This window comes from Puniceibacterium confluentis (genome assembly GCF_007923445.1).
Taxonomy (GTDB): Bacteria; Pseudomonadota; Alphaproteobacteria; order Rhodobacterales; family Rhodobacteraceae; genus Puniceibacterium; species Puniceibacterium confluentis.
The window spans coordinates 452155-509825 of the sequence record NZ_VOJI01000001.1 but is presented as its reverse complement, the minus strand read 5'-3'; the positions used below and the strand labels follow the sequence as shown (position 1 = coordinate 509825).

52 protein-coding genes (1 of these 52 running past the window's edge) are annotated in these 57671 nt (G+C 63.9%); 12 read left to right on the top strand and 40 right to left on the bottom strand.

Annotation, left to right across the window (positions count from 1 at the left end):
• The 7 genes from FOY53_RS02400 to FOY53_RS02370 all read right to left on the bottom strand — a co-directional run.
• Positions 1-416, bottom strand: partial view of a dihydroxyacetone kinase subunit DhaK gene (locus tag FOY53_RS02400; protein ID WP_146585296.1) — the 5' end (the start) only. Its footprint begins 1213 nt before the window's first position; only the first 416 of its 1629 coding nucleotides appear in the window; the start codon lies at positions 414-416; its stop codon lies off the left edge, out of view.
• Positions 413-1423, bottom strand: coding sequence for an ABC transporter ATP-binding protein (locus tag FOY53_RS02395; protein ID WP_146585293.1), 1011 nt, complete (start codon positions 1421-1423; stop codon positions 413-415). Before FOY53_RS02395 ends, FOY53_RS02400 begins: the two co-directional genes overlap by 4 nt.
• Complete coding sequence (locus tag FOY53_RS02390; RefSeq protein ID WP_146585291.1) at positions 1416-2513, bottom strand: ABC transporter ATP-binding protein; 1098 nt, start codon at positions 2511-2513, stop codon at positions 1416-1418. The genes FOY53_RS02395 and FOY53_RS02390 overlap by 8 nt, the downstream gene beginning before the upstream one ends.
• Positions 2514-2516: 3 nt before the next feature.
• Entirely contained in the window at positions 2517-2705 is a 189-nt protein-coding gene (locus FOY53_RS02385) for a hypothetical protein (RefSeq protein ID WP_146585289.1), read from the bottom strand.
• Positions 2702-3640 carry a carbohydrate ABC transporter permease gene (locus FOY53_RS02380; RefSeq protein ID WP_146585286.1) on the bottom strand — a complete coding sequence of 313 codons (939 nt, stop codon included), beginning with the start codon at positions 3638-3640 and terminating at the stop codon, positions 2702-2704. The genes FOY53_RS02385 and FOY53_RS02380 overlap by 4 nt, the downstream gene beginning before the upstream one ends.
• The gene (locus FOY53_RS02375; protein WP_146585285.1) at positions 3637-4584 is read right to left on the bottom strand and encodes a carbohydrate ABC transporter permease; all 948 of its coding nucleotides are present in this window, start codon (positions 4582-4584) and stop codon (positions 3637-3639) included. The genes FOY53_RS02380 and FOY53_RS02375 overlap by 4 nt, the downstream gene beginning before the upstream one ends.
• 152 nt (positions 4585-4736) lie before the next feature.
• Complete coding sequence (locus FOY53_RS02370; protein WP_146585283.1) at positions 4737-6071, bottom strand: ABC transporter substrate-binding protein; 1335 nt, start codon at positions 6069-6071, stop codon at positions 4737-4739.
• Between the two features lie 229 nt (positions 6072-6300).
• On the opposite strand from FOY53_RS02370, the gene FOY53_RS02365 reads away from it, so the two are divergent.
• Entirely contained in the window at positions 6301-7323 is a 1023-nt protein-coding gene (locus tag FOY53_RS02365; RefSeq protein ID WP_246107247.1) for a LacI family DNA-binding transcriptional regulator, read from the top strand.
• A gap of 208 nt (positions 7324-7531) precedes the next feature.
• Positions 7532-10081, top strand: coding sequence for a calcium-binding protein (locus tag FOY53_RS02360; protein WP_146585279.1), 2550 nt, complete (start codon positions 7532-7534; stop codon positions 10079-10081).
• Positions 10082-10231: 150 nt separating this feature from the next.
• Here FOY53_RS02360 and FOY53_RS02355 read toward each other — a convergent pair whose 3' ends face one another.
• The 12 genes from FOY53_RS02355 to FOY53_RS02300 all read right to left on the bottom strand — a co-directional run bounded on the left by FOY53_RS02355 (position 10232) and on the right by FOY53_RS02300 (position 20655).
• Positions 10232-11242 carry a YeiH family protein gene (locus FOY53_RS02355; RefSeq protein WP_186766484.1) on the bottom strand — a complete coding sequence of 337 codons (1011 nt, stop codon included), beginning with the start codon at positions 11240-11242 and terminating at the stop codon, positions 10232-10234.
• Positions 11239-11955, bottom strand: a complete 717-nt coding sequence (locus FOY53_RS02350) for a Crp/Fnr family transcriptional regulator (protein ID WP_146585275.1) — start codon at positions 11953-11955, stop codon at positions 11239-11241. Before FOY53_RS02350 ends, FOY53_RS02355 begins: the two co-directional genes overlap by 4 nt.
• On the bottom strand, positions 11952-12542 hold the full coding sequence (locus FOY53_RS02345) for a c-type cytochrome (RefSeq protein ID WP_146585273.1): 591 nt from the start codon (positions 12540-12542) through the stop codon (positions 11952-11954). The genes FOY53_RS02350 and FOY53_RS02345 overlap by 4 nt, the downstream gene beginning before the upstream one ends.
• Positions 12543-12584: 42 nt before the next feature.
• The gene (locus FOY53_RS02340) at positions 12585-13181 is read right to left on the bottom strand and encodes an SCO family protein (RefSeq protein WP_146585271.1); all 597 of its coding nucleotides are present in this window, start codon (positions 13179-13181) and stop codon (positions 12585-12587) included.
• Complete coding sequence (locus tag FOY53_RS02335) at positions 13178-14017, bottom strand: ABC transporter ATP-binding protein (protein ID WP_146585269.1); 840 nt, start codon at positions 14015-14017, stop codon at positions 13178-13180. Before FOY53_RS02335 ends, FOY53_RS02340 begins: the two co-directional genes overlap by 4 nt.
• Positions 14010-14696, bottom strand: coding sequence for a hypothetical protein (locus tag FOY53_RS02330; protein WP_146585267.1), 687 nt, complete (start codon positions 14694-14696; stop codon positions 14010-14012). Before FOY53_RS02330 ends, FOY53_RS02335 begins: the two co-directional genes overlap by 8 nt.
• The gene (locus tag FOY53_RS02325) at positions 14675-15568 is read right to left on the bottom strand and encodes an ABC transporter permease (protein ID WP_146585265.1); all 894 of its coding nucleotides are present in this window, start codon (positions 15566-15568) and stop codon (positions 14675-14677) included. The genes FOY53_RS02330 and FOY53_RS02325 overlap by 22 nt, the downstream gene beginning before the upstream one ends.
• Positions 15569-15655: 87 nt before the next feature.
• Complete coding sequence (locus FOY53_RS02320) at positions 15656-17029, bottom strand: ABC transporter substrate-binding protein (RefSeq protein ID WP_186766482.1); 1374 nt, start codon at positions 17027-17029, stop codon at positions 15656-15658.
• Positions 17030-17335: 306 nt separating this feature from the next.
• Positions 17336-18298: a HEAT repeat domain-containing protein gene (locus FOY53_RS02315; protein WP_146585263.1), complete on the bottom strand. Its 963-nt coding sequence runs from the start codon at positions 18296-18298 to the stop codon at positions 17336-17338.
• A gap of 7 nt (positions 18299-18305) precedes the next feature.
• Entirely contained in the window at positions 18306-18548 is a 243-nt protein-coding gene (locus tag FOY53_RS02310) for a 4Fe-4S dicluster domain-containing protein (protein ID WP_146585261.1), read from the bottom strand.
• Between the two features lie 11 nt (positions 18549-18559).
• On the bottom strand, positions 18560-20302 hold the full coding sequence (locus FOY53_RS02305; RefSeq protein WP_146585259.1) for a fumarate reductase/succinate dehydrogenase flavoprotein subunit: 1743 nt from the start codon (positions 20300-20302) through the stop codon (positions 18560-18562).
• Positions 20303-20364: 62 nt separating this feature from the next.
• Complete coding sequence (locus FOY53_RS02300) at positions 20365-20655, bottom strand: DUF971 domain-containing protein (RefSeq protein WP_146585257.1); 291 nt, start codon at positions 20653-20655, stop codon at positions 20365-20367.
• A 136-nt stretch (positions 20656-20791) separates the two neighbouring features.
• On the opposite strand from FOY53_RS02300, the gene fdxA reads away from it, so the two are divergent.
• The 7 genes from fdxA (at position 20792) to FOY53_RS02265 (ending at position 32385) form a co-directional block, all read left to right on the top strand.
• The gene (gene fdxA, locus FOY53_RS02295; protein ID WP_146585255.1) at positions 20792-21133 is read left to right on the top strand and encodes a ferredoxin FdxA; all 342 of its coding nucleotides are present in this window, start codon (positions 20792-20794) and stop codon (positions 21131-21133) included.
• A gap of 13 nt (positions 21134-21146) precedes the next feature.
• Complete coding sequence (locus FOY53_RS02290; RefSeq protein WP_146585253.1) at positions 21147-21947, top strand: ferredoxin--NADP reductase; 801 nt, start codon at positions 21147-21149, stop codon at positions 21945-21947.
• Between the two features lie 417 nt (positions 21948-22364).
• Positions 22365-28241, top strand: a complete 5877-nt coding sequence (locus FOY53_RS23380) for a nidogen-like domain-containing protein (protein ID WP_146585251.1) — start codon at positions 22365-22367, stop codon at positions 28239-28241.
• A 209-nt stretch (positions 28242-28450) separates the two neighbouring features.
• Positions 28451-29512: an extracellular solute-binding protein gene (locus FOY53_RS02280; protein WP_146585249.1), complete on the top strand. Its 1062-nt coding sequence runs from the start codon at positions 28451-28453 to the stop codon at positions 29510-29512.
• A 64-nt stretch (positions 29513-29576) separates the two neighbouring features.
• A complete protein-coding gene (locus FOY53_RS02275) occupies positions 29577-30683 on the top strand; it encodes an ABC transporter ATP-binding protein (protein ID WP_146585246.1) in 1107 nt (368 codons plus the stop codon).
• Positions 30680-31540 (top strand): ABC transporter permease, encoded by an 861-nt coding sequence (locus FOY53_RS02270; RefSeq protein ID WP_146585244.1) that lies wholly within the window; start codon positions 30680-30682, stop codon positions 31538-31540. Before FOY53_RS02275 ends, FOY53_RS02270 begins: the two co-directional genes overlap by 4 nt.
• Positions 31537-32385, top strand: a complete 849-nt coding sequence (locus tag FOY53_RS02265; protein WP_146585242.1) for an ABC transporter permease — start codon at positions 31537-31539, stop codon at positions 32383-32385. The genes FOY53_RS02270 and FOY53_RS02265 overlap by 4 nt, the downstream gene beginning before the upstream one ends.
• A gap of 128 nt (positions 32386-32513) precedes the next feature.
• On the opposite strand, the gene FOY53_RS02260 is transcribed toward FOY53_RS02265, so the two are convergent.
• The 7 genes from FOY53_RS02260 to FOY53_RS02230 form a co-directional block, all read right to left on the bottom strand.
• Positions 32514-33659 (bottom strand): iron-containing alcohol dehydrogenase, encoded by a 1146-nt coding sequence (locus tag FOY53_RS02260; RefSeq protein ID WP_146585240.1) that lies wholly within the window; start codon positions 33657-33659, stop codon positions 32514-32516.
• A 4-nt stretch (positions 33660-33663) separates the two neighbouring features.
• Positions 33664-35037, bottom strand: coding sequence for an aldehyde dehydrogenase family protein (locus tag FOY53_RS02255; protein WP_372836656.1), 1374 nt, complete (start codon positions 35035-35037; stop codon positions 33664-33666).
• Between the two features lie 5 nt (positions 35038-35042).
• Complete coding sequence (locus tag FOY53_RS02250) at positions 35043-36407, bottom strand: glutamine synthetase family protein (protein WP_146585237.1); 1365 nt, start codon at positions 36405-36407, stop codon at positions 35043-35045.
• 146 nt (positions 36408-36553) lie between these two features.
• Complete coding sequence (locus FOY53_RS02245; RefSeq protein WP_146585235.1) at positions 36554-37591, bottom strand: TRAP transporter substrate-binding protein; 1038 nt, start codon at positions 37589-37591, stop codon at positions 36554-36556.
• 47 nt (positions 37592-37638) lie between these two features.
• Positions 37639-38967: a TRAP transporter large permease gene (locus tag FOY53_RS02240; protein WP_146585233.1), complete on the bottom strand. Its 1329-nt coding sequence runs from the start codon at positions 38965-38967 to the stop codon at positions 37639-37641.
• A complete protein-coding gene (locus FOY53_RS02235) occupies positions 38967-39536 on the bottom strand; it encodes a TRAP transporter small permease subunit (RefSeq protein ID WP_146585232.1) in 570 nt (189 codons plus the stop codon). The genes FOY53_RS02240 and FOY53_RS02235 overlap by 1 nt, the downstream gene beginning before the upstream one ends.
• On the bottom strand, positions 39529-40293 hold the full coding sequence (locus tag FOY53_RS02230; RefSeq protein WP_146585230.1) for an N-formylglutamate amidohydrolase: 765 nt from the start codon (positions 40291-40293) through the stop codon (positions 39529-39531). The genes FOY53_RS02235 and FOY53_RS02230 overlap by 8 nt, the downstream gene beginning before the upstream one ends.
• 118 nt (positions 40294-40411) lie before the next feature.
• Here FOY53_RS02230 and FOY53_RS02225 point away from each other — a divergent pair, with 118 nt between their 5' ends.
• Positions 40412-41284, top strand: coding sequence for a MurR/RpiR family transcriptional regulator (locus FOY53_RS02225; RefSeq protein ID WP_146585228.1), 873 nt, complete (start codon positions 40412-40414; stop codon positions 41282-41284).
• Positions 41285-41298: 14 nt separating this feature from the next.
• On the opposite strand, the gene hutC is transcribed toward FOY53_RS02225, so the two are convergent.
• From hutC to FOY53_RS02180, 9 genes are all read right to left on the bottom strand, one after another.
• Positions 41299-42042, bottom strand: coding sequence for a histidine utilization transcriptional repressor HutC (hutC, locus tag FOY53_RS02220; protein ID WP_146585226.1), 744 nt, complete (start codon positions 42040-42042; stop codon positions 41299-41301).
• A gap of 51 nt (positions 42043-42093) precedes the next feature.
• On the bottom strand, positions 42094-42882 hold the full coding sequence (locus FOY53_RS02215) for an amino acid ABC transporter ATP-binding protein (protein ID WP_146585224.1): 789 nt from the start codon (positions 42880-42882) through the stop codon (positions 42094-42096).
• Positions 42879-43541 carry an amino acid ABC transporter permease gene (locus FOY53_RS02210; protein ID WP_146585222.1) on the bottom strand — a complete coding sequence of 221 codons (663 nt, stop codon included), beginning with the start codon at positions 43539-43541 and terminating at the stop codon, positions 42879-42881. The genes FOY53_RS02215 and FOY53_RS02210 overlap by 4 nt, the downstream gene beginning before the upstream one ends.
• Complete coding sequence (locus FOY53_RS02205; protein WP_146585220.1) at positions 43538-44182, bottom strand: amino acid ABC transporter permease; 645 nt, start codon at positions 44180-44182, stop codon at positions 43538-43540. The genes FOY53_RS02210 and FOY53_RS02205 overlap by 4 nt, the downstream gene beginning before the upstream one ends.
• 68 nt (positions 44183-44250) lie before the next feature.
• Entirely contained in the window at positions 44251-45075 is an 825-nt protein-coding gene (locus FOY53_RS02200; protein WP_146585218.1) for a transporter substrate-binding domain-containing protein, read from the bottom strand.
• Between the two features lie 238 nt (positions 45076-45313).
• Positions 45314-46678, bottom strand: a complete 1365-nt coding sequence (locus FOY53_RS02195; RefSeq protein ID WP_146585216.1) for an FAD-binding oxidoreductase — start codon at positions 46676-46678, stop codon at positions 45314-45316.
• Positions 46679-48034: an LLM class flavin-dependent oxidoreductase gene (locus tag FOY53_RS02190; RefSeq protein ID WP_146585214.1), complete on the bottom strand. Its 1356-nt coding sequence runs from the start codon at positions 48032-48034 to the stop codon at positions 46679-46681.
• Positions 48035-48185: 151 nt separating this feature from the next.
• Positions 48186-48536, bottom strand: coding sequence for a hypothetical protein (locus tag FOY53_RS02185; RefSeq protein ID WP_146585212.1), 351 nt, complete (start codon positions 48534-48536; stop codon positions 48186-48188).
• 121 nt (positions 48537-48657) lie between these two features.
• Entirely contained in the window at positions 48658-49128 is a 471-nt protein-coding gene (locus FOY53_RS02180; RefSeq protein ID WP_146585210.1) for a low molecular weight protein-tyrosine-phosphatase, read from the bottom strand.
• A 40-nt stretch (positions 49129-49168) separates the two neighbouring features.
• On the opposite strand from FOY53_RS02180, the gene FOY53_RS02175 reads away from it, so the two are divergent.
• Entirely contained in the window at positions 49169-49876 is a 708-nt protein-coding gene (locus FOY53_RS02175) for a Sir2 family NAD-dependent protein deacetylase (protein WP_146585208.1), read from the top strand.
• A gap of 124 nt (positions 49877-50000) precedes the next feature.
• Here FOY53_RS02175 and rpmB read toward each other — a convergent pair whose 3' ends face one another.
• The 3 genes from rpmB to meaB form a co-directional block, all read right to left on the bottom strand.
• Positions 50001-50291 carry a 50S ribosomal protein L28 gene (rpmB, locus tag FOY53_RS02170; protein WP_146585206.1) on the bottom strand — a complete coding sequence of 97 codons (291 nt, stop codon included), beginning with the start codon at positions 50289-50291 and terminating at the stop codon, positions 50001-50003.
• Between the two features lie 237 nt (positions 50292-50528).
• A complete protein-coding gene (locus tag FOY53_RS02165; protein ID WP_246107246.1) occupies positions 50529-51335 on the bottom strand; it encodes an alpha/beta hydrolase in 807 nt (268 codons plus the stop codon).
• The gene (gene meaB, locus FOY53_RS02160) at positions 51336-52319 is read right to left on the bottom strand and encodes a methylmalonyl Co-A mutase-associated GTPase MeaB (protein ID WP_146585204.1); all 984 of its coding nucleotides are present in this window, start codon (positions 52317-52319) and stop codon (positions 51336-51338) included.
• A 202-nt stretch (positions 52320-52521) separates the two neighbouring features.
• Here meaB and hrpB point away from each other — a divergent pair, with 202 nt between their 5' ends.
• A complete protein-coding gene (gene hrpB / locus FOY53_RS02155) occupies positions 52522-54963 on the top strand; it encodes an ATP-dependent helicase HrpB (protein WP_146585203.1) in 2442 nt (813 codons plus the stop codon).
• 77 nt (positions 54964-55040) lie between these two features.
• Here the strand turns inward: hrpB and argF are convergent, their stop codons facing one another.
• Together argF and FOY53_RS02145 are read right to left on the bottom strand one after the other, a co-directional pair.
• Positions 55041-55967 (bottom strand): ornithine carbamoyltransferase, encoded by a 927-nt coding sequence (gene argF / locus FOY53_RS02150; protein ID WP_146585201.1) that lies wholly within the window; start codon positions 55965-55967, stop codon positions 55041-55043.
• 87 nt (positions 55968-56054) lie between these two features.
• A complete protein-coding gene (locus tag FOY53_RS02145; protein WP_146585199.1) occupies positions 56055-57224 on the bottom strand; it encodes an aspartate aminotransferase family protein in 1170 nt (389 codons plus the stop codon).
• Between the last annotated feature and the right edge of the window lie 447 nt (positions 57225-57671).

Here is a 57671-nt window from a genome sequence, read left to right as displayed (position 1 = left end):
ATATCGTCGTCGACCACAACCATGCTGACCCTGTGCCCAAAGGCGCGGGCACGCTCGGCTGCGAGACCAAAGTTCAGACGGTCGCCGGTATAGTTCTTGACGATCAGCAGGCAGCCCGCGGGACCGGTCACGGCAAGTATTCCCGCCAGAACCGCATCCACCGAGGGCGAGGCAAAGATATCGCCGCAAACGGCGGCGGTCAGCATGCCCTGTCCGACAAAGCCCGCATGCGCCGGTTCATGGCCAGAACCGCCGCCCGAGACCAGCGCCACCTTTGACTTGTCCCAGTCGGAGCGCACCACCACCCGGATGTGAGGATAACCGTCCAGCCGGGACAACGCGCCGCCCGAGGCGGCTATTGTGCCGTCGATGGCGTCGGTCACCATGTCGTCTTTCTTGTTCATGAAATGGGTCATGTGGTGCTCCCTCCCCCCAGCCTTGCGCCGTCGGCGTCGAAGTACAGAGGTGTCTTCGGTTGGATTTTGACGATATCGCCGGTGGCCAGCGGCGTGTGGGCGTCGGTCACGGTGATCAGGTCATGATTGCGGAACGACAGATGCAGGCGGGTCTGGTCCCCGAGGTGTTCGACCCGGTTGACAAAGCTGTCCTCTCCGGAGCCCTGCAGGATATGTTCGGGGCGCAGTCCGATAAAGGCCGCCCCCCGGGGAGCACCGGCAAAGATATCTGCGGGCAGGACGTTGATGCGCGGCTGGCCCAGGCGACTGGCGGCATACAGGCTGACCGGTTCCTCGTAGATTTCGCGCGGGGTGCCGAACTGCACCAGACGGCCCTGGTCCAGCACGCCGACATGGGTGGCCATGGTCATCGCCTCGACCTGATCGTGGGTGACATACAGCAGAGTCGCGCCGGAATTGGCCTGAATGCTTTTCAACTCGATCCGCAGATCCGAGCGCAGCTTGGCATCCAGAGAACTGAGCGGTTCGTCCATGAGGTACACGGACGGATTGCGCACAAGCGCCCGCCCGATGGACACGCGCTGCATCTCGCCGCCCGACAGCGCCGTCGCCTTGTTGTCCAGCTTGTGGGAGATCTGCAGAACTTCGGCCACTTCGGCGACCTTGCGGGTGATGACATCGGCAGGGGTGCGCAGGGCCGGCGATTTCAGCGGAAATTCCAGGTTCTCGCGCACCGTCAGATGCGGATACAGCGAGTATTGCTGGAACACCATCGCCACGTCGCGTTGTGCCGGGGTCAGTCCGGCCATGTCGCGCCCGCCAATGGAAATACTGCCCGCGTCGGGCACGTCCAGCCCCGACACCATGCGCAACGTCGTCGTCTTGCCCGCGCCGGTCGGCCCGAGCAGCACGACGAAAGAACCATGCGGCACCACCATCGAGACGTCAGACAGGGCGACATCAGCGCCAAAGCGCTTGGAAACATTCCTCAGGATGACCTCAGCCATGTGACAGCACCTCGTGGTTGGCATCCGACACCAATGCGCGGCCGGTTCCCGCAGCAAACAGCGTCAGGGTGCGGGCGTCGAAATCAAGGCCGGTGCGGTCCCCCACCCGGATCACCTCGTGCGAGGGGACACGCGCCTTGATGCGGCCGTGTTCACAATCCAGCGTGATGATCTGCGTGGTACCGAGGTATTCGGTCGCCACGATCCTGCCGCGATAGGGGGCGGCATCGCTCAGGCGCACATGTTCCGGCCGCACCCCCAGCGTCAGCTCGCCACTGGCCCCTGTCCTTTGGCGCGGCAGCGCTATGGTGCAATCACCGACGTGCACCTCGGTCGCGCCGTTGCCGACGGTGCCGCGGAAGTCGAGGAAATTCATCGGCGGCGAGCCGATGAACTCCGCCACGAATTTGGTCGCGGGCCAGTCATAAATCTGTTGCGGCACGCCGAACTGTTCCACCACGCCATGGTTCATCACCACGATCTTGTCCCCCATCTGCATGGCCTCAAGCTGGTCATGGGTCACATAGACGGTGGTTGCCCCCATCCGGTCGTGCAGTGCGCGCAATTCCTGCGACATGTGTTCACGGAATTCGGCATCCAGTGCGCCAAGCGGTTCGTCCATGAAGAAGGCCTTGGGATCCCGTACAATGGCGCGGCCCAGCGCCACGCGTTGCCGGTCGCCCCCCGACAGCCCACCGACAGGGCGGCTCAGAATGTCCTCGATCCCGAGGATCCTGGCCACTTCGGCAACTTTCCGTTTCACCTGCGCACGGGGCATGCCCTGGCTGCGCAGCGGATACGAGATGTTCTGGCCGACGTTCATGTGCGGATAAAGTGCGAACATCTGGAACACAAAGGCGATGTCGCGCTGGCTGGCGCGCTTCATGCCCACCTCTTCGCCGTCGATGTAGATTTCGCCGCTGGTGGGCAGTTCCAGCCCCGCCATCATCCGCAGCGTTGTCGTCTTTCCGCATCCCGAGGGGCCGAGCAGCATGAAGAATTCGCCATCCTCAATGGTGAAGGTCGAGGATTTCACCGCGTTGAACGCCCCGAAATCCTTGCGCACGTTTTCAATTCTGATCTGTGCCATGGTCTACTCCGGGAAATGGCTGACGATGATGAACATCACCGTGCCAACCAGCGTGACGACAAAGGAATAGGTGAACAGCACCAGTGCAAAAGGCTGCATCAGCATGACAACACCCAGCGCGATCAGCACGGAGGCCAGCATTTCCCAGGGCGCGCGCCGCAGCCGCAAGAGGTCTTTGAGGAAGGTCGTCATTTGCGCACCGCTCCGAATGTGATCCCGCGCAGCAGATGTTTGCGCAGCAGGATGGTGAACACCATGACCGGGACGAGGAAGATCGTCGCTCCGGCGGCGACGGCCGGCCAGTCCTTGCCGCCGACGCCGATGATGGTTGGAATGAACGGCGGCGCGGTCTGCGCCGTGCCCGAGGTCAACAGCACCGCAAAGGCGTATTCGTTCCAGGCAAAGATCAGGCAGAAGATCGCGGTCGAGGCGATGCCGGTCGCCGCCTGTGGCAGCACAACCTTGTAGAAGGCCTGAAACCGGGTGTAGCCGTCGATCAGCGCCGCCTCTTCGTATTCGACCGGGATTTCGTCGATGAACCCCTTGAGCAGCCAGACCGACAGCGACAGGTTCACCGCCGTGTATAGCAGGATCATCCCCAGATGGGTGTCATTGAGACCGATCTGGCGAAACATCAGAAAGATCGGGATCGCCACGGCGATGGGGGGCATCATCCGGGTCGACAGGATGAAGAACAGCAGATCGTCCTTCAGCGGCACCCGGAACCGGCTGAAGGCATAGGCAGCCGCCGTGCCCAGCACCATGCACAGCACGGTCGAACCGAAACCGATGATCACCGAGTTCAGGAACCGCTCGCCGTAGCGCGACGGCCCGGCGATCACCATGCCCTGATCGCGCACGATCTCTTCGTACCACGTGGCGGGCGGCGGCAGGGCCTGGAAGGTTTCCTCGGTCACGCGGGTGCGGGCGGTGAACAGGTTGACATAGCCTTCCATTGTCGGCTCGAACACCACCTTGGGCGGATAGGCGATGGCGTCCGCGGGGGTCTTGAACCCTGTTGCGATGATCCAGAGCAGCGGAAGAATGGTGATGACCGCGTATCCGATGACCGCAATTCCGGCGATCCATTTGGTGCGGGGGGCGGGTTCCGTGACGGAAAAGCTCATCTTTCTTTCACCTTGTTCAGGGCCTTGACGTAGATCGAGGCGAGACCGAAGACCGTGACGAACAGGATCACCGCATAGGCCGAGGCATAGCCGGTGCGCCATCTCTCGAAGGCTTCGCGTTTCAGGTCGATCGACGTCAGGGTGGTGGTGTTGCCCGGCCCGCCGCCGGTCAGCTGCACCACGAGATCGAACATCTTGAAATTCTCGATGCCCCGGAACAGCACCGCCAGCATCAGGAACGGCAGCGCCATCGGAATGGTGATGGTCCAGAACTGACGCCACTTGCTGGCACGGTCACACTCAGCCGCCTCGTAGATGCTGTCAGGGATCGACCGCAGCCCGGCGAGGCAGATCAGCATCACGAAAGGCGTCCACATCCAGGTATCGGCGATCACGATCGCCCAGGGCGCGAGGTTGACATCACCGATCATCGAGAATGACGCCGGATCGGCTCCGCTGAAGAAGGCGATGACGTAATTGAACAATCCGATCTGAGGCTGATACAGAAAGGTCCAGAAGTTGCCGACCACGGCCGGCGACAACATCATCGGCAGCACGATCACCGTCGTCCACAGATCGTTGCCCTTGAACTTCTGGTTGATCAGCCAGGCCAGAGCAAAGCCGATGACGACCTGCAACGCGATGCTCCAGAGCAGGAAATGCGCCGTCGCCTGCATCGTCTCCCAGGTGCCGCTGTCGGTGAGGATGCGTTCATAATTGCGCAGTCCAACCCACTCGACATCGCGGTTCGGGCGGTTGACGCGAAAATCGGTAAAGCTGAGACGGATCGTCCAGATCAGCGGAAAGATGTTGACCGCGAGCAGCAGAAATATCGACGGGGCAACAAAAATCCAGGCAATGGTGCGGTCCGAGAGGCCACGAATCCGTCTGGCCATCGGTTCCGGTGTCGCCTTGGCCATCTTCTCGATCGGCGCATGTGTCATCGAAGGGGTCCTTTTCGGAAGCTCGCTGCCGCCATCTGGCGCGCGGACTCCGACTCGTGAAATTCTGGGAAACGGACCTCCCCGGTTTCAAGGAGGGTGCATTACCGGGAAGGTCTGCGCCGGACGCCATGGCGTCCGACAGGGAGACAGGGTTAAAGCTTGCCTTCATCCTCAAAGATGATGGTCCATTCCTCGACCAGCCCGTCCAGTGCCTCCTGCGCGGTGCCGTTGCCGGCCACCACGTAGTTGTGCACTTTTTCCTGCATCGCCAGCAGCAGATCGGCATAGGCGGGCTCGGCCCAGAAATCCTTGACGATGGCCATGGAGTCGAGGAACGTCTGCGCATAGGGCTGGCTGGAGGCGAACCCCGGATCTTCGACCACCGCCTTCAGGGCGGAATAGCCGCCCAGTTCCCACCAGCGGGCCTGAATTTCCGGTTGCGCGAACCATTTGATGTATTCCAGCGCCGCGTCCTGCTTTTGCGAATAGGCGACGACGGAAATCCCCTGCCCGCCCAGTTGTGCAAACTGTCCCGCAGGCCCGGCGGGGTTGGGGAAATAGCCGGACTTGCCGCCACCGACATTCGGGTCGGCCTCGACCCCCGGCCAGATGAAGGCAAAGTTCATCTGCAAGGCAACCTGACCGGATTTATAGGCATCAATATTTTCGCCCATGTACCAGTTGGACGACCCCGGAGGGGTGGCGGCATCATAGAGCGCCTTGTAATATTCAAGACCGGCCACCGCGCCGTCCGAGTTCACGAAACCGTCGATTTCGTAAGGTTTGTCAGGGTTTTCGTATTCGAACCCGTAGTTGTACAGAGCGTTCGTCACGCCCATCGTGATCCCTTCGGAACCGCGTTCGGTATAGATGGCAGCGCCGTAGACCGTGGTGCCGTCGATGTCGCGGCCCTGAAAGAACTCGGCGATATCCTTCAGTTCTTCCAGAGTGGCGGGGACGCCCAGATCGCGGCCGTACTTGTCCTTGAACTCGGCCTGGAGTTCGGGACGTTCGAACCAGTCCTTGCGGTAGGTCCAGCCGACCACATCTCCAAAGGCCGGCAGCGCCCAGTAATTCGGCGTGCCCTTGGGCCACTCGGAATAACCGGTCACCGTGGCGGGAATGAAATCATCCATGGTGATGCCTTCGGCATCGAAGAAATCGTTGAGCTTGACATAATGGCCGGCTTCCGCACCGCCCCCGATCCACTGGCTGTCACCGATCATCAGATCACAGAGCTGGCCGCCCGAATTCAGTTCGTTCAGCATACGGTCGGCAAAGTTTGGCCAGGGCACAAATTCAAAGCTCATGGTGTGGCCACTCTTGGCCTCGAAATCCTTGCTCAGCTCGATCAGGGCGTTGGCCGGATCCCATGCGGCCCAGCACAGGGTCAGGTCCGTCGCATGGGCAGCCGCAAAGGCCTGGGTCGACAGGGTGCCGGCGACAAGCGCCGACAGGGCCGTGGTGGTCAAATGACTTGTTTTCATTGTGGACATCCTCCCGTGGTGTTGCCGCAGCCTCGTCGGTGCGACTCGTCCATGCAACAATCGGTAATGACGCACGTGCCTCAAAGCAAGATATTTTTGATGCACGTGTCTCAAAAATGAGTATACAGAGTGGATGTACTGGCATACGTGACGGTGCATACCTGTGTTCAGCATGGCTCAACGGACTGTAAACTTGGACAAAATCAAAACTGCGGCGACATCTGACGCAATGGCCAGACCGACGACCAAAGATCTTGCCCGCGTTGCCGGAGTCAGCCGCGCGACGGTCGACCGCGTCCTGAATGGCCGCGACGGCGTCAAGAAGAACACCGTCGACAAGGTCAACGCCGCGATCAGGCAACTGGGCTTCGAGCGCAACCTTTCCGCAGCCAATCTTGCCAAGGGGCGGACCTACCGCTTTGTCTTTGTGCTGCCGGAATCGGGTGACCAGTTCCTGGAAGAGATCCTGAGACACATTCGCGAGGCCGGAAACGTCTTCGCCGCGGAAATGGTCTGGGCCAGCGTTCAGCACGTCGACGGGAACGACCCACACGCCATTTCCACCTTCCTGTCGTCACTCAGCCGCCAGGACACCGACGGCGTCGCGATCATGGCGCCGGAATCCCCCCAGGTGCGCGACGCCATCACGCGCTTGCAGGACCGCGGGCTGCGCGCCCTGCCGTTTATTTCGAACCAGGCGCTGTCCGAAAACCATTGCGTCGGCATCGACAACAGATCTGCCGGCCGAACCGCCGCAACCCTGATGGGGCGATTCATCCGGGCACAGAAGGGGCAGATCCTCGTTATCGCGGAAAGCATGCGGTCACGTGACAGCATCGAGCGGCGCTACGGCTTTGATGAAGTGATCAACGCCCGGTTCCCGCATCTGACCCCATTGCCATCCTTGGAAACCTACGGTTCTGCCGCGCGTACCCGGCAGGTTCTGCAGGCCGCTGTTGCCCGCAATCCCGATGTGGTCGGCGCCTATATCCTGTCATCCGAAGCCCGGATTCCGCTTGATGTGCTGGAGGATATGACCTTTTCCGAGCGGCTGGTTTCTGTCGCGCATGAACGGACACCCTGCACTGAAGCGTCGTTGCTCTCGGGCCGTCTCGACGCGGTCATTACCCAGGATCCGGGGCATCTGGTGCGCAGTGCCATCCGCCGGTTGCGCGCCCTGTGCGACAACCGCAATACGCTGAACTCGCAAGAGAAGATCCGGGTGGAAATCCTGCTTCCGACGAACCTGTGAGCCCTTGGGGGCCCGGGCCCCAACCCGGCGCGCCCCAGGCCGGTCCCACCGATGCTCGCGCATTAGAACCGGCGACTGAGGTCGGACAAACAAACCTTTTATTTCATATATTTACGAGAAAGATCGCCCCTATTTCGCAACACGTGAAACTCCCTGCCGACACCGTACGTGGCTGTTGTTGTCAATTGATCATAACTAGGGAGCGACCATGGCCCATCTGGCTCAGAACTACACTTCGTTTGAAATTTTCCTGAACCGCGCGGAATCGACCTACGGCGTCGACTTCATCGCGCTCAACGGTTCGGGCGTCAGCGGCTCCGCAATTCTCGCGATCGGGGCCCCCGAGGACACCGGCGAACAGTATCTGAATGTGTCGATCACCGTTGAAGGCATGGAACCCAACCAGCCGGTGCCACAACACATCCACGGACTGTTTGACGCAAACGGCAACCCGGCAGACTCGGTTACTCCGGACATCAACAGCGACGCCGATCGCGACGGTATCGTCGAGGTGCTTGAAGGTGTCGGGCAATATGGTGACGTACTGTTGCCGCTCTCGGGCGAAGACGGCACACCGATGACCAATGCCGACGGTTCCTTTACCTACATCCGGTCCTTTGACCTGAACGATGCGGCCAACTTCTTCAGCCCGGTCACGATGACCGACTATACCGGCGCCGACATCCTGCCGCTGGCCCTGCGCGAAATCGTGTTACACGGCGTCTCGGTGCCCAACGGCATCGGCGCCGGCACTTCGGGTGAGGTGAACGGCGACCAGGACGGCTTTGTCCCCATCCTGCCTGCGGCGGCCGGCGAGATCGAACAGATCAGCCTGGCAAAGGCCCTGTCGATGCTGAACGACCAGCGCGCCGTGGGTGGCGTTGAGATCATGATGGCGGATGGCGGCGATTCCGCCACAGGGACCGAGGGCGACGACAAGATCGACGGCGGAGCGGGCGATGACGTCATCGTCGGCCTGGGCGGCATGGACACCCTGACCGGCAATGCCGGCAGCGACGATATCGATGGCGGCATCGGTGACGACATGATCTTTGCGGGTATGGATGCCAACATCGTCAACGCATCCGATGCGGGCGCTTCGGGGTCCCTGACCCGGGCCGATTATGACAACGCCTATGCCGGCGGCGCAGGCGACGACATGATCACCGGCGGCGACGGCGACGACATCATCACAGGCGATGACGAAAGCCGTGTGTCGGCCGCAAGCGGCCAAACCTTCAATCCCGGCGCAGACGGTTCCGACACGATCTTTGGTGGTGCCGGAAACGACGAAATCCACACCGGATCATGGGCAGACAGCGACGACGGCTTTGAAAACAGCCACACCGGAATGGCTTCGGACGAGGCACACGGCGGCGACGGCAACGACATCCTGCGCGGTGCGGGCGGCAACGACATTCTGAGCGGCGACGCGGGCGACGACAATGTCGGCGGCGGCGGCGGTGCAGACAGCATCACCGGCGGCGCAGGCAACGATCTGCTGTTCGGCAACGCGGGCGCGGATGTCATCGACGGCGGCAGCGGCAACGACACCCTTCAGGCCGGTGCGGGCGACGGCGACGACATGCTCAACGCCGCCAGCTTCGGCGCCTCGGGTGCCCTGCCCCTGTCCGAGTATGACAACGGCTATGCAGGCGGCGCAGGCAACGACCTGATCGAGGCCGGAGACGGGGATGACATCATCACCGGCGACGACGACAGCCGGGTTTCGGCCGCGGTCGGTACCACGTTCGACGCCAGCGCCGACGGCGCCGACACGATCTATGGCGGTGCGGGCAACGACGAGATCCACACCGGCAGCTGGGCCGACAGCGATGACGGACTGGACAACAGCCATACCGGCGTTCAGGGCGACATGGCGTTTGGCGGCACGGGCAACGACATCCTGCGCGGTGCAGGCGGCAATGACTTTCTTGCCGGCGAAGACGGTGACGACAACATCGGCGGCGGTGGCGGCGATGACAGCATCACCGGCGGATCGGGCGATGACGTTCTGGCCGGCAACGCTGGCAACGACCTGATCTCGTCCGGGGACGGCAACGACACCGCGAACGGCGGTGACGGCGACGACACCATGGGCGGTGGCCTTGGTGACGACAGCCTGCTGGGTGAATCGGGCAACGACGTGATCGGCGCCGGTCTGGGCAATGACACTGCGGACGGCGGCGACGGTGACGACGTTGTCAACGGCGGCGGCGGCAATGACGTTCTGCGCGGCGGTGACGGCGACGACACCATGGGCGGCAGTCAGGGCAGTGACGAGCTTGACGGTGGCGACGGCGACGACCAGATCGGTGGCGGCGCAGGGTTCGACGTCCTGAACGGCGGGGCCGGCAACGACCAGCTGGGCGGTGGCCTGGGGGAAGACATCGTGGACGGTGGCGACGGCGACGACTTTGTTGCCGGTGGCAGCGGCCGCGACCTTCTGAGCGGCGGCACGGGCGACGATAGGCTGAACGGTGGCGCGGGCAACGACGAAATGTCGGGCGGCGACGGCGCCGACGTCTTTGTCTTCAACAGCTTCACCGCCGGCGAAATCGACACCATCTCTGACTTTGACAGCGAAGGCGACCTGCTCCAGATGCGCGGCGTTGACGGTGGCTTTGACGGCCTGTCGATTGCCGACACCTCGCAGGGTGACTTCATGTCAGCCGAAGTCAGCTATCAGGGACACCTGATCGTCCTGCTGGACGTGGATGCCGCAACGCTCGACAGCTCGGACTTCCTGTTCACCTGAGCACGGGCCATCTCAGGCGGCACACCATCCAGTGCCCCTGAATTTTCCCGAATATGGGCAAATTGCAGTTGGGGGCTCCGTTCTGGGGCCCCTTTCGTTTGTGCGCTCCCTACCGGACCAAAGGCTGGACTCCGGCGCAACCATGACCACTCAACCCTGCAATATGACCACAAGCAGGATCGACGCGCCGAACAGCAGACTGGTGGTGGCAAGCAACACACCGAACGTGCGCGCCCCGACATGGCGCAGGTCCTGCACGTTGCTCAGCAGACCGATCCCCGCGATGGCCACGAGAAACAGGGCACGCGACAGATCCGATACCCCGGCGCGGACAGCCTCTGGCACCGGTGCGGCACTGGCCAGCACAAACAAGGCGACAAATGCCAGCACAAACCAGGGCAGCGCGATGCGTCCGCCGTGTCGGCTGCGGCCAAGTGTCAGCGACACCACAAGCAGGACCACCGGCAGCAGGGCGACACGCAGCATCTTGGTCAGGGTCGCGGTTTCGCCCACAGCATCCGAAACGGAAAACCCCGCCCCGATGACCTGCGCCACATCGTGAATGCTGGCGCCGATGACAAACCCGGTCTGCCAGTCCGACAGGCCCAGCGCGTGCAGGATGACCGGATAGAACACCATGGCCAGGGTCGACAGCCCTGTCGCAATCATTATCACCGCCATCGTGTGTGTCCGTGACACCCGGTCCTGCACCAGAGCGGTCAGCGCCAGGGCCGCCGATGCGCCGCAGATCGACACAGCGCCGGCCGCGACCACGGCGGCCTCCGTGCTCCAGCCCGAGCGTCGGCCCAGCCAGATCCCAAAGGCCATCGACCCGGCCAGCAGGCAGACAACACCCAGCACCTCCGTTATGCCCAGCATCCGGAACGTGTCGACCGAAACCGCAAGCCCAAGCAACGCAACGCCGGTTTTCAGCAGGGTCCCGCCAGCAAAATCGAGGCCCGGCCGGATCTGCCCATCTGCCGCGAGAAAGGACAGCGCCATCCCCAGCAGGAGCGCGAACAGCATGGCCGGGGCGTCGTACCGCTGCGCGAGACCTGCGGCGGCCAGGCTGACGGTTGCGGCGACTGCCAGACCCGGCGCCAGGGTGTGAACATGGCCCCGGATCGCCCGGGATCGGCTGGCAAGACCCGCTGCCGTCATTCTTCGAGCCTTTCCAGACTGTGAATTATGATTTCCTTGCGGGAGACATTCAGCACCCCCTCGCTCTGAAGCTTGTCGAGGGATTGCGTGACCCATTGCCGCGTCGCCCCGACCATCGACGCCACCTGTTCATAGGTGATCGAGCGGTCGATGATGATCTGACCGTTTTCATGCCGCCCGTGAGTGTCGGCCAGGATCACCAGCAACTGGCGCAGTCTTTCAGAGACAGAGCGGGTGCCGAGCATTTGCAGCAGGGCCGAGTAACATTTTGCCTTGGCGACCAAGCCCTCGATGATCGAAATGGCCACATCCGGCACTTCGCGCACCAGGGTGCGGATGGCAGCGCCGGACAGGAACAGCAGTTCGGTGTCCTCAAGTGCATCCGCAGACCAGACGTGGCGCCCCCGGCCGAACACTTCGGGGCCGCCGACAAAGTGGCCCGCGCTCCAGTAGGCAAGGGTGATCTCGCGCCCGGACGGGCCGGCGTAAAAGGTCCGGATGCGGCCGGATTCCACGATCCAGATGCCGGTGTGCGGGTCACCCTGAAAGAACAGCCCCTCGCCCTTGGCGACCGTCGTGCGCGACCCGGTCCGGCGCACCCTGACCCGGTCGCCTTCGGTCAGGGAGGCCAGAAATCCGGCGCCTTCGTTGATTTCCAGCAGATATTCGGAAAGGTAAATCGCGCTGTTCGGCTCGTCGTGTAGGTCTGTCATTCTGTCCTGTCCTGAGCGGCAAGATAGGCCGCAATGGCGTCCAGGTCGGCGTCGTCGAGGCTTTCCAACCGGGATCGCATGACATCGCTCGCGGCACCGGCACGGCGCCCGTCGCGTATGTCGCGCATCTGTTTGGCCAGATATGCCGGGTGCTGGGAAGACAGAAACGGCGTATTTCGGGATCCTGCGGCGGCTTCATCGTGACAGGCGTCGCACCCGGCGGAAAGATAGGCACGGGCACCGGCCTGCGAACCGGGCGCAGGGATTGCGCCGGGCGCGGGCTGGGACGCAAACCACGCCGCCACCTCGGCAATCTCCCCAGGTGCCAGTTCGGTGACCACTGCCGCCATCTGGCCACCATCGTTGCTGCGCGCGCCGCTGAGAAAGGCGCGGATCTGCGCCTCGATATAGGCCTGGCGCTGGCCTGCCAGCTTGGGGAACCTGTCGCGGGCCGAGTCGCCGAACAGACCGTGGCACAGGGCGCAGCGTTCATGTGCGGGCACCTCTTCGGCCATGTAATCCGCCGCCGCAGTCGACGTCATCGCGACGGCGAGCGCCACTGCGGTGCTGACATCATGCCAACGCATCCGGACCTCTTGCGATGGGCCGCGCCGGTGCCGCGGGCGCGGTCACTGGGAAAGCTCGCGGCGGTAACTGATCTGCAACCGAGCCAGAAACTCCGCTGTTGCGCCCGGATCGAACGGCGGCTGCAACTTGGCCCTCAACTGACCATCGGGACCGATCACCGAAACAGCCGAGGAATGCTGGACCTCGTAATATCCCGAGGTCTCTGGCGGCAGCAGGCGATAAAAGCTGTCCGTTGCCTCGATCAGCGTATCAATCTGGTCGCGCGCCCCCGTCACGCCGCGAAATTCAGGATGAAAGAACAAGGCGTAGTCCGTCACCGTGCCCGCGTCCCGTGCGGGATCGACCGAGACGAAAACCACCTGTGGCAGATTGTCGGGCCGCACCCGCAGGCCCGTCTCTGCGACCGCCGCTTCCAGGTTGCCCAGGGTGAACGGGCAGACATCCGGGCAGGAGTTGAAGCCGAACATGATAAGGGTCCAGTGCCCGGGAAGATCGGCGTCGCTGAACGTCTGCCCCGCCTGATCGCTGAGGATGAAGGCGGGAATGCGGACGGGCGCGTCCAGAACGACGCCCTGCACCTGTGCCAGCGCAGGCAGGGCGGCGCAGGCACAGATAGCGGCAAGGGTGGCAACTCTCATTTGTTCTGCTCCTCAAAGGCCTTGCGGCTTTCGGCCCGGATGGTGGCAAGGCAATGCTGCCGCGCCGCGATATATTCCGGCAGGGCGGCCAGATCCGTGCTGCGCGGACGCGGTAGATCAATGCGCAGATCCTCGATGATCCGCCCCGGTGCCGCGGACATGATCAGAACGCGGTCGGCCAGAAACACCGCTTCGTCCACGTCATGGGTGACAAAGACCACGGTGGTGCCGAACTTGGACCAGATCTCGAGCAGGCTTTCCTGCATCATCAGCCGGGTCTGGGCATCCAGCGCGCCAAAGGGTTCGTCCATCAGCAGCACCGAAGGATAATTTGCCAGCGCCCGCGCGATCCCGACCCGCTGCTGCATCCCGCCCGACAATTCCGCGGGATAACGACCGCCGAACTTGCGCAGCCCCACCATGCCGAGGAAGGTGTTGGCGATCGAGCCCGCCTCGGTCCGGCTGGCGCCGGCCATCCGCGGACCGAAGGCGACGTTTTCATAGACGGTTTTCCACGGCAGCAAGGAATACTGCTGAAACACCATGCCCCGGTCGGGCCCCGGCTTTTCCACCTTGATGCCATCCACGGTGACACTGCCTGTTGTCGGTTTCACATAGCCTGCGATGGCGTTCAGCAGGGTGGATTTGCCACAGCCCGACGGGCCCAGAATGCAGACGAACTCTCCCGGCAGGATGCGCAGCGACGTGGATTCGACCGCGTGATAGGTCGCCGCGCCCCGGCCGAAACTGATGGCGGCGTCGCTTATCTGGATCGCCCCCTTGCCGGAAGAGTTCCTGGGGGCCCCGGGTCGTTGGTATTTCAGGACATCAAGCATGTGTCGTCTCCGTATTCAGGAACGGGCGGCCGCCTCTTCGCAGCGCCAGGCCAAGGATTGTTGCGATCAGCACGGCAAATCCGACATAGGCAATCACCGGGCCAAGCCGTTCCAGTGCCAGAGATGTCGACACCCCCAGCCCCATCATCGCCAGCCCGACAACCCAGGTCGGGGTGGCACAGCACACGACCCAGCTCATCGTGGCGTTGGTCATGGCGACCAGCACGGCACCGCCGCCCGTCGCAAACGCAACGCCGCGTCGGGCGGTCCGCGAACAGCCGTCACCGCGGGCCAGGCCGGTCGCGAGGCCGCTCAGGACCCCGAGGACAAAGAGAACCACAAGCCGCGAGGGCACGACGCTGAGGCTCCATTCCGAGATGCCATTGCCGTAATCATAGTTCATCCGGCCGATCTCGATCAGCCACTCCTGGGCGATGATCGGCGGGATGTCCGACCAACTGGGAGTCGAGGCTATGATCCGCGCCACATTCCCGGGCCAGTCGTAGAAGGTGACATAGGTCGGCAGCGCGCCAAAGCGGGTGATCAGGGCGACCATCATCAACACCTGTGACATCAGGGCAAAGGCCAGCCCCCAGAACAGCAGGCGACGCCAGTCGCGACCCAAGCTGCGGGTGATCAGGGAAAGCGCCGCGCCCATCAGCGAACCCTCTTCTGCCATTTCAGCAAGGGTTTGGTCAGCAGCTTGATCGCCGCCGTCGATGCGGTACCGAGAAAGCCGATGACCAGCATGCCGACCACGATGTCCTGATAATTGATCAGGCTGTAGGCGTTCCACGTGAAGTAGCCGATGCCGTATTGCCCCGAGATGATCTCGCCTGCGAGCAGCGAGAACCAGCTTACCCCCATGCCGATGGCCAGTCCGGCCGAGATCGACGGCAACGCCGCAGGCAGCACCACATGGCCAAAGATCGCCAGCCGCGATGCCCCCAGCGACTGCGCCGCGCGCACCAGCACTTCGGGCGTCTGTTCCACCCCGTGCAGCGTGTTCAGCACAATCGGGAACAGCGCCCCCAGAAAGGTGATGTAAATGATCGACGCCTCTTCGGTCGGCCACATCAGGATCGCCAGCGGAATCCAGGCAACAGCCGGGATCGGGCGGATCACTTCGATATAGGGCATGACAAAGGCGCGGATGATCCCGGATCGTCCCATGATCAGACCCAGCCCGATGCCCAGCGCGGCGGCAATGGAATAACTGATCAGGATGCGCTGCATCGAGACGCGGATATGGGTATAGAAAACCTCGGTCTGAAGATGTCCGAGAAACGAGGCGAAGACCTTGCCGGGCCCGGGCACGTTCTCGAAGTTCACAAAGAAATTCAGGTTGCTGGCAGAGGCCCAGTGCCAGAACAGCACCCCCGCCGCCAGCGACAGCAGGCCAAGGCCCAGCGATTGCAGCAACTCCGGGCGCAACACCCGGCGCAGCAGACCCGGCACCGCCACGACCGGAGGCGCGGTCGCGGGCGCGGGCTGGTCGTCCTGGCCGGGGCTGCTGGCGTCATCTGAGAGGGTCTGTGCGGCCTGGCTCATGGTCAGTTCCTTTTCGGGCTGGATGGCCGCCCCCGTCACGGGAGCGGCGCGTCTTGCTAAAGCGGGGACCCGGCGGCCCCCGATCGTTCAGCCTTCGGTGGTGAAATCCGCGATCGCGTCTTCAAAGCTGATCACCGCGCCGCCATTCGCAGCGGCATGGCTTTCGGCCTCGCCCTTGCGCAGGAAGGTGGCATAGCCTGCGTCGGTCTTGACCCAGAATGCCGTCTTGCCGAACAGCTTCAGGCCGGTTTCGGAGTCATAGACATAGGACGCATTCAGCTTGGCCCCGGTCGACGTCATTTCGGCCAGCGCGGTCAGAAAGGTGGCCATGTCCGGATAGCTCGAGATGCCGTCGCGGGCGTGCCAGACTTCCATCGGCAGGCCGGCGTTGTTTTCCTTTGGATCGACGGTTATCGCCTTTTCGGCTTCATAATCGACCCCCATGTCGGCAAATGCGGCCCTGGCGTAGTCCTCGGTAATCCAGGCCGTGAAATCCAGCGGCGGAATGGCCTTTTCCTTGGCCAGAACCTCGTGGTCGAACTTCAGCGCCTCGACCCAGGCATCCTTGATCGTCGGATCCAGCGTCAGGTGGCCGCCTTTCGAGAAATAGAGGTACAGCACCTCTTTTTCGACACCGGTCCAGCCTTCCATGTCGGACACGGCCTTGATCGGATCTTCGCGGATCCATTCTCCCGCCTGGTAGACAGCCTTGATAAAGGCCTCGACCACTTCGGGGTATTCCTCGGCAAAGTCCTGACGGACGACGACGCCGTGCAGGTAGGGCACGCCGGTTTCCGAGCCGTCATAAATCTTGCGACCGGTGCCGCGGAATTCCATGATTTCCGACCACGGGCAGAAATCGGAGTGGGCGTCGATCTTGCCCGCCGCAATATTGGCCGCGCCGACCGCCGGGCTCTGGTTCTTCAGCGCATAGTCAGCGCTCGAGATGTTGTTGTCCTGCATCGCCTTCAGCAGCATGCCCCAGGCGGCCGAGCCCACCGGGGTCGAGACTTCCTTGCCCGCCAGCTGGTCGATGGAGTAGATGTCGCTGTCGACCGGAACCACGATCGAGTTGCCCGATCCCTTGAGGTTGTAGCCCGTCCCCGCGACATACAGCGTGCGCAGGCTGTCGGTTTCTTGAAACTTGGCGCCGTTCACGATCAGGGGATAGTCGCCCATCACGCCGAAGTTGAGCTTGTTGGCCATCATCTGGTTGGTGATCGGCCCGCCCGAGCTGTAGTCGGCCCAGCTGACGTCATAGTCGACATCGGCGTACTTGCCGTCACGCGGCAGGTTCTTTTCCAGCAGGCCCAGTTCCTTGACCACGACGCCGGCGGTGTAGGTGTCTGTGCACATCGACTGGTGCCCGATGGCAATGGAGATGGTTTCGGCAGAGACGGTGCTGGCAAGTGTCGCCATGCCTGCGGCCAGAAAGCTGCTGCGGAGGGTCGGAAATGTCATGGGTCGCTCCTGTTGGATTGGGTTGGTGTCTGGTTCTGACATCAGTATCCGGGGCGTTTGACGTTCCTCATAGGGATGCCCGCTGAAAGTGACCGGGCGATTCAAGGTATGCTGAAAATTTGATCCCAATCTCATGCGGTCTGAGCGCTAAACTGGCAACTCCGCCTCAAAATGACCCTAGGGAAGCCCCGAATCGCCTGTATTTTTATTTATATATTTCAATATGTTAACCGAAGACCAGCGGACACGAGAGGCCCCCCGAACCCTGCGGTTCGAGGAGCCTGAATTTGATATTTTATTAATCGGTCAGGCGGCGGCTTTGTCGATCCGCCCCAGTGCCCAGCGCACGTTCTTGCGCACGTCGGGGTCTGTATCGTCCTCGAACGGCAGCAGGAAGACGCGGGTTTCCGGCACGGCCAGTTCCCCCAGGACCGCCGCGCATTCCTTGCGCAGGTTGGGCAGGTTCAGCTCCATCATGGCCCCGATCTGCATCGCGGCCTCGCTGGCTCCCAGCTTGCCAAGCGACCGCACCGCCTTGAGCCGGACCTGCCAGAAATCGTCCGACAACGCCGAGCGCAGAGCCGGCACACAGGACACGCTGCCGGATTTCGCCAGCGTCTCGGCCGCGGCCTCGCGCACCAGCCATTCAGGGTCGTTCAACGCGCCGACCAGTGCCTTCTGGGCGGTGTCCGACCGGGAAAAGCCCAGCGCCGCAAGCGCGGCCCGGCGGACGGCCGGATCGCCGTCGCCCGCCGCTTCGCGCAGGGCGGGCAGCGATGCGTCGTCCTGCAACCAGCCGACGACGCCGACGGCCTGGACGCGGACGGCAGCGGAGTCATGCGCAAAGGCAGCGATTGCCGGCGCCATAGCTTCGGTGCGGCGCAGTTCCTTGATGCCGGCAAAGCAGGACAACAGTTTGAATTCGTTCGCGTCTCCCAGATGGGGCAAGATCGTATCCCCTGCCCGCGGGTCCTTCAGCTCGGTCAGGCTCAGGGCCGCGGCCTCACGCACGGCAGGATCCGCATCCGACAGGGCGATGACCAGGGCGGCGGCGGTCTGCGGCCCGTCAAACGACGTCAGGGCCAGGGCCGCCTGCTTGCGCACTCCCGCATCCGGATCGCTGATCGCCAGGGTGAGATAGGGAATGGCCGCCGGATCGGCGCTGTCGGCCAGTTCGATCACCGCCATGATCCGTCCACCGGGTGCGGGATCGTCCAGCCCCTCGGCCAGGTCCGCGATATCGTCGAATTCTTCGAACAAAGCTGTCATCTGGCCCTCACTTCAGCAGATAGGGAAGGTTGACGGTGACGGCGCCGGTCGGGCAGTCCGCCTCGCAGGGCATGCAGTACCAGCATTCGTCGTACTTCATGTAGGCGGTCTTGGTGCCGTCGTCGGTCACGGCAATGCGCAGCACGTCCAGCGGGCAAACATCGACGCAGACGGTGCACCCCTTGTCGGCGATGCACAGATCCTTGTTGACGGTAACGGGGACCATGGTGGCGGTTTGGGCAAGAGGCATGAAATCTCTCCTTATTCTGCGGCAACCGAGGGATCGACGCGCTGGTTGTAATAGGCGTCCTTCTCCTCGTCAGCGATGTCGACGACATAGGGCTGCACGGCCTTCTTGGCGTGCGCGGGCTGGCCATTTTCCCCTTTGGTCAGAATGGTGTGGCAGAACCAGTTTTCGTCGTCGCGATCGTATTCGACCCGGTTGTGGTACAGTCCCCACCGGCTTTCCGTCCGATAGAGCGAGGCGGCGGCGGCCATGTCGGCGCAGTCGAGAATGGTCGAGGCCTCAAGCGCGCGCATGAGTTCGTGCGCATCGCGGACATACATCCCCTGCTCCATGTCCTCGCGCACTTCGGCAAAGCGTTTCTGCGCCAACTGCATCTTGGCCGTGACCTTGGGAGGCTGCAGATAGTCGTTCACCAGACGGCGGGTCTTGTATTCGATCTGGTTCGGCGGAATGCCATCGTCGCGTTTGGTGGGGGCCAGCACGCGGGTACGCTCGGCCTCGACCTCGGCGTGGTCGAAGGCGGCGAAATCCATGTCTTTGATGTAATCGGCGGCATCCTCGCCGGCAAAGGCGCCGTGGGTAAAGGCGCCCAGCATGTAGTTGTGCGGCACGTTGGCCATGTCGCCGGCGGCGTAGAGGCCGGCAATCGTCGTGCGGGCGTTTTCATCGACAAAGACGCCGCTGGCCGAGTGCCCCGAGCAGAATCCGATTTCCGAGATGTGCATCTCGATCATCTGCTTGCGGTAATCGGTGCCGCGCCCGGCGTGGAAATGGCCGCGCGTCGGCCGTTCGACGATGTGCAGCACCCGCTCGATTTCGGCCACGGTTTCTTCGGCCAGGTGGTTGAGCTTGAGAAACACCGGCCCCTTGCCGCCCTGCAGTTCGTCATGGAACTCCTGCATCATCTGGCCGGACCAGTAGTCGCATTCGATGAACCGCTCACCCGCCGCATTGGCAGTGTAGCCGCCCAGCGGACCGGCCACATAGGCACAGGCGGGGCCGTTGTAATCCTTGATCAGCGGGTTGATCTGGTAACATTCGAGGTTCGCGAGGCCCGCGCCTGCGTGGTAGGCCATCGCATAGCCCTCGCCCGAATTGCTGGCGTTCTCGTAGGTGCCGTAAAGATAGCCGCTGGTCGGCAGGCCCAGTCGACCGGCCGCCCCCAGCCCCATGATGACGGCCTTGGCGCGCACCACCAGAAACTCCGCCGTGCGGGTGTTGACGCAGATGGCCCCGGCGATGCGACCCTCGCCGCTCAACAGCCGGGTGGCCATGTATCGGTTGACGATGTTGATGCGTGCCTTGCGCAGCTGACGGTACAGCGCCTTCTTGACCGTGTCGCCATTGGGCATCGGCAGGACATAGGTGCCGATGTGGTGCACCTTCTTGACGTCGTATTCGCCGTTCTGATCCTTCTGGAACCGAATGCCAAAGCTGTCGAGCTCCTGGATGATGCCGTAACACTCCTCGGCATAGCGATAGACGGCGGCCTGATCGCAGATGCCGTCGTTGGCGATGGTGATTTCCTTGGTGTACTGCTCGGGTGTGGCATAGCCCGGAATGACCGAATTGTTCAGCCCGTCCATGCCCATCGAAATTGCGCCCGAGCGTTTCACATTGGCCTTGTCCAGCAGGACGACGTTGGCCCCGGGGTTCTTTTTCTTGGCCTTGAGCGCGGCCATCGGTCCGGCGGTGCCGCCCCCGATCACGAGAATGTCGCAGTCGATCTGCGTCAGTCCGTCCAGTATCTCGTCCATTTTCGGCTTCCTTCAGCTTGCTGAGGCCAGCCTGCGCCGCAGCGCAGCACGGCCTCTGTCAATTAGTTGTCAAAGCGGTCCACGAGTTCGCGCAGATACTCGAATGGGTAGATCGCGCGTTCGTGGCCGTCGGAAAAATGGACGTTCACACCCCCGTGGCCGACCTGAACCAGCGCGGTGATCGCGATGTCGGGGGTCACCCGGACCGCACCGAAGTCCAGACGTTCGCGGATGGACCAGGCATCCCGTGCCTCGCGGCGCAGCATCTGCGCCGAGAGGGTGGATTCGCCGCCCTGTTCCCAGGTGATGGTCAGGGCGCGGCAATCCGGGGTGGCGGCCAGTGTTTCGATCATTTCGGGGCCTTTCTGTGATCCTGCAGGTGATTGCACCCACCTTGCCGCAGCGCAGAATCGGCCAATAGCAATTTATTGACGGACGGCTCTGCCGCAGCGCAGCACAGTGGGTGGCGAACAGAAAGGATCCAACCAAATGACCTATGTCGTGACCGACAACTGCATTGGCTGCAAATACACCGACTGTGTGTCGGTCTGTCCGGTGGACTGCTTTTACGAGGGCGAGAACATGCTGGTGATCGACCCGGATGAATGCATCGACTGCGGCGTCTGTGAACCGGAATGCCCGGCGGACGCCATCCGCGCCGATACTGAGGACGGCATGGAAAAATGGGTCGCCTTCAATGCCAGATACGCAGCTCTCTGGCCGGTGATCACCGAAGCAAAGGATCCGTTGCCCGCAGCGGATGAAATGGACGGACTCGCTGACAAGCTGGCCACACATTTTTCCGACAAACCCGCCGCCGAAGCCGCCTGACAGGAACCAGCAAATGAATGTTCAGACCACCCCCGCCGCCAGGACACTGCCCGACGCGCAAACTGTCACCTCGGTTCATCACTGGAGTGATACCCTGTTTTCCTTTCGCGTGACCCGGCCCAGGTCTCTGCGCTTCCGCTCGGGCGAATTCGTGATGATCGGCCTGCTCAAGGACGACGGCAAACCGCTGCTGCGCGCCTATTCCATCGCGTCGCCGTCCTGGGACGACGAGCTCGAGTTCTATTCGATCAAGGTGCCAGAGGGGCCGCTGACGTCTCGGCTGCAACGGATCGCGCCGGGTGACGAGGTCATGTTGCGCCCCAAACCCGTGGGCACGCTGGTGCATGACGCCCTGCTCCCCGGCCGCCGGTTGTGGCTGGTGTGCACGGGCACCGGGGTTGCCCCTTTTGCCTCCCTGCTGCGCGACCCCGAGACCTGGGAACGCTACGACGAGGTCATCCTGGCGCACACCTGCCGCAGCAATGCCGAACTGGCCTATGGTGCCGCGATTGTGGCCGCCCTGCCCGAAGACCCGTTGATTGGCGAGATGGTCTCGGGAAAGCTGCACTATTACCCCACGACCACCCGTGAACCCTCGCAATACGAGGGCAGGATCAGCGACCACATCCGCTCGGGTCAGGTCTTTCGATCGCTTGGCCTGCCGGAATGGACACCCGAGGATGACCGGGTGATGGTCTGTGGCAACCTCGCCCTCAACAAGGACATCATGCAGCTTTGCGAGACCGCGGGACTACAGGAAGGCGCAAATTCCGCACCAGCCCAGTTTGTGGTCGAAAAGGCCTTTCTGGACTGACACTCTGTTGACCAGGGCCGACTTGCAGAGCCCCCCGTTCAGGCCTGTCTCCCGAGTCAACTTTGACGGGAACGGCCCCGAAGCGGGGGGCTCGGGTCGGTCTTATTCTAGTGTTCTCGCTCCCCTCGCAGGCACCACGGACCCCATCGCAGACCTGTCACGTGTGCAAATATTCGCTCTGCGACCGCAGGTTGCAAGCGTCGGCGCGATCCGGCTATTTGCCCGAATCAATTCAACGAATCCTTGTTCCACTAACTTTTTCGTGACAGCGTAAGTGGCATAACGTCCCAGGATGTTGCAAAAAAGCTTCTATTTGACGTCCCTTTCGCGCCACTGCGTGGCGTAAATTTCACAGATTTGTGCTTTGATACCGGGAGCGAACCCGGACTGCGCATTCTTCCAGGAGGATCCCCCGCCATGTCCCTGTTCCGTCACAACACACCCGACCCCGAAAACATCATCGGTAACGCTTCGGACGAATTGCTGGAAGGCGGCGGCGGCAACGACACGATTTTCGGACAGGGCGGCAATGACACCCTGCTGGGCGGCGCCGACGACGACTCGATGGATGGTGGTATCGGCGACGACAGCCTTGATGGCGGCACCGGCAATGACACGCTGCTGGGCGCATCGGGGAATGACACCCTGCTGGGTGGCGAGGGCGACGACAGTCTGGACGGCGGCACCGAAAATGACCTGTTGGAAGGCAACGACGGCGACGACACCCTGCTGGGCGGAACCGGAAACGACACGCTGGAAGGCGGCGACGGCAACGACACCCTGGATGGCCAGGGCGGTGACGACAGCCTGTTCGGTGGCGACGGCAATGACTCGCTGCTGGGCGGCGATGACAGCGACACCCTGACTGGCGGGCGAGGCAACGACACGCTGGATGGCGGCGCAGGCAACGACGAACTGTTTGATTCATTCGGGATCAACACCATCGCCGGTGGTCCTGGCGACGACCTGATTTCGCTGAGCGGATCCACAGCCAATACCGTCGACGGTGGCGAAGGCAACGACGAGATCTTTGGCAGTGAAGGCGACGACAGCATCGCCGGCAGTCTCGGCAACGACTCGATCTTCGGGATCGGCGGCAATGACACCATCGACGGCGGGCTCGACAACGACACGCTGGACGGGGGCGGCGGAGACGATTCCATCCTGGGCGGTGACGGGCTTGATTCCATTTTCGGCGGAAATGACGATGACACCATCGACGCCGGTTTTGGTGATGACACTGTCGACGGCGGCGAAGGCGACGACCTGATCGACGGCGGCTTTGGCGCGGACAGCCTGATCGGTGGCAACGATGACGACACCATCTCCGGCGGCGAGGGCAACGACACCCTGATCGACAACGACGGCAATGACGTGATGAGCGGCGGCAACGGCGCCGACACGCTCAATTCCGGCGTGGGCAATGACACCCTGTCGGGCGACGCGGGCAATGACTCGCTGATTGCGGGCGATGGCGACGATGTGGCCTCGGGCGGCGCCGACAACGACACCCTGCGCGGCAATGATGGCTTTGACTCGCTCGACGGCGGCACCGGCGACGATTCCATCGATGGCGGAGCGGACAACGACACCCTGACCGGCGGTCTGGGGGACGATACCCTGAACGGCGGCACCGGTGACGAAGACGTTGCCGTCTTCAACGACACGCTGGCCAACAGCACCGTTGCGCTGAAGACCGGCAGCACGTCGACCGTGATCGTGACCTCGGCGGACGGCGTTGACGAACTGGACGATGTCGAACTGCTGCAGTTTACTGACCAGACGGTCACCGTGTCATCGCTCCTGGGCGAGACGTTTACCGGCGACGAGGACGCCAACACCCTGACCGGCACGATCTATGATGATCTGCTTCAGGGTCTGGGCGGCAACGATTCCATCCGCGGCAACCGCGGCAACGATACGCTCGAGGGCGGCACCGGCGATGACACCCTGCGCGGCGAGCGTGGCGATGACAGCATCGATGGCGGTGCGGGCGCGGATTCCATCGACGGCGGTGACGACAACGACAGCGTCAACGCAGGCACCGGGGACGACTCGGTCGTCGGCGGGTCGGGGAACGACACGCTGAATGGCGACAATGGCGATGACACCATCGACGGCGGAGCCGGCGACGATTCCATCGACGGCGGCGACCGCGACGACAGCCTGCTTGGCGGCAACGGCGAGGACACGATCGCGGCCGGATCGGGCCGTGACACCATCGACGGCGGCCGCGGACTCGACACCGCGGTCTTTTCGGGCAACCGCAACGATTATTTTGTCGATATCGTCGACTTCCAGACCCGCGCGCTGACCCACATCGAAAGCGGTGACGTCAACACGATCATCGGCGTCGAGCGGTTCCAGTTCGATGACATGACCACCGATCCGGCACTGAACGAGATGGGACGCGGTCTGGCCCTGCGCACCGGTCTGGGTGGGCCGTCCGGCTTTGGCGAATTCGCCCTGGCGCGGATCGACGACGGGTCGCAGTCGGTCGACATCACCTCTGTCTTCGAAAACGGGATCGACCTGAACGGCACCAACTACACGTCGTTCTTCATCAACAGCAACGGCAATGTCACCTTCAACTCAGCCTCTGGCGCCTTCTCTCCGACCGCAATCAACGGCGCGACCGGCAACCCGATCATTGCGCCCTACTTTGGCGACGTCGACACGGACAGCGGCCCCGGGGCGACCACGCCGGGCGGCAACTCGACCGGAACCAACCTGGTTCACTGGGATCTGAACACCGAAACCGACGAGATCATCGTCACCTGGGATGATGTCGGCTTTTTCAACAACCGCACGGACATTCCAAACGCCTTCCAGCTTGTCCTGACAGATGCGGGCAACGGTGATTTCAACATCGAATTCCGCTACGAAGACATCAACTGGACCACCGGCGACGCTTCGGGCGGCAGCAACGGGCTTGGTGGCACCGTGGCCCGCGCGGGCTGGTCCACCGGCACCGGCGGCAGCTTCTTTGAACTGACCCAGTCCGGCAACCAGGAGGAAATGCTGGCGCTGGACGCCACCCTTGGCAACACCGGTGTGCCTGGGCTGTGGGAATTCTTCGTGCGCAACGGCGATTTCCTGACGTCGCAGGTGCCAGATGTTCCCACGCTCGGGTTCAATGGCTGGGTGGCCGGAGACCCGCACATCTCGACGCTTGACGGGCTGGGGTATGACTTCCAGGCGGTCGGCGAATTCGTGCTCTCGCGCACTCTGGACGAACCGGCCTCGTTTGAAATTCAGGCGCGCTTTGTCCCGGTAACCGGAATTGAAAACGTCAGCGTGACCGAAGCGGTTGCAACCCGTCTTGGCACCACCACGGTGATGATCGACGGCTCGGCCACAGGCACGCCGCTGTTCATCAACGGTACGGCGGTGGCACTGACCGACTTTACGTCGGTCGATATCGGCAATGACCGGGTTTACCGTGAAGGCGACACCTATACGGTGGTCTATGCCGGTGATAACGGCACGATCGAGGACGGCGACAGCCAACTGATCATGACCGTGATCGACGGGCGGGTGGATGCCGACATCCGGCTGGCGGACGAACTCGGCGGCGCCGTCGAGGGTCTGCTCGGTAATGGCGACGGGCTCGCCAGCAACGACATCGCGCTCGCAGACGGCACACCGCTGGCCCGCCCGCTTGTCTTTGAAGACCTGTACGGCCAGTTTCGCGACGACTGGCGCGTCAGCACCACCGCCCAAAGCCTGTTCACCTACGAGGCGGGCGAAAGCCCCGACAGCTTCTACAACGCGGCCGTGCCGGATGATATCGCCACCCTCGCCGATCTGACGCCGCTGCAACTGGCCAATGCCATCGAGGCGGTTACAAATGCCGGTGTCCTGCCGGGGACGGTGAATTTCAACAATGCCGTGCTCGACTTTGCCCTGACCGGCAACACATCCTTCATTGACAGCGCCGCCGGTGTGCTGGTGCCGACGGTCGACGATGCCGTCGCAACCGTCAGCCCCGACCCGGTCATTGTCGAAGGCACCCCAACACAGGGCGAAGAGCTGACCGCCAACACCTCCGGGCTCAGCGATCCCGACGGGCTGGGCACCCTGTCCTTCCAATGGCTGCGTGGCACCGAGACGATTTCCGGCGCGACCAGCAATACCTATACGCTGGGTCAGGAGGACGTCGGCGCGCTGATCTCTGTCCGGGTGAGCTATGTCGACGGCGCCAGCAACCTGGAAACCGTCACCAGCGACCCGACGCCGGAAGTGAGCAATGTCAACGACGCGCCCCAGGGGGACGTGACCATTGACGGCACTGCCGCCGTCAACAGCACATTGACGGCCGACACCGACACCCTGAGCGACGCCGACGGCCTCGGCACCCTGGCCTTCCAGTGGCTGCGCGGTTCGACCGAAATCACGGGCGCCACAGATCAGACCTATGTCCTGACTCCGAGTGACGTCGGATCCAACATCTCGGTCCGGGTCAGCTACACCGACGGTTTCGGCACCGCCGAGACCGTGTCGAGCGCGGCAACCTCGTCGGTGGTCGAACCGAACAATCCGCCCACTGGCGGTGTCACCATCACCGGCGCATCCGTGCAGGGCCAGACCCTGACTGCGGAAACCTCTACGCTGGCGGATGCGGACGGGCTGGGCACGCTGTCGTTCCAGTGGCTGCGCGGCACATCCGAAATAACCGGCGCAACGGCGCAGACCTATCTACTCGGTCAGGATGATGTCGGCCAGGCGGTCTCGGTCAGGGTCAGCTATACCGATGGCCGCGGCGCCGAGGAAACCGTGACCGGAGCGCCCAACGCGGCGGCGGTGGTGAACGTCAACGATGCCCCCACCGGGGCCCCCACCGTCACCGGCACCGCAACCGAGGGCCAGACCCTGTCGGCGGGCACGTCAGGCATCGCCGATCTCGACGGACTTGGCACCATTTCACTGCAATGGCTGCGGGCGGGCACCGCGATTTCCGGCGCCACCGGCACCACCTATGCGCTGGGTCAGGCTGACGTCGGCGCAGCCATCTCTGTCCGGGCCAGCTACACCGACGGCTTTGGCACAGCCGAAGTCGTGACCAGCGCGGCAACCTCGGCGGTGAGCAACGTCAATGACGCCCCCACCGGCGCTGTCACCATCAGCGGCACGCCGACGGTCGGCCTGACCCTGACCGCCAATGCGGCGGCGGTGCAGGACGAAGACGGACTGGGCACCTTCAGCTTCCAGTGGCTGCGGGCCGGTTCCCCGATTTCCGGGGCCAACGGCAACACCTATGTGCCGGTGGCGGCGGATGCCGGGTCGGCGTTGTCGGTCCGGGTCAGCTATACCGACGGTCAGGGCACCAACGAGTTCGTCACCTCGGTCGCGACGGCGGCAGTCATCGCCGCCAACAACAACCAGACCCTGCGCGGCACGTCGGGCAATGACACGCTCAACGGTGGCGACGGCGACGATACCATCATCGGCGAAGACGGCGATGATGTGCTGAACGGCGGCGATGGCGACGATGTAGTCTCAGGTGGCGCAGGCAACGACACGGTCAACGGCGGCAACGGCAATGACACGGTCTCGGCTGCGGACGGCGACGACGTGGTCAACGGCAATGCCGGACGCGACAACATGGGCGGCGGTCTTGGCGACGACACCATGGACGGCGGCGACGGCAACGACACCATGGGCGGCGGTCAGGGCAACGACAGCATGACCGGCGGCAATGGCGACGACATCGTCAACGGCGGTGGCGGTAACGACTCGACCCAGGGCGCGCAGGGCAATGACACCATGGGTGCCTCGTTCGGCAACGACACCGTCGACGGCGGCATCGGTGACGACAGCCTCGGCGGTGGCACCGGACGTGACAGCCTGACCGGCGGCGATGGCAACGACGCCATCGGTGGCGGTGAAGGTGACGACACGGTTGATGGTGGAAACGGCGATGACTTCCTCGCCGGGGGCGGCCGCAACGACCTCATCTTTGGCGGGGCAGGTGCAGACCGGATCAACGGTGGCGCCGGCAACGACACCATGACCGGTGGCGAGGGCGCGGATCTGTTCATCTTCAACGACATGAACGAAGACTTCAATATCGGTGAAGTGGACCGCATTCTCGACTTTGAGAACGGCATCGACAAGCTGCGCCTCGGCGACGTCGACGGTGCGGGCCGCTCGGGCAAGTTCGCGTCGCTTGAAATTGCGAACGGTACTTTCGACGGACAGGCAGGTGTCTCGGTCACCTACAATGAACATGTGATCGAAATCATCGGTCTGAACGCCAACCAGCTTGGCATCGAGGACTTCACGTTCATCTAGGTCCGGCGCCCGGGGCGGGCTTTTGGCCCGCCTTGAACAGACTTTACCCTGCGTGTCCCGCTTGATGCGCGGGGTTTTCCGTGCCCGCCTCCAAACCCCGCTCTCGCGAGCTGCGAAAATTGAAAATTGTGATCTTCCAAGCCGTTACACAGGCTTTACACAAATGGATCATAGGGCCTTACTGTTGGTACCATCTGGGAGAAGAAAAAATGACATCATACAAACTGCTTGCCGGCACCGTTGCCATCCTTGCGCTTGGTGCACCGGCCAACGCCGAAACCCTGCGCCTGTTGACCTGGGGTGGTTATGCCCCCGACGCCGTCATCGACCTGTTCGAACAGGAGACCGGCCACACCGTCGAAGTGACCCTGTCCAACAACGAGGAAATGGTCGCCAAGCTGCGCGCCACCGGCGGCGGCGGCTTTGACCTTGCTCAGCCCAGCCAGGATCGCATCGCCGGTCCGCAGGCCGAGTTCGGCATCTACAAGCCGATCGACATGACACAGATCGACACCGCGCAGATCATTCCTTCGATGCTCGAGGCGACCAAAGGCAACACCGCAGTCGACGGTGCCGTCTATGGTGTGCCGCATGTCTGGGGCACCTCGGGGCTGATCGTCAATGCCGCCGAGGCCGGTGCAGTCGCCGATTACACCGACCTGTGCAACGAAGACCTCGCCGGCAAGGTGACCTACCGGCTCAAGCGTCCGACGCTGATCGGCTTTGCCTTCGCCATGGGTCTTGACCCGTTCGCCGCCTATGGTGACACAGCCGCCTACAAGGCCATTCTTGACCAGGTCGAAGCCAAGCTGGTCGAGTGCAAGCCGGTGGTGAAAACCTACTGGAGCGGTGGCGACGAGCTGATCAACCTCATGCGGTCGGGCGAAACCGTGGCGGCGATGGCCTGGGACACCGGTGGCTGGAAGCTGAACACCGACAATGCTGACATCAACTTTGTCGCCCCAGCCTCCGGCGCGCTTGGCTGGGTCGATACCTTTGCCCTGCCCGCTCAGGGCCGTGCGGACGAGGCGGCCTATGCCTGGATCAACTTCGTGATGCAGCCAAAGATCGCGGCGATGATCACCGAAGAGGCCGGCAACTTCACGGCCTCGGCAGGCGCGGACGAGTTTGTGAACGACGCGCTCAAGGCGCAGTACCAGACCAGCTTTCCGCCCGAAGCCGTGGACAACATCCGCTGGTATCCGCCGGTTCCGGCCGAGATCGAGCGGCTCGAAGGCGAAACTCTGGACCGGGTCCAGGCTGCGGGTTGAGTCCTGAACACACCACCGGCGGCCCGGGTGATGCCGGGCCGCCAAGATGCCGAAGGATGACCTGATGACGGCGGACACCGCGCCAGACCTCGAATGCCGCAACCTGAGCAAACATTTCGACAAGGTGACAGCCGTCGACTCGGTCGATTTTTCCGTACCAGCGGGGTCGTTCTTTTCCATTCTCGGGCCGTCCGGCTGTGGCAAGACCACGATCATGCGGATGATTGCCGGGTTTCTGGAACCGACAGGGGGCGACATCCTGATCAAGGGGCGCTCGATGCTGGGGGTGCCGCCGAACAAGCGCCCGGTGAACATGGTGTTCCAGCACCTGGCTCTGTTCCCGATGATGAACGTTGCCGAAAACATCGGCTACGGATTGCGCCGTCAGGGTGTTGCCAAGGCCGATATCATCCGCCGGACCGGCGAGGTTCTGGACCGCATCAGCCTGCCGGGGATCGGCACCCGCAAGGTCTCGGAGCTGTCGGGCGGCCAGAGGCAGCGCGTGGCGATTGCCCGCTGCATGGTGCTGGAACCCGATGTGCTGTTGCTGGATGAGCCGCTTGGCGCGCTGGATCTGAAACTGCGCGAAAAGATGAAAGTTGAGCTGAAGGCACTTCAGGCCGAATTCGACACAACCTTTGTGTATATCACCCATGATCAGGGCGAGGCGCTGGTGATGTCCGACAAGGTCGCCGTGATGAACGCCGGCCGGTTCGAACAGGTCGGCGTGGCCCGCGACCTGTACTACAACCCCGCCACCGCCTTTGTCGCCGGTTTTGTCGGCGAGGCCAACCGCTGGAAAGGTCTGGTCACCGAGGCCCGTGGCGACGAGGCCGAAGTGCGCACCGACAGCGGGCTGACGCTGCATGCGCGCGGCCGCGCGCTGTCACCCGGAGACCGGGTCGAAATCTTTGTCCGCCCCGAGGCGATCACCCTCGCCCATGCGGCCCATGCCGTCGAAGGTGACGCCAACCAGATCCCGGCGCAGGTCACGGCGCTGCTGTTCAACGGGGCCAATTCCCGCGTGCTGGTGCGCGACCCGGTCTCGGGTGCCGAAATTGACGTGGCCCTGCCGCAATCCGCCGCCTTTGCCGGGCTCGACAAAGGCGCGCAGGTGCATATCGGCTGGGGCCGCGATCAGTCGCTGTGCTTTGCGGACACGGGCACATGACCCGGAAGCTGGGCTTTTTCCTGCTGCTGGCGCCACTGGTACTGTGGCTGGGCCTGCTGATCGTCATTCCGCACATCGACATGGCGCTGGTATCGCTGCGCAGCCGCACCGGCCCGGGAGAATACGTGCCCAGCCTGAAAAACTATGCGGATTTCGCCACGCAGCCGCTGTACCTGATGACCTTTGCCCGCACCGCGATCATGTCGGTTCTCGCCACCCTGATCACCCTGATCATCGGCTTTCCGATCAGCTATTACATCGCCAAGATCGCCCGCGGCCGCCGTCAGGCGACGCTGTTCCTGATGTGCCTGATCCCGTTCTGGGTATCGGAACTGGTGCGCACCTTCGGCTGGATCATCCTGCTGCGCGAAACCGGGGTGATCAGCAACGCGCTGCAATGGGCGGGGCTCGCCGATCAGCCGGTCGAGATGCTGTACAATGATGCCGCGATGATGCTGGGGCTGGTCTACACCTCGATGCTGTTCATGGTGGTGCCGCTGACCACAACGCTGGAGAGCCTCGACGACGCGGTGATCGAAGCGGGATATGACCTGGGTGGCAACGGGTTTTCGGTATTGCGGGAGATCGTCATCCCGCACGCCATGCCCGGCATCGTGTCGGGCTGCATCGTGGTCTTCATGTTGTCGCTGGGCAACTATCTGACCCCGACCATGTTGGGCGGCAAGGATTCCCTCTGGTTCACGCAGCTGATCTATTCCCAGTTCATCGTCCGCTTCAACTGGGAGCTCGGGGCCGCCTTCGGTTTCTGCCTGCTCGGGGCCTCGTCGCTGATCGTCTGGGGCATGTTGCGACTCACCGGGCAGACGCTGGAACGCACGATGGGAGAGGGCACATGATCCCGTCGATCCCGCAGCCGAGCGGCTTCCGCCTGATCTACACCGCCTATGTGGCGGCCTTTTTCCTCTGGCTGGCACTGCCCCTGATCACTGTCTCGGTCTTTGCCTTCAACGACAGCCAGTTCCCCAGCCTGCCATGGGAGGGGTTCACCTGGGGCTGGTTCTTTGGCGACGCCCGGCCGCAGATCGGGCTGTTTCACGAACGCCGCATCCTGTCGTCGATCTGGACGTCGGTCATCGTGGCGCTCTGCGTCTCGGCCCTGTCGGTGGTCGTGGGGACCACAAACGCCTTTCTCTTCAACCGCTACAGCTTTCGCGGCCGGGGACTGCTCTATGTGCTGATGCTGCTGCCGCTGGTGGTGCCGGGCATCGTGCTCGGCATCTCGATCCTCGTCTTCTCCAGCCGCGTCGCGGGTCTGGTTCAGGACATGAGCGGGCTGTATGTCGAGGCGCTGCGCCCCGGCCTGCCACTGGTCATCGCCGGGCAGTTTTCATTCATCACCACAATTGCGACGCTGGTGATCTCGGCGCGGTTGATCAAGTTCGACCGCTCACTGGAAGAGGCGGCGCTGAACCTTGGTGCGACGCCGCTGACGGCGGTGCGCACGATCACGATACCCTATCTTGCGCCTGCGCTGGTCGGGGCGTTTGTCGTGGCATTCCTGATGAGTTTCGAGAACTTCAACACGACGCTGATGCTGGTCGGCTCGGACGCGCCACTGACAATCACCATGTTCGACCGCCTGAAAGAAGGCTCGACGCCGGTACTGAACGCGGTGTCACTGCTGCTGATGGTGGGCTCGGGTGTGCTGGCGCTGGTGATGATCACCTTCCAGAAGCGCTGAGCGATCAAAGCCAAGCAACCAGGCGCCCACCGTCACGGCGAAAGCGGGCGCCATCGGACCGAGAGGGGCACCCCACCGCGATGGTGAAGCGCCCCGAGTCCGGACCGGTTTCTGGATTCAGGCGTGCTTCAGAAGCACGCCTTCAGCAGCGCCGTGGTATTGGCCACCGTCATCTCGACCGGGTTGCCGCCGACACTGGGGTCTTGCAGGGCCGAGGCCACCAGCGCGTCGATATCGGGGTCCTTGACTCCCAGATCGGTCAGGGTCGCCGGGATCTTCAGATCGGCATTCAAAGCCCCGACAAAGTCGTAAAAGCCCTGAAATCCCCCTTCGATCCCCAGATACCGCGCCGCCATGGCCAGACGGTCCTCAACCGCAGAGCGGTTGAACATCAGCACCGGTTGCATCACCACAGCGTTGGTCGTGCCGTGATGTGTATGGTGCCAGGCGCCGATCGGGTGGCTCAGCGCATGGATCGCGCCCAGACCCTTCTGAAAGGCGGTGGCGCCCATCGCCGCGGCTGCCATCATCTGTCCGCGGGCCTCGATATCGCTGCCATCGGCAAAGGCGCGCGGCAGATAGTCCTTGACCAGCCGCAGGCCTTCCAGCGCGATGCCCTGGCTCATCGGGTGGAAATGCGGCGAACAATAGGCCTCGAGACAATGGGCAAAGGCGTCCATCCCGGTGCCGGCGGTGATCATCGGCGGCATGCCGACGGTCAGTTCCGGGTCACAGATCACCACCTTGGGCAGGACCGCCGGGTGGAAGATGATCTTTTTCTCGTGGGTCTCGGAATTGGTGATCACACTGGCGCGCCCGACTTCCGATCCCGTTCCGGCAGTGGTCGGAACCGCGACGATGGGCGCGATGGCAGAGGCATCGGCGCGGGTCCACCAGTCGCCGATATCCTCGAAATCCCACAGCGGTCGTGTCTGCCCGGCCATGAAGGCCACCATCTTGGCAAGGTCCAGACCAGAGCCGCCACCAAAGGCGATGACGCCGTCATGACCACCGTCCCTGTAGACTTTCACACCGGCGGCGACGTTGTGTTCCGTCGGGTTTGGATCGACTTCGGAAAACAGCGCCCGGCCCAGGCCGGCCGCCTCGATCAGGTCCAGGGTGGAACTGGTGATCGGCAGGGCGGCCAGCCCCTTGTCGGTGACCAGCAGCGGCTTCTTGATGCCCGCAGCGGCACAGGCGTCGCCGATTTCGGCAATGCGGCCGGCGCCAAAGCGGATGGCGGTGGGATAGGACCAGTTGGCTTTCAGCGACATGGGGTCAGGCCTTCTTGAGGTGATAGGATTTGGGGCGGGTAAGCGCACGGTAGCCAAGCTCGGACAACCCGGCGCCCCGCCCGGTCTGCTTGCAGCCGGTCCAGCACAGGGCGGGGTCAAGGTAATCGGCACGGTTCATGAAGACAGTGCCGCTTTCCAGCCGCGCGGCGATGCTTTCGGCTGCGGCGGCATCCCTGGTAAAGATGGCCGCGGTCAGGCCAAAGACGGAGTCGTTCATCAGCGCGATCGCCTCTTCGTCGTCCTTGACCGGCATGATGCCGACGACCGGACCAAAGCTTTCGTCGCGCATCACCCGCATGTCGTGGGTGACATTGGTCAGCACCTGCGGTGTGAGGTAGGCGCCGCCATCGTCGGCGGTCATCGGCGCGATATGCGCGGTGGCACCGTCGACGACCGCCTCGTCGATCTGGGCGCGCACCTCGCGGGCGAACCGCACATTGGCCATCGGGCCAAGGGTTGTCGCCTGCTCCAGCGGGTTGCCAAGGGTCAGGGCGTTGACCCAGGCCACGGCCTTTTCGACAAAGGCGTCATAGAGACTTTCATGCACGTAGATCCGTTCGATCCCGCAGCAGCACTGTCCGGCGTTGAACATCGCGCCATCCATCAGCCCGTCGACAGCGGCATCCAGATCGGCGTCCGCGCGCACATATCCCGGATCCTTGCCGCCCAATTCGGTGGCGACACCGGTAAATGTGCCGGCGGCCGCGCGTTCCATCGCCTGCCCGCCGCCGACCGAACCGGTGAAGTTGACGAAATCGAACGCGTTTTCAGAGATCAGCCGCGACGTGGTGTCGTGATCCAGCACCACATTCTGGAACACGTCTGTCGGCACTCCGGCGGCGTGGTAGGCCTCGGCCAGATGTTCCCCCACAAGGATGGTTTGCGAAGCGTGTTTTAGGATCACCGTATTCCCGGCAATCAGCGCCGGGGCAATGGTGTTGTTCGCGGTCATGTAGGGATAGTTCCAGGGCGCCACGACAAAGACCACGCCGTGCGGTTCAAAGGCGATCTTGCGCAGCGCCTTGTCGCTGTCCTCGATGACCTTGGGTGCCAGCGCACCGGCCGCGATTCCCGCCATGTGACTGGCGCGTTCCTTGAACCCGCCGAATTCGCCGCCATACCGCACCGGACGGCCCATCTGGTGGGCCAGTTCAAGCGTCATGCGGTCCTTGCCTTGCTCGATCTGGTCGACCGCCGCCATCACCATGTCGATGCGGTCCTGCAGCGGGCGCGCGGCCCAGGCCTTTTGCGCAGCGCGCGCACGGGCCACGGCGTCCAGCGCGGCGTCGTGGCCGAGCGCGTCGCGGGTGGCATAGACCGACCCGTCGATCGGTGAAATACAAGTGATTGTCGTCATGATTTTCAGGCCCTTTCAAAGCCGCGGGCGATTTCCCAGTCGGTCACGGCACGGTCAAACTCTTCCTGCTCCCACTCTGCCGCCCGGGTGTAATGGTCAACCACATCGTCGCCCAGAACCTCGCGCAGAAAGGCGGAATTCCGCAGGGTGGCCGTGGCGGCGATCAGGCTCTGCGGGATGTCGCCCGCCTTGGCGTCCTGGTAGATGTCGCCGCGGGTCGGTGGGGCCAGATCCATCTTGTCCTCGATCCCCTTGATCCCCGCCGCCAGCATCACCGCCTGCGCCAGATAGGGGTTGAGGTCCGAGCCGCCGATCCGGCATTCGACGCGCACACCTTTGGTCCCCGCCCCGCAGAGCCGGAAGCCGGCCGTGCGGTTGTCGACAGACCAGACGGTTTTCGTCGGCGCAAAGGTGCCTTTGGAAAAGCGTTTGTAGCTGTTGACGTAAGGCGCGAGGAAATAGGTGTAATCGGGCGCAAAGGTGATCAGGCCGGCCATGTAGTGTTTCATCAGCGTCGACATGCCCAGCGCGTCGGCGCTGTCGGCAAAGGCGGGTGTGTCCCCCTTCCACAGCGACTGGTGCACATGCGACGACGACCCCACCCGGTCCGGGTGCCATTTCGGCAGGAAGCTCGCGGCATGGCCGTGCTGCCAGGCGATCTCCTTGATCGCATGTTTGGCGATGGTGTGATGATCGGCGCAGTCGAGCGCAGGCGCATAGCGGATGTTGAGCTCTTCCTGACCGGCCTCGGCCTCGCCCTTGGAGTTCTCGATCGGGATGCCGGCGGCGAAAAGGTGATTGCGCACCGGGCGCATGATCATCTCTTCCTTGGTGGTCTGGAAGATGTGATAATCCTCGTTGTAGCCACTGATCGGGGCCAGATCGCGAAAGCCGCCCTTGCGGATCTCGTCCAGGCTTTTCTCGAACAGGAAGAATTCCAGTTCGGTCGCCATCGCCGCCGAGTAGCCGAGGGCATCCAGGCGCGCGATCTGCTTTTTCAGGATCGCACGCGGGGAATGCGGCACCGGTTGGTGAGTGTGATGATCCAGCAGGTCACAAAGCACCATCGCGGTGCCGTCCAGCCAGGGCACCGGGCGGATCGTGGTCAGGTCCGGCTTCATCACATAGTCGCCGTACCCCTGCTGCCAGCTGGTCGAGGCAAAGCCCTTGGGGGTGGACATTTCCAGGTCGGTGGCCAGCAGGTAGTTGCAGCAGTGGGTTTCTTCATACGAGGTCTCGATGAAGTTCACCGCGTGGAAACGTTTGCCCATCAGGCGGCCCTGCATGTCCACGCCGCAGACCAGCACCGTGTCGATCGCGCCGCTGGCGGTTTGGGATTTCAGGTCGTCAAAGCTGAGGGTGCCGGGCATGTCTTTGGTCCATTCGTTGTGGGACAGAGGCGGCTGTGACGCCGCCCCTGCTGTGGTTCGTACCGGGTTTCACACCCCGCCTGCGCCGGCACCGGGCGACCGCGCTGGCGCGGCCGTCCGGTCCCCGGGCAGGCGGGGTCGCGGTGTCAGGCTTTGCCGTAGCGATAGGGGCGACCGGCCTTGACCATATCGGCGTTGTACTTCTTGAGGATCTCGACAACTTTCGCCTTGGTCGGGCTTTCGGCAGCGATCTCGTCCCAGAACTTGACGGCGGCGTCCTCGACGGTCTGCCATTCCTCGTCGGGAATGGTGGTCAGTTCCATCTTGGTGCCGTCGACGCGCAGAGAGGCCTCGCCGCCCCAGTACCACCACTGACGGTAGTAGTGCGACTGGTCCATGCAGACCCTGAGCAGCTCCTGCAGGCGCGGCGACAGTTCGTCCCAACGCTCCATATTGGCAAAGAACGATCCCGCCCAGGCGCCGGAAATGTTGTTGGTGAGGAAGTAGTTGGTCACATCCGCCCAGCCGACGGTGTAATCCTCGGTGATGCCCGACCAGGCGATGCCGTCCAGTTCGCCGGTCTGCACCGCGACTTCGATGTCTTCCCATGGCAGGTTGACCGGCACGACGCCGAACTGCGACATGAAGCGGCCGGCGGTGGGGAAGGTGAAGACGCGCTTGCCCTCAAGATCCTTGAGGCTGCGGATCGGGTCCTTGGTGGCAAAATGGCAGGGGTCCCAGGCACCGGCAGAGATGTGTTTCACACCGACGGCGGAATATTCTGCGTCCCAGATCTCGTTCAGGCCGTACTGGTTGAACAGCACCGGAACGTCGAGCGAGTAGCGCGAGGCGAAAGGAAAATATCCCCCGAAAACAGTCACATCGGTGGGCGAAGCCATGGAATCGTCATCCGACTGCACCGCGTCGATGGTGCCGCGCTGCATCGCCTGGAACAGCTCGCCTGTCGGGACCAGCTGGTCGGCGTAATACAGTTCGATCTGCATCTCGTCGCCGGCAATCATGTTGAAGCTGTCAATTGCGGGCTTGATCACATGTTCGGCCAGCGCCGCACCGGCATAGGTTTGCAAACGCCATGTGATCTTGGACTGCGCGAGGGCCGGCGCGGCCAGGCCGGCCGCCGGAAGCACGGCCGCGCTTTGAATGAATTTGCGTCTCGTGGTCATTGGTAAGTCTCCTTTGCTGGTGAATGCGGCCACCTTTCCGGCGGCTTCTAGGGTTTGTCGTAGACGTATTCGGGCAACCACGTGGCGATGCCCGGGAACACCATCACCAACACCAGCGCCAGAACCATCACCGCAACAAACGGCGTGATCGAGGCGTATATGTCGCGCAGGCTGATCTCGGGCGGCGCCATGGCGCGCATCAGGAACAGGTTATAGCCGAACGGCGGCGTCATATAGGCGATCTGCGTGGTGATCGTGTAGAGGATACCATACCAGATGAGGTCAAAGCCAAGCTCCCCGACGAGCGGCACATAGAGCGGGGCCACAATCACCAGCATGGCGGTGTCATCCAGAAACGTGCCCATCAGGATGAACGAGAGCTGCATCAGGATCAGGATCATCCACGGCGACAGGTTCAGCCGTTCGGTGAACAGGCCCTCGATCGCCTTGACCGCGCCCAGCCCGTCGAAGACCGCGCCAAAGGCCAGCGCCGCCAGGATGATCCACATGAACATGCAGGTGATGCCCAGCGTGTTGCGCACGGAGTTCTCGAACACCTCTCTGGTCATCCGTCCCTTGAGAACGGCGGCCACAAACGCCGCCAGCGCGCCAATGGCCGAGCTTTCGACCAGCGAGGTCCAGCCGTTCACAAAGGGCACCATCATGGCGCCAAAGATCGCCAGCGGCAGGATTCCCGCGCGCAGCAGGCGCAGCTTTTCGGCGCGGGGGATAGTGCGCTCTTCCGCGGCCAGAACCGGGCCCAGCACCGGGTTTGCCCAGCAGCGGATCACGATATAGGCGATGAACATCGCCGCCATCATCAGCCCCGGCACCACGCCGGCCAGCCACAACTGTCCCACCGGCTGACGCGCGATCATCGCGTAGAGCACCAGCACTACAGAGGGTGGCACAAGAATGCCCAGGCTGGAGCCCGCCTGAATCACCCCGGTCACCATCCGCTTGTCATAGCCGCGCTTGAGCAGCTCCGGCAAAGCGATGGTTGACCCGATGGCCATGCCCGCCACCGACAACCCGTTCATGGCCGAGATCAGCACCATCAGGCCGATCGTGCCGATGGCCAGCCCGCCGCGAAGCCCCCCCATCCAGACATGGAACATCCTGTACAGATCGTCGGCAATCTTGGATTCCGACAGCACGTAGCCCATGAAGATGAACATCGGCAGGGTCAGCAGCGGATACCATTTCATCAGCTTCATCGCGGCTGAAAAGCCAAGGTCATACCCCCCCCGGTCGCCCCAGAGGAACAGCGCCGCGATCACCGCGACAAAACCGATGGCGCCGAACACCCGCTGCCCGGTCAGCAGCATCAGCATCATGGTGGCGAACATCAGCGTGGCGATCAGATCGTAAGACATCAGATCGGGTCACCTTTCAGGCGGAGCACATCTTTCAGCAGCTCCGAGATACATTGCAGCAGCATCAGGAAGATGCCGAGGATCATCACCGACTTGATCGGCCACAGCCAGGGCCGCCAGGCCGAGGGTGAGGTTTCCATCCTCCCCACCTCTTCGGCACCGGTGATCAGCCCGCCAAAGAACGAAAACGGCTCGGAGCCGTAATAGCCCAGGGAATAAGCCGTCGACCCGATGGCGCCGTAGAGCAGCACACCGAGGTAAAAGATCAGGAACAGCACGGTGATCAGATCGGCCCAGGCCTTCTTGCGCGGCGACCATTCGCCATACAGCAGGTCCATCCGCACGTTCGACCCCAGCTGGATCGAATAAGGTCCGCCAAGGATGTAGTAGGCCACCATTGCGAACTGCGCGAGCTCGAGCGTCCAGAGCGAGGGCAGAAAGAAGGTCTTGCTGACCGACGACCAGATCAGGATTCCCATCAGCACAAAGATGCCGTACATCACGATGCGCCCGATCCGGTGATTGACCGCATCGACGCCGCGAATGAAGCCATGCGCGAGTTTACGCATCCTGCCCCCCGGAGACCCTGGCCAACGCCTGTGTCAGCCAGCCACACAGCATCGCCGCCATTGCATCCTGCGTTTCGGGCGTGGCGATCAGGTCATTGCGGATCTCGATCATCACGTTGCGATGCCCCTGCACCAGCGCATGTTCGCGCAGGGTGTGGGTCACCCCGTCGCCGGGCCCGTAAGGCGCGTTGCGCAGGGTGTTGAGTTGTGTGTGCTGCGCCGCGCTCTCCAGCATCGCATCGGCCAGGCGCGAGTCCGCATCGTGCAAAATGCCGATTTCCACTGCGCGCGGCTGTCCATGATAGACAGGTGTGAAACTGTGGATGGTCACCAGAACAGGCGCGGTTCGCGCCGTGATCTGGTCCGCCACCGCGGCGCGGAACGGCAGGTAATAGCGCTGCGTGCGCGCGGCCCTCTCGACGGCCCCCAGATCGGCATTGCCCGGCACAACCACCCGTTCGCTTTGCGCAGGCATCGCGTCCTGCGCCTCTGGCGGGCGATTGCAGTCGTAGACGAGGCGCGAAATCGTCGATGCCACCAGAGCGCAGTCCAGCGAGGCGGCCATCGCACCGGCCACCGCCAGTGCACCGGGGTCCCAGGCCGCATGGCTCTTCTGATCGGCTTCGGACAGGCCCAGCGCGTTCAGTTCAGCGGGGATGAACGCCGACGCATGCTCGCAGACCAGCACGATATCCGAGGCGCTGCCGCCGGGGCGCACCGTGCAGACCGGCGTTTCTGGAGTCGCAGTCCCTGTCATCTTTCCCCCGTTTTCCCAAGACTTTCTGGAAAGGCGAAGATTCTGTCAATCACTTAATGTAATAAATTTCACATCTGCTAAACTGCTGTAACGAAAGTTATCAAAGCAGGCGATTCCCGTGCCAAGCACAGACCTGACCATTGCCGAACGCATCCAGTCCGGGTTCGACACCCTGACCCGTGCCGAACGGCAACTGGCCCATGCCATACTGGAAAATTACCCGGCCAGCGGGCTCGGTCCGCTGTCGGCGCTGGCGCGCGACGCCGGGGTCTCGGGTCCAACGGTCCTGCGCATGGTGCAAAAGCTGGGCTTTGCCGGATACCCCGATTTCCAGGCTGAATTGCGCGAAGAGCTGCGTGCCAAGGTAAAGAATCCGATCGCCAAGTACGACAACTGGGCCGAAGGTGCGCCCTCCGGCCATATCCTCAACCGCTTTACCGAAGCGGTGATCGACAATATCCGCCATTCGCTGGCACAGATCGAACCCGGGGCTTTTGACGCCGCCTGCGCGCTGATCGCCGATACTGACCACAAGGTGCACATTGTCGGCGGGCGCATCAGCCACACACTGGCGGAGTATCTGTTCCTGCACATGCAGGTGATCCGCCCCGGGGTGACGCACATCCGCTCGAATTCGACCAGCTGGCCGCACGACCTGCTGGACGCGCGCGAGGGGGATATCTTTATCGTCTTCGACATGCGCCGGTATGAAAACAACACTCTCAAACTGGCCGAGATGGCGGCGGCACGCGGCGGGCGGGTGATCCTGGTCACCGACCAGTGGCGTTCGCCGATCCACACGCTGTCCGAAATCTGCTTGTCCAGCCGGATCGTCGTGCCCTCGGCCTGGGATTCTCTGGCCACCCCGCTGCTGCTGGTCGAAACCATGATTTCGGCAGTTCAGGCCCTGTTATGGGACGACACGCGCCACAGGATGGAAACCCTGGAAGAGATGTTCGATCAGACCAAGATGTTCCGCAAGTTCACGTAAGCCGGTGCAGGGCGCTACCGCTGTTCGGTCTTGGCGCGCGGCGCAAAGGCGGCCACCAACTGGTGACTGTCGCCGGGATAGACCAGCCGCGCCCAGGTCACCCAGCCTTCGGCGGTGCGGGTCCGGCGGACGATTTCCAGACAGGCGTCACCCTCTCGCAACGCCAGTTGTTCCGCCAGCGCGGCACCGGCATTCAGTGCCCGGATACGATGACTGGCCTCGCTCCATGGCACCTGTCGCAGCAGCCAGCTTCCCGGCGGGGTGGTGCTGAAATCCTGATCCAGCACACCGTCGGCGCGGGCGGGATTGACCAGCCGGGTCTCCAGGCAGAACGGCTGGCCATTGGCGCTGTGCAACCCTTCGAGCCGCAGCGCCGCCTGCCCCTCCTCGGCGCCGCTGCCGATTTCGTCCGCCTCCGCCGCTCCGAGCGCCCGCGCCCCGCGTGACCGCAGCGCAAACCGGTAGTCCTGGCCCATGGCGCGGACCTCGGCCTCGATATCGGCGATCTCCATGATCGCTGACTGTGCCCGCGGCTGCGCAACAAATGTGCCGCGTTTCTTGCGCCGGATCAGATAGCCTTCGCGCGCCAGCCGGGTCAGCGCCTTGTTCATCGTCATCCGCGACACGCCATAGGTTTCGGCCATCGCGGTTTCCACCGGCAGCTGGTGCCCCGGCGCCCAGTCTCCCGACACGATCATCCGGCGGATGTCTTCGGTGATCCGGTCGTGCTGGCTGATCCGCGTTGGCGGCTGCGTCATCTGGCCTGCTCCCTGCCCTTCCCCCCGTCGTCGCGGACGTGCCGACACCCCCTACTGCACCAGAAACGCCCCGCGGTCGAGATAGGTGTCCAGGAACTGCTCCAGACGCGGATTGCGTGGCGCCGCGAAAACCTTGTCCGGGGTGTCGTGAAACAGCAGCCGCCCGTGATCGAGGAAACAGACCTTGTTCCCGACCGAGGCGGCAAACCCGATCTCGTGTGTCACCACCACCATGGTCATGCCCTCGTCCGCCAGGGCGCGCATCACGTTCAGCACCTCGCCGGTCAGTTCCGGATCCAGCGCCGAGGTCGGTTCGTCAAACAGCATGATCGTCGGGTCCAGCGCCAGCGCCCGGGCAATCGCCACGCGCTGCTGCTGTCCGCCGGACAGTTGTGACGGGTAGTGATGCGCGCGGGCCGCAAGATCGACCTTCTCCAGCTGCGCCATCGCCTTGTCCTCGGCCTCCTTGCGGGGCATCCTGCGCACCCGGCGCAGCGCGGCAGAGACGTTTCCCAGCGCCGTCATGTGCGGCCACAGGTTGAATTGCTGAAACACCATGCCGATCCTGGACCGCGCGCGGCGCAGTTCGGCCGCACTCTGGCGCCGCCGCCCGTCCGGCCCCTCGACAAAGCCCAGCGGCGCGCCCTCGATCGTGATCGTGCCGGCGTCGGCGTGCTCGAGACCTGCCATGCAGCGCAGCAGGGTGGATTTGCCCGACCCGGACGGCCCGATCAGGCAGGACACCTGCCCGCGTGGCACCTCGAGATTGATGTCGCGCAGCACGATGGTGTCGCCGAACTGCTTGCTGACATTCTGGATGCTGATGGCGCTCTGGGTCATGTCACACTCAGTTTGGATATTTTGCGTTCGGTAAAGCGGCCCAGCCAGTTGGCAAGCTCGACAAGGCCCCAGTAGACAAGGGCCAGCACCACGATGGATTCGACAAAGGCATACTGCTGGCTGCCGATGGCACTGACCGTCATGGTCATTTCCGGCACCGTGATCAACGACAGAAGCGCGGTGTCCTTGAGCAGGATCACCGACATGTTCAGCGAGGGCGGCAGCACCAGCAGCGCCATTTCCGGCAGCAGGATGAACAGGATCGTCTGGCCCCGGGAAAGACCGACACACTCTGCCGCCTCGACATGTCCCGGTGGCACCGATTGATAGCCCGCCCGGAAGATCTCGGAATAATAGGCGGCACCATAGACCGACAGGCCCAGCAACCCGGCCGTGACCGGATCCAGCCGCAGGCCGATATACGGACCGCCGAAATACAGCAGGAAGATCTGCACGAGGAACGGTGTGCCGCGCAGCACCTCGACCGGGACCGCCAGGACCGCGTTGACCAGCGGCCCCCCGAACCGGCGCGCGGTGGCGACGACAAAGCCCAGCGCCACGGCCAGCGCCGTGCCGACCACCCAGATCAGGATCGTGACGCCCAGACCGGCAAGAATCTGTGGCCCCTTGGCAAGAATGACGGCGAAATCAAAACTCATTTGGCAGGCAGTCCGGGCAGGGCAGCCTCGGCGCGACGGGCGGCCAGGGCGACGATGAGGTTGATCACAAGATAGATCAATCCTGCCGACGCAAAGATCGGCAGCGGCTGATAGGTCGATGCCGACAGATTCTGCGCCATCTTGGTCAGCTCGACGAGGCCCACCACCGACACCAGGGACGAAGATTTCAGGATCAGGATCGCCTCGTTCACCAGCGCCGGAAAGGTCAGGCGCAACGCGATGGGCGTGCGGATATACACAAATGCCTGCATCCGGGAAAACCCGGCCATCTCGGCGCTTTCGATCAGGCCGATGGGCACACCTTCAAAGCCACCCCGCAGGTTTTCCGCCTGATAGGCGGCCGTACACAGTGACAGGCCGATGATCGCGGTGGCGAGGCTGGGCAGGGTGATGCCGATGACCGGCAGCAGGTTGAAGATCAACAACAGCTGCACCAGCAGCGGCACGCCGCGAAAGAAGGATATGAACAGCCCGGCGCCCGCGTACGCCAGGCGATTGCCCGACATCCGCAACGCCGACAGGACCACGGCAATGGCCAGGCCGGCACAAATCGAAATGGCGCTGACAAAGATCGTCATCAGCGAGGCCTGTAGCAGCAGCTGGAACAAGGACCAGGTCATGGCACGGTACGTCCTGTCTGGGTATGTGCTGCGGGGCCCGCCGGGCTGCCCCGCAGCACAGGCGGCGATCAGATGCTGGGATCGGTGACGTAGTCCGGCATGTCAAAGGTGGTGCCGAACCATTTTTCCTGCAGCACCGCCATGCGGCCATCCGCCTTCATCGCCAGCAGGATCTCGTCGATCTTGTCCATCAGGCTGGAAAATTCCGGCTCGATCCGGCCCGGAAAGCCGAAATAGGTCGGGGTGCCGAAGGCGGGGGTCACCACCTTGAACACCTCGGGGCGCTGCGAGGCGACAAAGGCGATGTTGGGCAGCGAATTGGCAACGGCCTCGATCCGGCCGGCGGCAAGGTCCGCATAGGATTCGTTGAACGAGACATATTCGCGGTATTCGGTCGGCGCCGGGTCGAGCGTCGCACCATAGGCCTGTAGCTGCGCCAGCTGCGCGGTGCCGGTGCCAGAGCCGACCGGCTTGCCCGCGATGTCCGAAGGGGCAGCGACCGCGCTGTCGGCACCGACGAGCAGGGCCACCGTTGCTTCGGCGATCGGGCTGGAAAACCGATAGCGCTGCATCCGTTCCTTGGTGATCGTCGCCGGGCCCGCCACAACATCAAAGCGGCCCGCTTCCAGACCGGGCAGGACACCGGTCCAGTCTAGCGTGATCCATTCGATCTCGACACCCATGTCCTTGCCGATCTCGGCATAGATGTCGGTGTTCAGGCCGGTGTGCTTGCCGGCATCTATGAAATCGAACGGGGCAAAGGCGGTTTCGGTGCCGACCTTGAGCGTCCCGGCGGCCATGACCCGCTCCAGCGCATCCTGCGCCTGGGCCGTAAGGGTGGTTCCAACCAGAAGGGCCGCGCCGGTGAGGGCGGCGAGTAAATGCTTGCGCATGAGAAGACTCCCTGTGCGCCCCTTTGCGGGGGCATCATTGATGGTTTTGGTCTGACCGGCATCGCAATGTGCCGTGTATCTTTTTGTGTATACAATTAGCACTAAACCGCAATTTCAGCCGTGACGGAAGAGCGTTTCCACCATTGGCCGCCTATCTATTGGGCGTAATCTTCCCAGCTTGCGCACCGAACAAGCGCCCGATGGCGCGTGCCGCTGCCACACCAGGGCCGGGAGCGCCCTACAGATCAAAGATCTTGCCCGGGTTCAGGATTCCCTGCGGATCCACAGCCCGTTTCAGCCGCCGCATCAGATCCAGCGCACCGCCGTGTTCTGCCAGCATATATTCCTTTTTGCCCAGTCCCACCCCATGCTCACCCGTCGCGGTGCCACCGCAGGCTAGCGCCATGTCGACAAGCCGGGCATTCAGCGCCCTGACCTTCGCCTGTTCGTCGGGCGTCTCGGGATCGAACAGCATCACCAGATGGAAATTTCCGTCCCCGACATGGCCGTGCAGCGGCGCCACCACGCCCGCCGCCGCGACCTCGGACTGAATCGCCGCAATGAGCTCCGGCAACTGCGTCACCGGCACACAGACGTCGGTTGACAGGCTCTTGCACCCGGGCCGCAGGCTGCGCGCCGCATAAAGCGCCGAATGCCGCAGCGCCCAGAGCGCGGCATATTCGTCCGGAGTGCGGCAGGGCGCTGCCGTTGCGCCGTGCGAGGCGGCCAGCGCGCCAAAGCTCGCGAGATCGGCATCGACCTGCGCGGCACTGCCGGTCATGTCCACCATCAGCGTCGCGGTCTCGGGTTGGTCGGTCCGGTTGTAGGCGTTGATCGCGCGCATCTGCAGCGCGTCCAGCAGCTCGATCCGGTTCAGACACAGCCCGCATTGCAGCGCCTCGACCACGGTCTGCGTGGCGTCGGCAATCTGCGCGAAACTGTACAGGCCCGCCCGCGCCGCCTCGGGGATGCCGGCCAGGCGCAGGGTCAGTTCAGTGATCACTCCCAGAGTACCCTCGGCCCCGACAAAAAGCGCAGTGAGGTCATAGCCCGATGACGATTTGCGCGCCCTCCCGCCGGTGCGGATCACTTCGCCGTCCGCCAGCACCACGGTCAGCCCCGTCACCAGCGTCCGCATGGTGCCATGCCGCACCGTCATCGTGCCCGACGCCCGGGTCGAAGCCAGCCCGCCCAGCGTCGCATGTGCGCCCACATCGATCGGCAGGAACAGCCCGGTGTCGCGCAAATGCGTGTTCAGCTGCTGCCGGGTGACGCCGGCCTCGACCGTCGCGTCCATATCCCCGGCCGAAACCCGCAGAATTGCCGTCATCCGGGTGAGATCGAGGCACAGCCCGCCCTGCACCGCCTGCGTCTGTCCTTCGATCGACGACCCGTGCCCGAACGCCACCACCGGAAAGCGGTGCGCGTGGCAGATCGCCAGCGCCTGCGATACCTCGTCGGTGGTCAGTGCATACAGCACCGCGTCGGGCGGCGCCGGGGCGTGCCAGCTGTCGCCCGCGCCGTGCTGCGCGCGCAGGGCAGCGCCGGTTTCGATGCGCGGACCAAAGCGGGCGGTCAGGGCCGATAGCGCAGGATGGGTCATCTACCGTGCCGCGTCCCGGACGGCGGTATGGCGGTTCACCGGAAATGACAGCCCCAGGTTTTCGCGCAGGGTCGCACCCTCGTATTCTGCGCGGAACAGCCCCCGGCGTTGCAGCTCGGGCACCACCAACCGGGTAAAATCCTCGAGACTGGAGGGCAGGGTCGGGCACATCAGGATAAATCCGTCCGCCGCCTCGGTCTCGAACCATTCCTGCATGTAATCGGCGACCTCTAGGTAGGATCCGGTCAACCCGTTGCCGGTGTGCTGACGGGCATAATGGGTGATCAAGGCGCGCAGGCTGTGGCCCTGCTCTACAAATTCCTTCACGCCTTCGAACATGGCCACCGAGCCCTTGGCCCTGGCCGGCATCCGCTCCATCGGGAACGGCTGGTCCAGATCCGCACCATGCAGGTCGGTTTCAAGGAATTCCTGCAGCATCAGCAGGCCAACCTCCGGGTGCATCACCTCCACCATTTCCTGCGCCCGCGCTTCGGCTTCGGCCCGCGTCTCGCCGACATTGATGACGATCCCCGGCATGATCTTGAGGTCCGAGGGCTTGCGGCCATATCTGGCCATCCGCCCTTTCACATCCTGGTAAAACGCGCGATTCTTGTCGATGTTCGAGGCCAGCGAAAACACCACCTCGGCGGTCCGTGCCGCCAGTTCCTTGCCGCGTTCGGACCCCCCGGCCGGTGCAATCACCGGCCGCCCCTGCGGTGTGCGGGCAATGTTCAACGGGCCGCGCACCTGGAAATGCGGGCCGACATGGTCAAGTTGATGCAGCTTGTCCTTGTCATGATAGAGGCCATTTTCGCGGTCCAGCAGAAGGGCGTCGTCCTCAAAGCTGTCCCACAGCCCCAGCACCACATCGAGAAACTCCTCGCCCCGGTCATAGCGGTCGCCGTGCGGGTCCAGACCCTGCCGGTTGTAGTTGTAACCGGTTTCGTCATGGTCCGAAGTCACCACATTCCAGCAGATGCGCCCGCGGGAAATCTGGTCCGCCGACCCGAACAGCCGGGCAATATTGTAAGGCTCGTAGTAGCTGGTCGAGGCAGTTGCGACGAACCCCAGCCGTTGCGTCACCATCGACAGCGCGGTGATCGCAGTGATCGGCTCGAACCGGTTCATTTTTGTCGGCTGGCGGGCCAGGGCCTCGGGGTGACCGACAGCGGCGGCAGGGCTGTCGGCAAAAAACATGAAGTCCAGACAGGCGGCCTCGGAAATCTGTGCCACCTTCGCCAGATGCGCAATGTCATTGGCGCCCTTCACATCCGATCCGGGATGCAGCCACGCCGCCGGATGAAAGCCGAACGTATAAACGAAGGTTCCAAGCCGAAGCTTGTCGGTGCGTGCCATGATTGCCGTCTCCAGACTGCCGGAAGTCGGCGCAGTATGGCGCGGCGAATGCGACGGCAAAAGCAACATTCGACTGCGGCAAGCGTCGTTTGTACAAAAACAACTTTTCAGCGGGGAAAGTGCCTAAAAGCTGACCTCGGCGACGCGCGGCTCAGGGCCGCCGCAGCACCGACCGAAACACCAGGATCGTGACCACGGCAAAGACCGCGTTCACGGCAAATTCCATGATCCAGGGCCCGGCGGCGACAAAGGCCGTCTTGGCCACCAGGGTGGGCAGCACCGTAAGCGTCACCAGCGCGGTGATCCAGGCGTCGCGGGGATCCATTCGGGCAAAGATCGGGATGAGAAGAAGGGCGGACAGCAGAGCCACCAGAACCCGCCCGAAGCTGAAGACAAGCCCGGCAAGCGGGATGCCGAAAACCGCCCAGACCAGGAGCGAATAGGCCAATATGCCGATGGCTCCGGCCAGCACAGCAGCAATGATGGTTCTGCTCGTGATCATCTCGAAATCCCTTTATGATACAGGACAATAACGCGACACCGGCGGCGCGGTTCCTGACACCATCTTCCCACGGCCGGAACCCGCCCGTGCGTTCGGGGTCGGGACGTCCAGGGTCGGGGCGTCAGGGCTGCCCGTCGTCGCGGGGCGCCTCGAGCCGCGCCAGCAGGGCGCGCGCAGCGACCTCGATCAGGTCCAGGCAGCCGTCGAAATCCCGGGTGAAATAAGGGTCCGGCACATGGTCGGCGCCTTCGGTGTAATCCGTGAACAGGCACAGTTTCGCCGTGCTGCCGGGCGGGCGCAGACGTTCGAGATGCGCCAGGTTGTCGGCGTCCATCGCCAGGATCAGGTCAAACCGCTCAAAATCGACGGCGCTCACCTGCCGTGCCCGCAGGGCGCTCAGATCATAACCACGGGCCCGCGCCGCCCGCTGCATCGGCCCGTAGGGCGGTTCGCCCAGATGCCAGTCGCCGGTGCCTGCGCTGTCGATTGTCAACGCGTGGCCCCGGGCCAGCGCCAGTGCCCGCAGGACCGCTTCGGCAGAGGGTGACCGGCAGATGTTGCCGAGACAGACAAACAGAATACGATCAGCCATGGGGCACCTCCTGATCTGGACCTAGCATTCGAGGCACGGCATGAAAACCTGCGGCAAAATCGTGATCCTGACGGGTGCCGGGGTTTCCGCCGAAAGCGGCCTTGGCACGTTCCGCGATACCGACGGGTTGTGGGCAAACACCCGGATTGAAGAAGTGGCCACGCCGCAGGCCTTTGCCCGCGACCCCGCAAAGGTCCACGCCTTCTACAACATGCGCCGCCGCGCCGCCGCGGCTGCCCGCCCCAATGCGGCACATTTTGCACTGGCCCGGTTGCAAGAGCACTGGCCCGCACCCGTGATCCTGATCACCCAGAATGTCGACGGTCTGCATGCGGCCGCGGGTGGCGCGGCGCTTCAGATGCACGGCGCCCTGTCGGGTGCGCTCTGTGCCGAATGCGGCCACCGCTGGTCGGCACCGGTTGAAATGACACCCCGGGACCTTTGTCCGCGGTGCGGCGCTGCGGCCACGCGGCCCGATATCGTCTGGTTCGGCGAGATGCCCCATCACATGGCGGAGATCGAGGCCCACCTCGGCGACTGCATGCTGTTCGTCGCCATCGGCACATCAGGCGCGGTCTATCCCGCCGCCGGCTTTGGCGCCGGGGTCGCCCGTCGGGGCATCGAAACGCTGGAGATAAACGCGGCGGCGACAGACGTGTCAGCGATATTCGACCGCCACATCATCGGCAGAGCAAGTCAGGTCGTGCCGGCCTGGGTTGCGCAGCTTCTGGACCGGGACCCTGCGTGAAAAATTGTCTGCCGAAAATTTTCCGGCGCTGCGCCCGGCCCGGGCGAATCGCGGGGCACCGGCGAAACGCAATCAGCCCCGGTCGGATGCGACCGGGGCTGTATCGTCTGTGCCGGGAACCGGATCAGGCCTGAGCGGCCTGCGCCTTGGCAATCTCTTTCTTGACCTTCAGCGCGTCAGCCGACAGTTCGGCGTCCTTGGCCTTGGCCAGGAACCGGTCAAGCCCGCCACGGTGATCAACGCTGCGCAGCGCCGAAGCCGAAATCCGCAGCTTGATGCCACGGTTCAGGGTTTCGGACTGAAGCGTCACGTCGTTCAGGTTCGGCAGGAAACGCCGACGGGTCTTGTTGTTGGCATGGCTGACATTGTTGCCAGTCATCGGGCCTTTTCCGGTCAGTTCGCATACACGCGACATGGGTCCATCCTCGTCTTTGCTCGCGGCGTCCGCCGGGACCTCACCACAAAGTCCGGGCCTCACCAATATGAAAGGGCGCCGCAAAGCCGCGCCCAGAATCTCGTTTCGGGTGGGTAAGCGTTTCGGCCACGCGCGTCAAGAGGCTGGGCGAAAGGGTTGGCGCGAGGCGTGTCTTTTTTCCGCCCGATCCGGCAGAATCCCCGCTGTCGGCGCGCAACAGGACCGGCCCGGCCGGATCTAGGCGTCGCGGGCGCCGGGCGCCAGTGCCGTTGCCCGAGCGCGGGCAGCCGCCGCCAGCCCGTCCCTGCCGTGCCGCCCGGCGATCTCTGCCATCTGGGTCCAGTACAACGGGCTGTGGCGGCGGCTGTCGCGGTGCAGCCCGGTGATCGCCGCCGGATCCACCCGCCCGTGCAGCAGCTGCCGTTGCAGGGCGGCAAACCGGCCGCCCTCGCGCAGGACCCGGCTGGCCGGATGCCCCGACCCGGCCAGACGGCACAGCGCCAGACCGGGAAACACCGCCCCGATCATCCGGGCGTTCAACAGGTCCATCGGCTTGAACGGATCAAACAGCACCGCCCCGGCGAGGGCCCGCCGTCCGTGCGACGCAAGATCGCCAAGCGCGCCGTCAAACCCGCCGGCACAGTCGCGATACCGCCGGTCCTGCGGCAGAACCCGAGGTGACAGGGTGAACTGAGGCGAGACGGCAATCAGGTGCTTCAGTCCCAATGCCGCCGAAAACCGCAACCCCGCGTAGCCGCCCATGGAAAACCCCATGCCGACCACCCGGCTGTATCTGCCGCAGACGGCCGCCAAGGCCGCTTCGAACGCCGCGGTTTCGCCGTTGATGTACCAGTCGTTCCAGCGTGCCTGCAGGTGCAGATGGGCATAGCCCCGCGCCACAAAGCTGCGCACCGGGCGCGGGGCATCAAAGGCCCCGGGCCGCGCCAGCCGTTGGCGGAACGTCACAAACAGCCGGTCGGCGGAAGCATTGAACAGATCCGCCCGCAGCAGATCGCCGACAAAGACCGTGGTCGGCTCCAACACTCACCCCCGTCCGGCGAGATAGCCGTCAAGAAGCTCTTCGGCTGCGGCCGCAGGGGTCAGCGCGCCCTGTCCGACCTTCTGCGCCAGCGCAGCCATCGCGCCTTTGACCGGTTCCCGCCTGAGCCGGGCAAGCAACCCCTCGCGAACTTCGGATTCAAACCAGTAGCGCGCCTGATCCGCCCGTCGCGCCGCCCAGTGGCCCTGCGCGCGCCGCCAGTCAGCCAGCGCCTGCATCTCGTTCCAGGCCGAGGCAAGGCCAAAATCTTCCAGTGCCGAGACGGTCATCGCCTTGGGAAACCCCTCGGGGTCCTGCTGGCGCTTGCGCAGCAGCCGCAGGGCGCCGGCATAATCTGCGCAGGTCCGCATCGCGGTCGCCTTGAGATCGCCATCCGCCTTGTTGACCAGAATCAGGTCCGCCATTTCCATGATGCCGCGTTTGACTCCCTGCAGCTCATCTCCGCCCGCCGGGGCCAGCAGCAGCAGAAACAGATCCGACATCTCCGACACTACCGTCTCGGATTGGCCGACACCCACCGTCTCGATCAGGACAACGTCGAACCCCGCCGCCTCGCAGAGGTCGATGGCCTCGCGGGTGCGCCGTGCCACGCCGCCCAGATGGGTCTGGCTGGGGGACGGTCGGATGAATGCGTTGGGATCGCGGCTCAGATGTTCCATCCGGGTCTTGTCCCCCAGGATCGAGCCGCCCGAGCGGGCCGAACTCGGATCCACCGCCAGCACGGCCACCCGCAGCCCCTGCCCGGTCAGCATCAGCCCGAAGGTTTCGATGAACGTCGACTTTCCCACCCCGGGCGTGCCGGACAGGCCGATCCGCAGCGCCTCGCGCCCCAGAGGCCGCACCTTCTCGAGCAGGTCCGTGGCACGTGCCCGGTGATCCGCGCGTCCGCTTTCCACCAGCGTGATTCCCCGCGCGAGCGCGCGCCGCTCTCCGGCTGCGATGCCGCGTGCCAATTCGTCGATATCCATACTGCCCGGCCTCCTGTCGTAGGCAGAGTGATGCCCTTCCCGTCCCGCGATTGTCCACCCCCTTGCAGCCACTGTCGCGCCTTCCGCTCTCTCTGCCGATGGATGTCCGGACGGCAGAGGCGACACGCCCGGCGCGCTGTCGTGCCCGGGCACACATGTCCCCGTCTTGCCGCGCCTCGGGCAATCCCGCATAACCCGGGGCATGACCCACCTGCCCATCGACGCCCTGCTGCCTGACCTGATCACGGCCTTGCGTGAACATGGCCGCGCCGTGCTTCAGGCCCCGCCCGGCGCGGGCAAGACCACCCGCGTGCCGCTGGCGATGCTCGACGCGGGCCTGACGCCGCAGACCATCGTCATGCTGGAACCCCGTCGGCTTGCCGCCCGTGCCGCCGCCGAACGCATGGCCGAGACGCTGGGGGAAACGGTCGGCCAGACTGTGGGTTATCGCATCCGCGGCGAATCGAAGGTCACGAAACAGACCCGCATCGAGGTGGTGACCGAAGGTATCCTGACCCGGCGCATCCAGTCCGACCCCGAATTGCGCGGAGTCGGAGCCGTGATCTTTGACGAATTCCACGAACGCTCGCTCAACGCCGATCTGGGTCTCGCGCTCTGCCTCGAAATTGCCGGCGCCTTGCGCGACGACCTGATCCTGCTGGCCATGTCCGCCACGCTTGACGCCGCCCCGGTCGCCGACCTCATGCAGGCGCCGATCCTCACCTCCGAAGGCCGCGGCTTTGCGGTCGAAACCCGCTGGCTCGACCGGCCCCTGGCGCGCGATCAGCGGTTCGAGGCAGCCCTTGCCGACCTGATAACCGTCGCTGCCGCCGACTCTACGGGCGGCCTGCTGGCCTTCCTGCCCGGCGAAGGCGGGATCCGCCGCACCGAAGCGCTGTTGAAACACCGCCTGCCCGCAGATCACCACATCCGCCCCCTGTTCGGTGCCATGGATTTTGCCGCCCAGCGGGCAGCGATTGCCCCGGCGCGGGAGGGCCGCAAGATCGTCCTCGCCACGGCCATTGCCGAGACCTCGCTCACCATCGAGGATATCCGGGTGGTGGTCGACGGCGGCCGCGCGCGCCGGGCGCGCTTTGATCCCGGCTCGGGCATGTCCCGACTGGTGACGGAAAAGGTCACCCGCGCCGAGGCAACCCAGCGCGCCGGCCGCGCCGGGCGAGTCGCCCCCGGCACCGGCTACCGGCTCTGGACCAAGGGCGAGGAGGGCGCGCTGCCGCCCTTTCCGCCTGCCGAAATCGAAGCCGCCGATCTGGCCGGATTCGCGCTGGAAATCGCTCTCTGGGGTGCGCAGGCCGAGGCACTGCCGCTGCTCACACCGCCCAATCCCGGCGCCCTGGCCGAAGCGCAGGCGCTGTTGCGGATGCTGGGCGCACTGGACCGCAGCAACCGGATCACGGCGCATGGCCGCAGACTTGCTCGCCTGCCGCTGCATCCGCGTCTGGCGCATATGCTGGCGCTCTCGGGTCCGGCGGCGGCCCCGATGGCCGCATTGCTCGCGGACCGCGACCCGTTGACGGGTGCCCCGGCGGATCTGTTGCTGCGGCTGGAAGCGCTGCGGGATCCGCGCCGCTTTGGCGACACCCGGCCCTATGGGATAAACCGCGCCGCGCTGAGCCGCATACAGACAGAAGCGCGCCGTCTTGCCGCCGCCGCAAAGACCGCCGACCGCACTCTGTCTCCGGCCCAGATCGCGGCGCTCGCCTATCCTGACCGCATCGGCCTGCGCCGTCGCGGCGACGCGCCGCGCTACCAGCTTTCGGGCGGCAAGGGCGCGGTGCTGAACGACAGCGACACGCTGGCCGGGGCCCGCCTGATCGTCGCCACCGACCTTGACGGCAATCCGCGCGAAGCAAGGATCCGGCAGGCGATCCAGATCACCGAGGCCGAGTTGCGCGACCTCTTTGCGGATCAGATCGGCTGGGAAAACATCTGCACCTGGTCCAGACGCGAACGCCGCGTCCTGGCCCGCCAGCAGGAAAAACTGGGCGCCATCGCGCTGGATGACCGGATCTGGAAAGACGCGCCGCCCGAGGCGCTGTCGCGTGCCATGCTCGACGGTGTCCGGGATCTCGGCCTGACACTGTCGGACCCTGCGCGTCGTTTTGTGGCCCGCGTCGAGATCGCCCGCCGCGCGGGCCACGCCCTGCCCGACATGACCGCCGAGTCGCTGCTGGACCGGATCGACGACTGGCTGCTGCCCTATCTTGCCGGCGTGACCACCGCCGAGCACTGGAAACGCCTTGACCTGCTTCCGGCGCTGCGTGCGCAGATCGACTGGGACGGCATGCAGGCGCTCGACCGCGCCGTTCCCGCACATTTCACCACGCCGCTGGGCCGCCAGATCCCGATCGACTATTCCGGAGAAGCCCCGGAAATATCCCTGCGGCTGCAAGAGATGTTCGGCCAGACCACACATCCCAGTGTCGGCACCACGCCGCTGCGGGTCACGCTGCTGTCACCTGCCGGGCGCCCGGTACAGACCACGCTGGACATTCCCGGTTTCTGGGACAGCAGTTACGAAGATGTGCGCCGCGACATGCGCGGGCGCTATCCGCGCCACCCCTGGCCCGACAACCCGCGGGAGGCGGACCCGACCCTGCGCGCCAAACCGCGCGGAACATGATCCTGCCGCCGCTGCGCCCATTGCGGGCGCCGCCGCAAGACCCCCTGCCCCCGCGGGCCAAGCGACCGGCGCCGCTGTCAGACCTCCAGGCACCAGCGCATGACCGCCTTTTGCGCATGCAGGCGGTTCTCGGCCTCGTCGAAGATCACCGAATTCGGGCCGTCCATCACGTCCGAGGTCACCTCTTCCTCACGGTGTGCGGGCAGGCAGTGCATGAACAGCGCCTCGGGTTTGGCAAGATCCATCAGCGCGCGGTTGACCTGATAGGGCCGCAGCATGTTGTGACGCCGCTCGCGGGCCGACTGGGCATCGTGCATGCTGACCCAGGTGTCGGCAACGACAAGGTCGGCGCCTTCCACGGCCTTGGCGGGATCGCGTTCGATGGTGACGCTCACCCCGGCATTGCGGGCCAGGCCGACAAATTCCATTTCGGGGTCCAGCTGCACCGGCCCGGTGAAGGTGAGGTCAAAGCCGAACTGCGCCGCGGCGTGCAGCCACGAAGCGCAGACGTTGTTGCCATCGCCGGCCCAGACGATCTTTTTGCCCCGGATCGGGCCGCGGTGCTCTTCGAAGGTCAGCACGTCGGCCATGATCTGGCACGGGTGGGTGCGGTCGGTCAGACCGTTGATCACCGGCACAGAGGCGTATTCCGCCATCTCGGTCAGCACCGCCTCGTCAAAGGTGCGGATCATGATCATGTCGACATAGCGGCTGAGCACGCGGGCGGTGTCGGCGATGGTCTCGCCGTGACCGAGCTGCATGTCGCTGCCTGACAGCACCATGGTCTGCCCGCCCATCTGCCGCACGCCGACATCAAACGACACCCGGGTGCGGGTCGAGGGTTTTTCGAAGATCAGCGCGACCATGTGCCCCGCCAGCGGCTGTTCGGCGTCCGGCGTGCCCTTGGGCAGCCCGTTGCGGGCGGCCTTCATCGTGGCGGCGCTGTCGATCATGCTGCGCAGTGCGGTGGGATCGGTTTTGTGGATATCGAGGAAATGGTTCATTTTTTTACTTTTTCTTGTCGGAGTTTCGGGGGCCTTGCCCCCGGACCCCCGGGATATTCGGAACCCGGAGAAGATCAGACGACCTGCTCAGGCAACGGCGGTGGCGGCAGCGTCAAGGCGGGTGATTGCTTCGGCGATGTCGGCATCGGTGATGTTGAGGGCGGGCAGGAGACGGATCACGTTGTCGGCTGCGGGCACCGTGATGACCTGAGCCTCGTAACCGGCCTGGACCACGGCGGCATTGCCGACCACACACTTCAGCCCCAGCATCAGGCCCTGGCCGCGCACCTCTTCGAAGACGGTCGGGTGGGCGGCGACAAGACCTTCGAGTTTCTGGCGCAGCGCGCCGGCCCTGCGGTTGACGCCGTCAAGGAACTCGGGATCGGCGACGTGCTTCATCACCGCGATGCCAACGGCACAGCCCAGCGGGTTGCCGCCATAGGTCGAGCCATGCGTCCCGGCGGTCATACCGCTGGCGGCCTCCTCTGTCGCCAGCACCGCGCCCAGCGGGAAACCTCCGCCGATGCCCTTGGCCACCATCATGATATCCGGCGTGACACTGGCCCATTCGTGGGCGAAAAGCTTGCCGGTCCGCCCCATACCGCACTGCACCTCGTCGAAAATCAGCAGCACACCGGTTTCCTCGGCCAGCGCCTTCAGTCCCTTCAGGCACTGGTCGGGCAGCGGGCGGATGCCGCCTTCGCCCTGCACCGGTTCGATCAGGATCGCAGCGGAGGTGTCGCTGATCGCGGCCTTCAGCGCCTCGTGATCCCCCCAGGGCAGATGCACGAAGCCGGGCAGCAGCGGGCCGAAGCCCTTGGTCATCTTTTCCGACCCGGCGGCGGCGATCCCGGCCGACGAGCGTCCGTGAAACGACCCCGAGAAGGTGAGAATATCGGTGCGGTCAGGCTGACCTTTGTCGTACCAGTATTTGCGCGCCATCTTGACCGCCAGCTCGCAGGACTCGGTACCGGAATTGGTAAAGAACACCGTATCGGCAAAGGTGTGCTCGACCAGCAGGTCGGCCAGCGCCTGCTGTTGCGGAATCTGGTAGAGGTTGGACACATGCCAGAGCGCCTGCGCCTGCTCGGTCAGCGCGGCCACCAGATCGGGGTGCGCATGCCCCAGTGCGTTCACGGCAATGCCGGCGCCCAGGTCGAGAAATCGGCGGCCGTCCGCCTCGGTCAGCCAGCTGCCTTCGCCTTTGACAAAGCTGAACGGCGCACGGTTGTAGGTCGGCAAGACGGAGGAGATCATGGGTCTACCCTTTGTAAGAAGCCCGATTGGTGCCAAGTGCACCGGGGCAAGTCAAGTTGTCAGGGGGGTGTGAACAGGCAAGGCACCCGGTTTTCCGGGCACAGGAGGGACTCAGTCGAGTCGTCGGATATGCATTGCTCTGTTCATGAGGCCGCTCTTACAGCCGCGGGGGAGAATTGCAAGGGGTTCCCGGGCACTGGCGCCTGAGAGTCGGCGCAACGGCATCGCCTGCATGGCGTGACCACATCGCCAGCATGCTGCGAGCATTGGGACAGCGGGCAGCGGATGCATCCGGGCCGCGCCGCCGACAGCGGCGACGGGTACCGTCGTCGGCCGGGTTACCGGACAGGCCGACGGCCGATCCATGCATCCGGCGCCCTGCCACAGGTCCGCGACGACTGGTCACACCGATTGCATGAAACTCTTTGCCCGCGAGTTCGTTGTCCC

Bases quoted from the DNA above. Each gene is read 5' to 3' on its own strand.
- hrpB (WP_146585203.1), top strand. From the start codon at position 52,522: ATGACCCACCTGCCCATCGACGCCCTGCTGCCTGACCTGATCACGGCC.
- argF (WP_146585201.1), bottom strand. From the start codon at position 55,967: ATGAACCATTTCCTCGATATCCACAAAACCGATCCCACCGCACTGCGC.
- FOY53_RS02385 (WP_146585289.1), bottom strand. From the start codon at position 2,705: ATGACGACCTTCCTCAAAGACCTCTTGCGGCTGCGGCGCGCGCCCTGG.
- FOY53_RS02195 (WP_146585216.1), bottom strand. From the start codon at position 46,678: ATGACCCATCCTGCGCTATCGGCCCTGACCGCCCGCTTTGGTCCGCGC.
- hutC (WP_146585226.1), bottom strand. From the start codon at position 42,042: ATGACGCAGCCGCCAACGCGGATCAGCCAGCACGACCGGATCACCGAA.
- FOY53_RS02390 (WP_146585291.1), bottom strand. From the start codon at position 2,513: ATGGCACAGATCAGAATTGAAAACGTGCGCAAGGATTTCGGGGCGTTC.
- FOY53_RS02310 (WP_146585261.1), bottom strand. From the start codon at position 18,548: ATGCCTCTTGCCCAAACCGCCACCATGGTCCCCGTTACCGTCAACAAG.
- FOY53_RS02200 (WP_146585218.1), bottom strand. From the start codon at position 45,075: ATGCGCAAGCATTTACTCGCCGCCCTCACCGGCGCGGCCCTTCTGGTT.
- FOY53_RS02260 (WP_146585240.1), bottom strand. From the start codon at position 33,659: ATGTCGCTGAAAGCCAACTGGTCCTATCCCACCGCCATCCGCTTTGGC.
- FOY53_RS02235 (WP_146585232.1), bottom strand. From the start codon at position 39,536: ATGCGTAAACTCGCGCATGGCTTCATTCGCGGCGTCGATGCGGTCAAT.
- FOY53_RS02340 (WP_146585271.1), bottom strand. From the start codon at position 13,181: ATGAGAGTTGCCACCCTTGCCGCTATCTGTGCCTGCGCCGCCCTGCCT.
- FOY53_RS02290 (WP_146585253.1), top strand. From the start codon at position 21,147: ATGAATGTTCAGACCACCCCCGCCGCCAGGACACTGCCCGACGCGCAA.
- FOY53_RS02330 (WP_146585267.1), bottom strand. From the start codon at position 14,696: ATGGCAGAAGAGGGTTCGCTGATGGGCGCGGCGCTTTCCCTGATCACC.
- FOY53_RS02190 (WP_146585214.1), bottom strand. From the start codon at position 48,034: ATGGCACGCACCGACAAGCTTCGGCTTGGAACCTTCGTTTATACGTTC.
- FOY53_RS02180 (WP_146585210.1), bottom strand. From the start codon at position 49,128: ATGGCTGATCGTATTCTGTTTGTCTGTCTCGGCAACATCTGCCGGTCA.
- FOY53_RS02265 (WP_146585242.1), top strand. From the start codon at position 31,537: ATGATCCCGTCGATCCCGCAGCCGAGCGGCTTCCGCCTGATCTACACC.
- FOY53_RS02185 (WP_146585212.1), bottom strand. From the start codon at position 48,536: ATGATCACGAGCAGAACCATCATTGCTGCTGTGCTGGCCGGAGCCATC.
- FOY53_RS02270 (WP_146585244.1), top strand. From the start codon at position 30,680: ATGACCCGGAAGCTGGGCTTTTTCCTGCTGCTGGCGCCACTGGTACTG.
- fdxA (WP_146585255.1), top strand. From the start codon at position 20,792: ATGACCTATGTCGTGACCGACAACTGCATTGGCTGCAAATACACCGAC.
- FOY53_RS02175 (WP_146585208.1), top strand. From the start codon at position 49,169: ATGAAAACCTGCGGCAAAATCGTGATCCTGACGGGTGCCGGGGTTTCC.
- FOY53_RS02245 (WP_146585235.1), bottom strand. From the start codon at position 37,591: ATGACCACGAGACGCAAATTCATTCAAAGCGCGGCCGTGCTTCCGGCG.
- FOY53_RS02370 (WP_146585283.1), bottom strand. From the start codon at position 6,071: ATGAAAACAAGTCATTTGACCACCACGGCCCTGTCGGCGCTTGTCGCC.
- FOY53_RS02215 (WP_146585224.1), bottom strand. From the start codon at position 42,882: ATGACCCAGAGCGCCATCAGCATCCAGAATGTCAGCAAGCAGTTCGGC.
- FOY53_RS02365 (WP_246107247.1), top strand. From the start codon at position 6,301: ATGGCCAGACCGACGACCAAAGATCTTGCCCGCGTTGCCGGAGTCAGC.
- FOY53_RS02205 (WP_146585220.1), bottom strand. From the start codon at position 44,182: ATGACCTGGTCCTTGTTCCAGCTGCTGCTACAGGCCTCGCTGATGACG.
- FOY53_RS02315 (WP_146585263.1), bottom strand. From the start codon at position 18,298: ATGACAGCTTTGTTCGAAGAATTCGACGATATCGCGGACCTGGCCGAG.
- FOY53_RS02305 (WP_146585259.1), bottom strand. From the start codon at position 20,302: ATGGACGAGATACTGGACGGACTGACGCAGATCGACTGCGACATTCTC.
- FOY53_RS02275 (WP_146585246.1), top strand. From the start codon at position 29,577: ATGACGGCGGACACCGCGCCAGACCTCGAATGCCGCAACCTGAGCAAA.
- FOY53_RS02240 (WP_146585233.1), bottom strand. From the start codon at position 38,967: ATGTCTTACGATCTGATCGCCACGCTGATGTTCGCCACCATGATGCTG.
- meaB (WP_146585204.1), bottom strand. From the start codon at position 52,319: ATGGATATCGACGAATTGGCACGCGGCATCGCAGCCGGAGAGCGGCGC.
- FOY53_RS02350 (WP_146585275.1), bottom strand. From the start codon at position 11,955: ATGACAGACCTACACGACGAGCCGAACAGCGCGATTTACCTTTCCGAA.
- FOY53_RS23380 (WP_146585251.1), top strand. From the start codon at position 22,365: ATGTCCCTGTTCCGTCACAACACACCCGACCCCGAAAACATCATCGGT.
- FOY53_RS02395 (WP_146585293.1), bottom strand. From the start codon at position 1,423: ATGGCTGAGGTCATCCTGAGGAATGTTTCCAAGCGCTTTGGCGCTGAT.
- FOY53_RS02255 (WP_372836656.1), bottom strand. From the start codon at position 35,037: ATGACGACAATCACTTGTATTTCACCGATCGACGGGTCGGTCTATGCC.
- FOY53_RS02345 (WP_146585273.1), bottom strand. From the start codon at position 12,542: ATGCGTTGGCATGATGTCAGCACCGCAGTGGCGCTCGCCGTCGCGATG.
- FOY53_RS02210 (WP_146585222.1), bottom strand. From the start codon at position 43,541: ATGAGTTTTGATTTCGCCGTCATTCTTGCCAAGGGGCCACAGATTCTT.
- FOY53_RS02325 (WP_146585265.1), bottom strand. From the start codon at position 15,568: ATGAGCCAGGCCGCACAGACCCTCTCAGATGACGCCAGCAGCCCCGGC.
- FOY53_RS02360 (WP_146585279.1), top strand. From the start codon at position 7,532: ATGGCCCATCTGGCTCAGAACTACACTTCGTTTGAAATTTTCCTGAAC.
- FOY53_RS02375 (WP_146585285.1), bottom strand. From the start codon at position 4,584: ATGACACATGCGCCGATCGAGAAGATGGCCAAGGCGACACCGGAACCG.
- FOY53_RS02335 (WP_146585269.1), bottom strand. From the start codon at position 14,017: ATGCTTGATGTCCTGAAATACCAACGACCCGGGGCCCCCAGGAACTCT.
- FOY53_RS02355 (WP_186766484.1), bottom strand. From the start codon at position 11,242: ATGACGGCAGCGGGTCTTGCCAGCCGATCCCGGGCGATCCGGGGCCAT.
- FOY53_RS02280 (WP_146585249.1), top strand. From the start codon at position 28,451: ATGACATCATACAAACTGCTTGCCGGCACCGTTGCCATCCTTGCGCTT.
- FOY53_RS02300 (WP_146585257.1), bottom strand. From the start codon at position 20,655: ATGATCGAAACACTGGCCGCCACCCCGGATTGCCGCGCCCTGACCATC.
- FOY53_RS02320 (WP_186766482.1), bottom strand. From the start codon at position 17,029: ATGACATTTCCGACCCTCCGCAGCAGCTTTCTGGCCGCAGGCATGGCG.
- rpmB (WP_146585206.1), bottom strand. From the start codon at position 50,291: ATGTCGCGTGTATGCGAACTGACCGGAAAAGGCCCGATGACTGGCAAC.
- FOY53_RS02380 (WP_146585286.1), bottom strand. From the start codon at position 3,640: ATGAGCTTTTCCGTCACGGAACCCGCCCCCCGCACCAAATGGATCGCC.
- FOY53_RS02230 (WP_146585230.1), bottom strand. From the start codon at position 40,293: ATGACAGGGACTGCGACTCCAGAAACGCCGGTCTGCACGGTGCGCCCC.
- FOY53_RS02250 (WP_146585237.1), bottom strand. From the start codon at position 36,407: ATGCCCGGCACCCTCAGCTTTGACGACCTGAAATCCCAAACCGCCAGC.
- FOY53_RS02145 (WP_146585199.1), bottom strand. From the start codon at position 57,224: ATGATCTCCTCCGTCTTGCCGACCTACAACCGTGCGCCGTTCAGCTTT.